This window comes from Enterobacter sp. HSTU-ASh6, from assembly GCF_026319105.1.
Lineage (GTDB): Bacteria > Pseudomonadota > Gammaproteobacteria > Enterobacterales > Enterobacteriaceae > Enterobacter > Enterobacter sichuanensis.
Genome location: NZ_WSPD01000011.1, coordinates 57,672 through 115,342 on the forward strand (window position 1 = coordinate 57,672; position 57,671 = coordinate 115,342).

General features: G+C 57.2%; 51 protein-coding genes (2 of these 51 cut by a window edge). 12 read left to right on the plus strand and 39 right to left on the minus strand.

The genetic code is table 11. The annotated features are described in order from the left end of the window. On the plus strand, nt 1-18 hold the 3' portion of the coding sequence (locus GM298_RS14825) for a protealysin inhibitor emfourin (RefSeq protein ID WP_262784221.1). 333 nt of this gene lie to the left of the window's left edge; 18 of the gene's 351 nt are visible here — the last part of the coding sequence; the start codon falls outside the window, past its left edge; the stop codon is at nt 16-18. Here the strand turns inward: GM298_RS14825 and GM298_RS14830 are convergent. From GM298_RS14830 to GM298_RS14890, 13 genes are all read right to left on the minus strand, one after another. Beyond that, entirely contained in the window at nt 15-236 is a 222-nt protein-coding gene (locus GM298_RS14830) for a zinc ribbon domain-containing protein (protein ID WP_045284583.1), read from the minus strand. The genes GM298_RS14825 and GM298_RS14830 overlap by 4 nt on opposite strands. Nucleotides 237-286: 50 nt before the next feature. Further along, nucleotides 287-1,321, minus strand: coding sequence for a Gfo/Idh/MocA family oxidoreductase (locus GM298_RS14835; RefSeq protein WP_262784220.1), 1,035 nt, complete (start codon nt 1,319-1,321; stop codon nt 287-289). A gap of 59 nt (nt 1,322-1,380) precedes the next feature. Continuing rightward, the gene (locus GM298_RS14840; protein WP_045284585.1) at nt 1,381-2,925 is read right to left on the minus strand and encodes a peptide MFS transporter; all 1,545 of its coding nucleotides are present in this window, start codon (nt 2,923-2,925) and stop codon (nt 1,381-1,383) included. A 300-nt stretch (nt 2,926-3,225) separates the two neighbouring features. After that, nucleotides 3,226-4,701 carry a ribosome biogenesis GTPase Der gene (gene der / locus GM298_RS14845; RefSeq protein WP_008502134.1) on the minus strand — a complete coding sequence of 492 codons (1,476 nt, stop codon included), beginning with the start codon at nt 4,699-4,701 and terminating at the stop codon, nt 3,226-3,228. Between the two features lie 112 nt (nt 4,702-4,813). Then, nucleotides 4,814-5,992, minus strand: a complete 1,179-nt coding sequence (gene bamB / locus GM298_RS14850; protein ID WP_025757693.1) for an outer membrane protein assembly factor BamB — start codon at nt 5,990-5,992, stop codon at nt 4,814-4,816. A 10-nt stretch (nt 5,993-6,002) separates the two neighbouring features. Beyond that, nucleotides 6,003-6,623, minus strand: coding sequence for a YfgM family protein (locus GM298_RS14855; RefSeq protein WP_262784219.1), 621 nt, complete (start codon nt 6,621-6,623; stop codon nt 6,003-6,005). 13 nt (nt 6,624-6,636) lie between these two features. Continuing rightward, nucleotides 6,637-7,911: a histidine--tRNA ligase gene (gene hisS / locus GM298_RS14860; protein ID WP_262784218.1), complete on the minus strand. Its 1,275-nt coding sequence runs from the start codon at nt 7,909-7,911 to the stop codon at nt 6,637-6,639. 80 nt (nt 7,912-7,991) lie between these two features. After that, the gene (ispG, locus tag GM298_RS14865; protein ID WP_025757688.1) at nt 7,992-9,110 is read right to left on the minus strand and encodes a flavodoxin-dependent (E)-4-hydroxy-3-methylbut-2-enyl-diphosphate synthase; all 1,119 of its coding nucleotides are present in this window, start codon (nt 9,108-9,110) and stop codon (nt 7,992-7,994) included. Nucleotides 9,111-9,136: 26 nt separating this feature from the next. Next, on the minus strand, nt 9,137-10,168 hold the full coding sequence (rodZ, locus tag GM298_RS14870) for a cytoskeleton protein RodZ (protein WP_025757687.1): 1,032 nt from the start codon (nt 10,166-10,168) through the stop codon (nt 9,137-9,139). 292 nt (nt 10,169-10,460) lie between these two features. Further along, the gene (locus GM298_RS14875) at nt 10,461-11,627 is read right to left on the minus strand and encodes a bifunctional tRNA (adenosine(37)-C2)-methyltransferase TrmG/ribosomal RNA large subunit methyltransferase RlmN (protein ID WP_025757686.1); all 1,167 of its coding nucleotides are present in this window, start codon (nt 11,625-11,627) and stop codon (nt 10,461-10,463) included. 169 nt (nt 11,628-11,796) lie between these two features. Further along, a complete protein-coding gene (ndk, locus tag GM298_RS14880; protein ID WP_003860625.1) occupies nt 11,797-12,228 on the minus strand; it encodes a nucleoside-diphosphate kinase in 432 nt (143 codons plus the stop codon). A 156-nt stretch (nt 12,229-12,384) separates the two neighbouring features. Continuing rightward, nucleotides 12,385-14,709 carry a peptidoglycan glycosyltransferase PbpC gene (gene pbpC, locus GM298_RS14885; protein ID WP_266154392.1) on the minus strand — a complete coding sequence of 775 codons (2,325 nt, stop codon included), beginning with the start codon at nt 14,707-14,709 and terminating at the stop codon, nt 12,385-12,387. A gap of 1 nt (nt 14,710) precedes the next feature. Then, nucleotides 14,711-19,663, minus strand: coding sequence for an alpha-2-macroglobulin family protein (locus GM298_RS14890; RefSeq protein WP_262748030.1), 4,953 nt, complete (start codon nt 19,661-19,663; stop codon nt 14,711-14,713). 286 nt (nt 19,664-19,949) lie between these two features. Here GM298_RS14890 and GM298_RS14895 point away from each other — a divergent pair, with 286 nt between their 5' ends. From GM298_RS14895 to GM298_RS14910, 4 genes are all read left to right on the plus strand, one after another. Next, the gene (locus GM298_RS14895) at nt 19,950-21,494 is read left to right on the plus strand and encodes a PTS transporter subunit EIIC (protein ID WP_262748028.1); all 1,545 of its coding nucleotides are present in this window, start codon (nt 19,950-19,952) and stop codon (nt 21,492-21,494) included. A 12-nt stretch (nt 21,495-21,506) separates the two neighbouring features. Then, complete coding sequence (locus GM298_RS14900; RefSeq protein WP_262784217.1) at nt 21,507-22,874, plus strand: 6-phospho-alpha-glucosidase; 1,368 nt, start codon at nt 21,507-21,509, stop codon at nt 22,872-22,874. A 90-nt stretch (nt 22,875-22,964) separates the two neighbouring features. Continuing rightward, on the plus strand, nt 22,965-23,810 hold the full coding sequence (gene sseA / locus GM298_RS14905) for a 3-mercaptopyruvate sulfurtransferase (protein ID WP_126800287.1): 846 nt from the start codon (nt 22,965-22,967) through the stop codon (nt 23,808-23,810). Continuing rightward, nucleotides 23,810-24,580, plus strand: coding sequence for a MurR/RpiR family transcriptional regulator (locus GM298_RS14910; protein WP_262784216.1), 771 nt, complete (start codon nt 23,810-23,812; stop codon nt 24,578-24,580). The genes sseA and GM298_RS14910 overlap by 1 nt, the downstream gene beginning before the upstream one ends. Before the next feature lie 18 nt (nt 24,581-24,598). Here the strand turns inward: GM298_RS14910 and sseB are convergent, their stop codons facing one another. The 11 genes from sseB to trmJ all read right to left on the minus strand — a co-directional run bounded on the left by sseB (nt 24,599) and on the right by trmJ (nt 33,348). After that, the gene (gene sseB / locus GM298_RS14915) at nt 24,599-25,375 is read right to left on the minus strand and encodes an enhanced serine sensitivity protein SseB (protein WP_025757678.1); all 777 of its coding nucleotides are present in this window, start codon (nt 25,373-25,375) and stop codon (nt 24,599-24,601) included. A gap of 111 nt (nt 25,376-25,486) precedes the next feature. After that, complete coding sequence (pepB, locus tag GM298_RS14920; protein WP_045284592.1) at nt 25,487-26,773, minus strand: aminopeptidase PepB; 1,287 nt, start codon at nt 26,771-26,773, stop codon at nt 25,487-25,489. Nucleotides 26,774-26,833: 60 nt separating this feature from the next. Further along, on the minus strand, nt 26,834-27,034 hold the full coding sequence (iscX, locus tag GM298_RS14925) for a Fe-S cluster assembly protein IscX (RefSeq protein ID WP_003860650.1): 201 nt from the start codon (nt 27,032-27,034) through the stop codon (nt 26,834-26,836). A 1-nt stretch (nt 27,035) separates the two neighbouring features. Further along, nucleotides 27,036-27,371, minus strand: coding sequence for an ISC system 2Fe-2S type ferredoxin (gene fdx / locus GM298_RS14930; protein ID WP_003860652.1), 336 nt, complete (start codon nt 27,369-27,371; stop codon nt 27,036-27,038). A gap of 1 nt (nt 27,372) precedes the next feature. Next, nucleotides 27,373-29,223 carry a Fe-S protein assembly chaperone HscA gene (hscA, locus tag GM298_RS14935; protein WP_047959239.1) on the minus strand — a complete coding sequence of 617 codons (1,851 nt, stop codon included), beginning with the start codon at nt 29,221-29,223 and terminating at the stop codon, nt 27,373-27,375. A gap of 14 nt (nt 29,224-29,237) precedes the next feature. Beyond that, a complete protein-coding gene (hscB, locus tag GM298_RS14940; RefSeq protein WP_262784214.1) occupies nt 29,238-29,753 on the minus strand; it encodes a co-chaperone HscB in 516 nt (171 codons plus the stop codon). 80 nt (nt 29,754-29,833) lie between these two features. After that, complete coding sequence (gene iscA, locus GM298_RS14945) at nt 29,834-30,157, minus strand: iron-sulfur cluster assembly protein IscA (protein WP_003860659.1); 324 nt, start codon at nt 30,155-30,157, stop codon at nt 29,834-29,836. A gap of 13 nt (nt 30,158-30,170) precedes the next feature. Beyond that, nucleotides 30,171-30,557, minus strand: coding sequence for a Fe-S cluster assembly scaffold IscU (iscU, locus tag GM298_RS14950; protein ID WP_003860661.1), 387 nt, complete (start codon nt 30,555-30,557; stop codon nt 30,171-30,173). 24 nt (nt 30,558-30,581) lie between these two features. After that, nucleotides 30,582-31,796, minus strand: a complete 1,215-nt coding sequence (gene iscS / locus GM298_RS14955; RefSeq protein ID WP_003860663.1) for a cysteine desulfurase — start codon at nt 31,794-31,796, stop codon at nt 30,582-30,584. Between the two features lie 119 nt (nt 31,797-31,915). Further along, entirely contained in the window at nt 31,916-32,407 is a 492-nt protein-coding gene (iscR, locus tag GM298_RS14960; protein WP_008502158.1) for a Fe-S cluster assembly transcriptional regulator IscR, read from the minus strand. Nucleotides 32,408-32,622: 215 nt separating this feature from the next. Next, the gene (trmJ, locus tag GM298_RS14965) at nt 32,623-33,348 is read right to left on the minus strand and encodes a tRNA (cytosine(32)/uridine(32)-2'-O)-methyltransferase TrmJ (RefSeq protein WP_266154375.1); all 726 of its coding nucleotides are present in this window, start codon (nt 33,346-33,348) and stop codon (nt 32,623-32,625) included. A 131-nt stretch (nt 33,349-33,479) separates the two neighbouring features. Between trmJ and suhB the strand changes: the two genes are divergently transcribed. Then, nucleotides 33,480-34,283 carry an inositol-1-monophosphatase gene (gene suhB / locus GM298_RS14970; protein WP_003860668.1) on the plus strand — a complete coding sequence of 268 codons (804 nt, stop codon included), beginning with the start codon at nt 33,480-33,482 and terminating at the stop codon, nt 34,281-34,283. Between the two features lie 49 nt (nt 34,284-34,332). On the opposite strand, the gene GM298_RS14975 is transcribed toward suhB, so the two are convergent. Both GM298_RS14975 and GM298_RS14980 read right to left on the minus strand, forming a co-directional pair. Beyond that, on the minus strand, nt 34,333-35,313 hold the full coding sequence (locus GM298_RS14975; protein WP_266154376.1) for a nickel/cobalt transporter: 981 nt from the start codon (nt 35,311-35,313) through the stop codon (nt 34,333-34,335). Continuing rightward, complete coding sequence (locus tag GM298_RS14980) at nt 35,304-35,942, minus strand: DUF1007 family protein (RefSeq protein WP_025757668.1); 639 nt, start codon at nt 35,940-35,942, stop codon at nt 35,304-35,306. Before GM298_RS14980 ends, GM298_RS14975 begins: the two co-directional genes overlap by 10 nt. 125 nt (nt 35,943-36,067) lie before the next feature. On the opposite strand from GM298_RS14980, the gene csiE reads away from it, so the two are divergent. Further along, nucleotides 36,068-37,345 (plus strand): stationary phase inducible protein CsiE, encoded by a 1,278-nt coding sequence (csiE, locus tag GM298_RS14985; RefSeq protein ID WP_025757667.1) that lies wholly within the window; start codon nt 36,068-36,070, stop codon nt 37,343-37,345. On the opposite strand, the gene GM298_RS14990 is transcribed toward csiE, so the two are convergent. Further along, complete coding sequence (locus tag GM298_RS14990) at nt 37,340-38,485, minus strand: 3-phenylpropionate MFS transporter (protein WP_266154378.1); 1,146 nt, start codon at nt 38,483-38,485, stop codon at nt 37,340-37,342. The two genes, csiE and GM298_RS14990, sit on opposite strands and share 6 nt — an antisense overlap. Nucleotides 38,486-38,658: 173 nt before the next feature. Here GM298_RS14990 and GM298_RS14995 point away from each other — a divergent pair, with 173 nt between their 5' ends. Further along, on the plus strand, nt 38,659-39,081 hold the full coding sequence (locus GM298_RS14995) for a DoxX family protein (RefSeq protein WP_023615984.1): 423 nt from the start codon (nt 38,659-38,661) through the stop codon (nt 39,079-39,081). Nucleotides 39,082-39,135: 54 nt separating this feature from the next. Here GM298_RS14995 and glyA read toward each other — a convergent pair whose 3' ends face one another. Next, complete coding sequence (gene glyA / locus GM298_RS15000) at nt 39,136-40,389, minus strand: serine hydroxymethyltransferase (RefSeq protein WP_025757663.1); 1,254 nt, start codon at nt 40,387-40,389, stop codon at nt 39,136-39,138. 304 nt (nt 40,390-40,693) lie between these two features. Between glyA and hmpA the strand changes: the two genes are divergently transcribed. After that, nucleotides 40,694-41,884 (plus strand): NO-inducible flavohemoprotein, encoded by a 1,191-nt coding sequence (gene hmpA, locus GM298_RS15005; protein ID WP_095449894.1) that lies wholly within the window; start codon nt 40,694-40,696, stop codon nt 41,882-41,884. Nucleotides 41,885-41,946: 62 nt separating this feature from the next. Here the strand turns inward: hmpA and glnB are convergent, their stop codons facing one another. The 5 genes from glnB to purL form a co-directional block, all read right to left on the minus strand. After that, nucleotides 41,947-42,285 carry a nitrogen regulatory protein P-II gene (gene glnB / locus GM298_RS15010; protein WP_003860685.1) on the minus strand — a complete coding sequence of 113 codons (339 nt, stop codon included), beginning with the start codon at nt 42,283-42,285 and terminating at the stop codon, nt 41,947-41,949. A gap of 65 nt (nt 42,286-42,350) precedes the next feature. Next, on the minus strand, nt 42,351-43,688 hold the full coding sequence (gene glrR, locus GM298_RS15015; protein ID WP_047959249.1) for a two-component system response regulator GlrR: 1,338 nt from the start codon (nt 43,686-43,688) through the stop codon (nt 42,351-42,353). After that, complete coding sequence (gene qseG, locus GM298_RS15020) at nt 43,675-44,412, minus strand: two-component system QseEF-associated lipoprotein QseG (protein WP_025757659.1); 738 nt, start codon at nt 44,410-44,412, stop codon at nt 43,675-43,677. The genes glrR and qseG overlap by 14 nt, the downstream gene beginning before the upstream one ends. 1 nt (nt 44,413) lies before the next feature. Continuing rightward, nucleotides 44,414-45,841, minus strand: a complete 1,428-nt coding sequence (gene qseE, locus GM298_RS15025; protein WP_025757658.1) for a two component system sensor histidine kinase QseE/GlrK — start codon at nt 45,839-45,841, stop codon at nt 44,414-44,416. Nucleotides 45,842-46,372: 531 nt separating this feature from the next. Beyond that, the gene (purL, locus tag GM298_RS15030; RefSeq protein WP_266154380.1) at nt 46,373-50,260 is read right to left on the minus strand and encodes a phosphoribosylformylglycinamidine synthase; all 3,888 of its coding nucleotides are present in this window, start codon (nt 50,258-50,260) and stop codon (nt 46,373-46,375) included. Between the two features lie 267 nt (nt 50,261-50,527). On the opposite strand from purL, the gene mltF reads away from it, so the two are divergent. Continuing rightward, the gene (gene mltF / locus GM298_RS15035; RefSeq protein ID WP_262784209.1) at nt 50,528-52,078 is read left to right on the plus strand and encodes a membrane-bound lytic murein transglycosylase MltF; all 1,551 of its coding nucleotides are present in this window, start codon (nt 50,528-50,530) and stop codon (nt 52,076-52,078) included. On the opposite strand, the gene tadA is transcribed toward mltF, so the two are convergent. Genes tadA through murQ form a run of 4 tightly spaced genes read right to left on the minus strand, consistent with a single transcriptional unit; the run spans nt 51,966 to nt 55,435 of the window. Beyond that, nucleotides 51,966-52,505: a tRNA adenosine(34) deaminase TadA gene (gene tadA, locus GM298_RS15040; protein WP_032672482.1), complete on the minus strand. Its 540-nt coding sequence runs from the start codon at nt 52,503-52,505 to the stop codon at nt 51,966-51,968. The genes mltF and tadA overlap by 113 nt on opposite strands. A 24-nt stretch (nt 52,506-52,529) precedes the next feature. Next, a complete protein-coding gene (yfhb, locus tag GM298_RS15045) occupies nt 52,530-53,165 on the minus strand; it encodes a phosphatidylglycerophosphatase C (protein WP_025757653.1) in 636 nt (211 codons plus the stop codon). 3 nt (nt 53,166-53,168) lie between these two features. After that, nucleotides 53,169-54,530 carry a PTS transporter subunit EIIC gene (locus tag GM298_RS15050; protein ID WP_126800293.1) on the minus strand — a complete coding sequence of 454 codons (1,362 nt, stop codon included), beginning with the start codon at nt 54,528-54,530 and terminating at the stop codon, nt 53,169-53,171. Between the two features lie 11 nt (nt 54,531-54,541). Next, nucleotides 54,542-55,435: an N-acetylmuramic acid 6-phosphate etherase gene (gene murQ / locus GM298_RS15055; RefSeq protein ID WP_025757651.1), complete on the minus strand. Its 894-nt coding sequence runs from the start codon at nt 55,433-55,435 to the stop codon at nt 54,542-54,544. A gap of 118 nt (nt 55,436-55,553) precedes the next feature. Between murQ and GM298_RS15060 the strand changes: the two genes are divergently transcribed. Together GM298_RS15060 and GM298_RS15065 are read left to right on the plus strand one after the other, a co-directional pair. Further along, nucleotides 55,554-56,402, plus strand: a complete 849-nt coding sequence (locus GM298_RS15060; protein ID WP_025757650.1) for a MurR/RpiR family transcriptional regulator — start codon at nt 55,554-55,556, stop codon at nt 56,400-56,402. Between the two features lie 46 nt (nt 56,403-56,448). After that, a complete protein-coding gene (locus GM298_RS15065) occupies nt 56,449-56,709 on the plus strand; it encodes a YfhL family 4Fe-4S dicluster ferredoxin (RefSeq protein WP_025757648.1) in 261 nt (86 codons plus the stop codon). On the opposite strand, the gene acpS is transcribed toward GM298_RS15065, so the two are convergent. Both acpS and pdxJ read right to left on the minus strand, forming a co-directional pair. Beyond that, nucleotides 56,706-57,086, minus strand: coding sequence for a holo-ACP synthase (gene acpS / locus GM298_RS15070; RefSeq protein ID WP_025757647.1), 381 nt, complete (start codon nt 57,084-57,086; stop codon nt 56,706-56,708). The genes GM298_RS15065 and acpS overlap by 4 nt on opposite strands. After that, nucleotides 57,086-57,671 carry the 3' portion of a pyridoxine 5'-phosphate synthase gene (gene pdxJ / locus GM298_RS15075; RefSeq protein WP_025757646.1) on the minus strand. 146 nt of this gene lie beyond the right edge of the window, so the window shows 586 of its 732 coding nt (coding positions 147-732); its start codon lies beyond the right edge, outside the window; its stop codon occupies nt 57,086-57,088. The genes acpS and pdxJ overlap by 1 nt, the downstream gene beginning before the upstream one ends.

Below are 57,671 nucleotides of genomic sequence, written 5' to 3' on the forward strand. Positions count from 1 at the left end.
GGCTGCGTGTGTGATTAACCTTCGGCCCGAACAAACTCCACGCGTTTTTTAGAGATAAGACCGTGGCCGTTCTGGCAGAAATAGTCCACCGCCCCGCAGGCTTTTAAGACCTGGAGTGGCTGATGACACTCCGGGCAGCGGGCTTCGAGCGCAATATCTTTATTACAGCTCGCGCAGTGCGCCACCCCATTCTGCGGCTCAAGCGGTGCCTGGCAATCCGGGCAGGTAATCGTCATGGTGACTCCTTCAAAGCGTTGAGGTCTGAGGTGATTTTACCACGTCGCGGTCAGTGCGGGCCACGCAGCTGTTGCTGTAATGCCAGCAGCAGCTGCACTTCCTCAATCCTGCGGCGCGTCGTGCGGCTCACCTCGTGCGGATCCCGCTCAAACAGGCTTCTGGTGCCCAGGATCTGCTCTGCAAGGCAGTGTTCGTAGATCGTGCCGGGAATTGTCCAGCATTGACGCGTCTCGCCATCGATCACCTCCAGCACATCTTCACTGCCGCGCCGGTCATGACTGATGATGCGCCCGTCGCGCAGGCAGAGGCGTATCCCCTTTATCCCGCCCGCCGGTCCCGCATATTTGTTAAGCCAGATATCCACCGGCACGCCGCTGATACGCCCCTGAAGATGCGCCTCGCCTTCCGCCGTGGTCAGGTCGCCTTTTGCGATAGCGCGACCCAGGCGGTCTTTAGCCGTGACGATCCGCAGCGTCATATCGTCATTGCCGCCCAGATAGCGCACGGTTTCTCGCAGCATCGCCAGCACATGTGTACCAATATCCAGGATCACGCCGTCAGGGTGGCGAAGCGTGCGGGTATCCGGCTCGCCGGTGGCAAAGTTAAGCGCGATGGGTTCACCTGCGGCGTTATATCCACTCGGCTCCTGTAAATAACCGTCGATTTTGACGATGTCAGAGACGCTGCTTACCAGCGACCTTTTCACCGTTTCGAGGCGCGCCATCCAGTGGTCGAGCGCCAGCACGCGGGGCACCACGCCGGGGCGTGCCAGCAGCGCGTTGAGCTTTTCGATTTGTGAAAGCGTGGCGACAATCGGTTTTTCAATCACAATCCGCGCAACGGGCGAGGCAATGGCCTGCTCCAGCACCTCGAGGTGGTGCAGCGAAGCGGTGGTGATAAACAGGGTATCAAGCGGTGCGGCAAGAAGCTCCGCAAGCGAGGCGCAGCGCGTGACGCCTTCAGGGTGCTTTGTGGGGAGAACATCAAACCCGAAACAGCGAACCGGGTGACCAAAAAGGTGTCGCAACGCGGGGAGATACGCGGTTTCCACGACCGCGCTAAGACCAACAAATCCTAACTGCATAGTTTCACCTCGGGAAAAAGCATGCCGGGGCGTAACGCCAGCCCCGGCACGCTGAGGTGTTATGAGGCGTTAGCAGCCGGTTTAGTCTGCGCATTTTCCAGCATGCGGCGCACCGGAACAATGAGGACGATCAGTACCGCGGCACAAATCAGCAGCGCGATGGAGCAGCGCGCGAAGAGATCCGGGAGCATATCCAGCTGGTCGGCCTTCACGTGGCCGCCAATCAGGCCCGCCGCCAGATTACCCAGCGCACTCGCGCAGAACCACAGCCCCATCATCTGGCCGCGCATTCTTTCCGGCGCCAGCAGCGTCATGGTCGCCAGACCAATCGGGCTCAGGCAGAGCTCACCCAGCGTCAGCATCAGAATGCTGCCCACCAGCCAGAACGGCGACACGCCCGCCCCACCGTTGCTCAGCACGTTTTCGGCCGCCAGCATCATCAGGCCAAAGCCCGCCGCGGCACACAGAATGCCGATGACAAACTTGGTGATACTGCCCGGGCGAATGTTCATACTCGCCAGCTTCGGCCATGCCCAGCTGAACACCGGTGCCAGCAGAATAATAAACAGGGCGTTGATCGACTGGAACCACACCGCCGGAATTTCAAAATCACCGATCATGCGGTTAGTGTAGTCGTTGGCGAACAGGTTGAACGAGGTTGGCTTCTGTTCAAAGGCAGACCAGAAGAACGCGGCCGAGATCAGCAGGATAAAGCAGACCAGCAGCCTGGCGCGCTCTTTGCGGTTCAGGCCCGCAAAAACAAACAGATAAATAAAATAGAGGGCAACGGATGCCGCGATGACGTAAACCAGCACGCTGGCTACCGCAACCGGGTTAATCACAATCACGCCTTGCGCAATCAGCGTCACGAGAACCGCAACACCTACCGCCAGGGCCAGCAGCCAGGCACCTACGCCGTTACGTTTCACGACCGGGCTGTTCCAGGTAGAATCCAGCCCGACTTCGCTGTCATAGCGTTTCATTGCCGGAACGGCAAATACGCGGAAGATAATCAGCGCGACCAGCATCCCGATACCGCCAATGCCAAAGCCCCAGTGCCAGCCGTGGGTTTTGATCAGCCAGCCGGAAATCAGCGGCGCGATGAACGAACCCATATTGATGCCCATATAGAACAGCGAGAAGCCGCCGTCACGACGCGCGTCGCCTTTTTTATACAGGGTACCGACCATCACCGAAATACAGGTTTTGAACAAGCCGGAGCCGAGAACGATGAACATCAGGCCGATAAAGAACAGGTTATCGCCCATGATGGCCGACAGCGCAATCGACAGGTGACCGAGCGCAATCAGAATGGAACCGTACCAGACGGCTCTCTGCTGGCCGAGCCAGTTATCGGCCAGCCAGCCCCCCGGCAGCGCGGCCAGGTACATGGTACCGGCAAAGATCCCGACTATCGCCGAGGCGTTTTCACGCGCCAGCCCCATCCCGCCATCATAGACGGTGGCGGCCATAAACAGGATCAGTAACGGACGAATGCCGTAAAACGAGAAACGTTCCCACATCTCGGTGAAAAACAGCGAGCCGAGGGGATACGGATGGCCGAAGAACGTTCGGCTCTCTTTTTGATTAACAGAGGATTGCATAATTCTCCCGAAAGGTATGTCGTCGTGCTTGTAAACACCAGCAGGTACGCCGGCCAGTTACGTATCTGGCCGATTTTTTACCTGTGGCGAAAAGTTGGTTAACCATTTGATAACCAGGCGCTAGTTTTGTCTAGTACCGGACCCTGGACTTTAAGATGAAAATTCGACGATTGTCTACTTTCTTAGATTTAAACATGGTTAAAAGTGAATAGTGATTGACATCACACAGAGAAAACCGGCGGTATGATTGGGCAAAAAAAAGCCCGCGATAAACGCGGGCTTTCGTAAGTTCAGCAAAGTTTATTTGCTTTTCTTAATGTGCTTAATCAAACGCTTACGCTTACGCATCTGGTTTGGCGTCAGAGTGTTGCGCTTGTTGGCGAACGGGTTTTCCCCTTCCTTGAACTGGATACGGATAGGCGTGCCCATCACGTCCAGCGATTTACGGAAGTAGTTCATCAGATAGCGCTTGTAGGAATCCGGCAGGTCTTTCACCTGGTTGCCGTGAATCACCACGATTGGCGGGTTATAACCACCGGCGTGAGCATATTTCAGCTTCACGCGACGGCCGCGCACCAGCGGCGGCTGATGGTCTTCAGCAGCCATATTCATGATACGGGTCAGCATGGCGGTACTCTGGCGACGGGTGGAGCTATCGTAGGCTTCACGCACGGACTCGAACAGATTACCCACACCGCTGCCGTGCAGCGCAGAGATGAAGTGTACGCGGGCAAAGTCGATAAAGCCCAGACGGAAGTCGAGGGTCTCTTTCACCTGCTCACGCACTTCATTGCTCAGGCCATCCCATTTGTTGACCACGATAACCAGTGAGCGCCCACTATTGAGGATAAAGCCGAGCAGAGAAAGGTCCTGATCGGAGATACCTTCGCGCGCATCAATGACCAGCAGCACCACGTTGGCATCTTCAATGGCCTGCAGGGTTTTGATAACGGAGAATTTTTCCACCACATCGGTGATTTTCCCGCGCTTACGCACCCCGGCGGTGTCGATGAGAACATATTCACGCTCATCGCGCTGCATCGGGATGTAAATACTGTCACGGGTGGTGCCCGGCATGTCGTAAACGACCACGCGCTCTTCACCCAGAATACGGTTAGTAAGTGTAGACTTACCTACGTTTGGACGACCGACGATGGCCAGCTTGATCGGCAGATCCTGCGGGTTGAAGTCGTCTTCAGGCTCTTCTTCTTCGCCCGCTTCGCCGTCTTCAAACTGCGCCCAGTATTCCGCGTCTTCGTCCACCTCTTCCGGCGGGTTAACTTCGTCAACCCACGGCAGCAGAACGGTTTCCAGCAGACTGGTTACGCCGCGGCCATGCGATGCGGCAATCGGGTAGATCTCACCCAGACCCAGTGACCAGAAGTCAGCGATAGCCTGATCGGCATCGATACCGTCAGTTTTGTTTGCCACCAGGAAGGTCGGTTTTTCACGCGAACGCAGGTGTTTGGCGATAGCGGAGTCCGCCGGCATCAGGCCAGCGCGCGCGTCCACCATGAACAACACCACGTCGGCTTCTTCAATCGCCAGCAGCGACTGTTCCGCCATGCGGGTTTCCACGCCATCTTCCGTACCGTCAATACCACCGGTATCAATACAGATGAACTCGCGTCCTTCTACTTCTGCACGACCGTACTTACGGTCACGCGTCAGCCCCGGGAAATCCGCAACCAGCGCATCACGGGTGCGTGTTAAACGGTTAAAAAGAGTGGATTTTCCAACGTTAGGGCGCCCGACAAGCGCGACCACAGGTACCATGTTTGAAGCCTCATAAAATTCAAAATAACGTCGCTTTCGCAGCGTTTTTAAAAATGTCAAAACGGCTCCTGAGTGAACAGGAGCCGTTTAGTATACTACAACCGCCGGGTAATTAACGCGTGATCGCGTACAGCGTGCCGTCTTTTGCCTGAATCAGCAGTTTGCCGTCAGCCACAACCGGGTCGGTCAGGAAACCTGAGCTGTCGACTTTTTGCTGCGCAACAAAGCGGCCATTATCCGGATCGATCCAGTGCATATACCCTTCGCTGTCACCGACCACCAGGCTACCGTTGTACAGTGCCGGCGCAGTCAGCAGACGGTGCAGCAGATCGCTTTGCGTCCACAGCGTCACGCCGCCTTCGGTGCTCAGCGCCAGCAGGCGATCGTTCTGGTCAACCATATAGATGCGGTTACCGTCAACGATGAAATCATTCACCGAACCCAGCTCACGTTTCCACATGATCTGGCCGCTGCGCAGATCCAGCGCGGTCAGGTTGCCGTTATAGGCCAGAGCGTACACCACACCGTTAACGATAACGGGCGTGGTGTCTACGTCGCTCAGACGGTCAATTTCCGTTGAGCCAGTGGCCTGGGAGATACGCTGCTGCCAGATCATCTGGCCCTGCTGCATCAGCACGGCGCTCACACGACCGTTGTCACCGCCCACAATGGCAGCACCAAATGCGGTAGCCGGTGCGGATTCACCGCGCAGGGAGAGCGCAGGCATATCCAGGTTTACGGTCCATTTCACCAGACCGTCCGCTTCGTTCAGCGCCTGCAGCTGGCCGTTGCTGGTATGAATCAGCACCAGACCGTCGCTCACTACCGGACGAGACAGAGACTCACCCGCCACGGTCGTTTGCCAGGCGATGGAGCCGTCACTGCTGTTCAGGGCATAAACCTGTGCTTTTTCGCTGCCCACGTAAACGTGGCCACCGGCAACGGTCAGGCCGCCAGACAGCAGTGCAGGTTTACGGGAGAACCAGCCGTCTTTTTCCGCCAGGTTAACAGACCACACTTCTTTTCCATCATCGGCGTTCACCGCTTTCACGGTACCTTTGCGGTCAGCCGCATAGATTACGCTGTCGGCAAAAGCCGGATGCAGGTTGGAATAGAAGTCACCAATCCCATCGCCCACGGAGGTGCTCCATGCGGTGGAGGGAGTAAACTGGTTTTCAACCGTCGGCAGTGGGGACATTTTCACAACGTCTTCTTCGCCACTGAACAGTGAACAACCACTCAATAACGTAACAGAAAGCAGTCCTGGCAGAAGTAATTTACGCAATTGCATCGGGTCCCTCTCAGACGGACAAATTATTTATTTTCATCTGCATCATTTCGCTCAGCGCAGGTGATGCTTTGCTATCCACGCCAGCTTGCCACGCTTTACGCGCGCCCGCTTTGTCACCTTTGCTCAGCAGTGCTTCACCGCGCAGATCGGCAACGATGGCAGCAAAACCTTCGCCTTTGATGGTATCGAGCGTTTTCAGCGCATCGTCAGCTTTTTTCTGCTGAACCTGAATACGTGCCAGGCGCAGGTTGATCACCGCTTTCAGGTTTTCATCGCTGGCCGCAGCAAGGCCCTGAGTCAGCTGAGCAGCGGCTTTATCCAGTTCGTTTTTATCAACGTACTGCTGAGCCACTTTCAGCGCAGCCAGTGCACCGTAGGTGTTTTTGTTGTCAGCGGCAAATTTTTCTGCCGCCGCCAGCGTTTGCGGCTGATCGGCACGAATGGCACTCACGGTATTTTCATAGGTCAGAGACGCGCCGCGCGCGGAATCCGCCTGATGATTGTTCCAGTAGCGCCAGCCAATCAAGGCACCCACACCTAAAATAACGCCAACCACCAGTGCTTTGCCGTTTTCAGCAAAGAAGCGTTTGATCGCGTCGACCTGATCGTGTTCGTTCTCGTAAATTTCCACGCAGTCCTTCTCCTTAGCCCAATAGAGTGCGCAAGTGCGCCGCAACGCCGTCCTGCGTTACCGTTGTCTGCTCACCAGAGCGCAGGTCTTTCACCACCACTTCGCCGTTAGCCACTTCTGACTCACCCAGCACCAGTGCAATACTTGCGCCCCACTTATCGGCACGAGCAAACTGTTTTTTGAAGTTGCCGCCGCCATGGTTGGTCATCAGCTTCACCGTCGGCAGCGCATCGCGCACGCGTTCGGCAAGCAGCATCGCCGCAGACTGCGTTTCCGCGCCTGAGGCTACCAGGTATATATCGACAACGGAATCTGCTTTAAATTCCGGATTAACTGCCTGAACCAGCAAAACAAGTCGCTCAAGGCCCATCGCGAAGCCAACCGCAGGCGCGGCGCGACCGCCAAGCTGCTCTACCAGACCGTCATAACGACCGCCTGCACACACGGTGCCCTGCGAGCCGAGGCTGGTGGTAACCCACTCAAACACGGTGCGGTTATAGTAGTCCAGACCGCGCACCAGACGCTGGTTCACGGTGTAGGCAATGCCTGCCGCTTCAAGCAGCTTGCACAGACCTGCGAAGTGTTCGCGAGATTCATCGTCCAGGTAGTCACCCAGCGCAGGCGCATCGTTCAGCAGCGCCTGGACATCTGCATTTTTTGAATCCAGTACGCGCAGCGGGTTGCTGTACATACGACGTTTGCAGTCTTCGTCCAGCTTATCTTTATGCTGCTCCAGGAACGCCACCAGCGCGTCACGGTAGTTAGCGCGCGCTTCCAGCGAACCGATAGAGTTCAGTTCAAGAGAAACGTGCTCAGAGATGCCCAGCGCACGCCACCAGCGGGCGGTCAGCATAATCAACTCGGCGTCGATGTCTGGCCCCTGCAGACCAAAGACTTCCACACCCAGCTGGTTGAACTGGCGATAACGACCTTTCTGAGGACGTTCGTGGCGGAACATCGGGCCGATATACCACAGGCGCTGCTCCTGATTGTACAGAAGACCATGTTCGATGCCGGCGCGTACGCAGCCCGCCGTACCTTCCGGACGCAGGGTCAGACTGTCGCCGTTGCGGTCCTCAAAGGTATACATCTCTTTTTCAACCACGTCGGTCACTTCACCGATCGCGCGTTTGAATAACGGGGTCTGCTCTACAATCGGCAAACGGATTTCGCTGTAACCGTAGCTGCCGAGCACCTGCTTCAGCGTGCCTTCAATGCGCTGCCAGATGGCGGTTTCGCCAGGCAGATAATCGTTCATGCCGCGGATGGCTTGAATGTTTTTTGCCACGTTTATTCTCTTTCTATATACAAAAAAAACCCAAAGAATGGGTTCAATCATACATGGGAAGCTCGCGGCTTCCCATCACGTTATTTTTCAACCTGCTGAACGCTGATACGCTGTGTCTCGTCCATCATGGCGGCTTTGGCACGGATACGGGCTTCAAGCTGGTCGATCATGTCACTATTATCCAGACGATCTTTACGAACGCCATCTTCATAGAGACCACTTTTCTTGTTACCGCCGGTAACGCCCAGGGTTGACACCAGTGCTTCACCCGGACCGTTCACCACGCAGCCGATAATCGAGACGTCCATCGGGGTAATAATATCTTCCAGACGTTGCTCCAGGGCATTCACCGTACCGATCACATCAAACTCCTGACGTGAGCAGGTTGGGCAGGCAATGAAGTTGATGCCGCGCGAACGGATACGCAGTGATTTCAGGATATCGAAACCGACTTTGATCTCTTCAACCGGATCGGCCGCCAGCGACACGCGCAGGGTATCGCCGATCCCTTCGGAGAGCAGCAGCCCCAGACCGATCGCGGATTTTACAGAACCGCTACGCAGGCCACCCGCTTCGGTGATCCCGAGGTGCAGAGGCTGATCGATCTGTTTTGCCAGCAGACGGTAAGATTCCACCGCAAGGAAAACATCGGACGCTTTCACGCTGACTTTGAACTGATCAAAGTTAAGACGATCCAGATGATCAACGTGACGCATTGCGGATTCAAGCAACGCCTGCGGCGTAGGCTCACCGTATTTTTCCTGCAGATCTTTTTCCAGGGAACCGGCGTTGACGCCGATACGGATAGGAATATTTTTGTCACGGGCGCAGTCCACAACCATGCGGATACGCTCTTCGTTACCGATGTTGCCCGGGTTAATGCGCAGGCAGTCGACGCCGTATTCGGCCACTTTCAGTGCGATACGGTAGTCGAAGTGGATATCCGCGACCAGAGGAACGCTGACCTGCTGTTTGATCAGCTTGAATGCTTCGGCGGCATCCATGGTCGGGACGGAGACGCGAACGATGTCCGCGCCTACTCGCTCTAATGCTTTGATTTGATTGACCGTGGCTTCCACATCGGTGGTGCGCGTATTGGTCATCGACTGAACGGCGATAGGTGCCCCATCGCCGACTGGCACATTCCCAACGTAAATCCGTTTCGATTTTCTACGTTGAATCGGAGCCTGGTTATGCATGAAAAATCTCCCGCGTTGCCCGTCTGTTACTGTGCTGCTGATTGTTCGGCATTAACGGTAAGACGTGCAACCTGGTTAGTTCTGATAAAGCGGCTCAGGTCGACAGGTTTTCCTTGATACTGGATCTGTACCGCTGCCGGAGCGCCGATTTTAAGTTTATAAGGCGCCTGGCCGGTTAGGTTTAACGTGCCATCTTTACGCTGCAGGCCGCTGAACAACTTTTTACCTGTCGCGTCAGTCACTTCCAGCCAGCAGTCGGCGTTGAAGTTCATCACCAGTGCGTTGGGATCGGCTTCAGGAGTTGCAGTACCTGCCGGGTTGGTTGGCAGAGACGCTGCGGTATTGTCTGCAGGCTGCGTGGCCGCTGGCGCGTTTGCCGCAGTATCCACATTCGCCTGGGAAGGAGAGACCACCGTGTTTTGATCCTGAGCCTGAGGCGCAGCGGTGCTAGCCGTTGCACCCGGAGCCGGTGCTGTACCGGTCGCCGGCGCGTCTGTTGCCGGGGTCTCTGTCGCGGCCGTCTGTGGCTCGCTGGAGGAGGCCGCGCCGTTGGTATTCAGCGGCACGTTCTGGGCGTTATCCGTTCCGGCCTGGTTGAGTTCGGCCGAGGATTGATCGGCCATCGTGGTAATCTCTTCCTGCTGTGCCTTATGGTTTTGCCACCACCAGGCACCGGTCAGACCGACCACCACAAAGAGCACCAGCCAGGTAAAGCTCATCAGCCAGCCATCACGTTTTTTACGACGTTTCCCCAGGGAGAAGGTCTGCATCGGCGCAACTTTTGCTGCACGGACCGGTGCCTGCTTCTCCATCATGGGCAGTAATTCGTTTTCGGGGATGTGCACCAGTTTTGCGTAAGAGCGGATATAACCGCGCAGGAAGGTTGAAGCCAGATCGGCAGGCGCCTTATCTTCTTCAATATCGCGAACCGTGGAAACCTTCAGGCACAAGCGTTCCGCAACGGCTTGCTGGCTGAGTCCGAGTTGTTCACGGGCGTTGCGAAGACGAACGCCAGTGGAGAGTGCTTCATGTTGGTCGTGAGTGGCTTCAGTATTCATTCGCTACAACTACTGGTACGTGAAAAATAAGGGTTCAGGTGCCGGTGAGTCACAATGCCACCCGCACCGCGAAACTTCTGGTCAGTTAACCTTGAACAGACAGTATAAGACTGTCAGCCGGGAGATGACAGTACAGACTGCCCGAACGGCTAAACTGTTGTTACGTCGTTACATACTGCCCGAAAGTCGGATGAAACGCACCGTAATTATTATTCAGTCATCACGAATCTGACTGATTATTCAGTAAGATTATGCTTCACGGCGCAAATAATGCGCCGTGAGTGCATATTAATCAAACAGCTTTAACCGCGATGGCCTCACCCTGCATGCGTTTACGCAGGGTACGTTTGGTACGGTCAATCACATCACCTGCCAGCTGTCCGCATGCGGCATCAATGTCATCACCACGGGTTTTACGCACGATGGTGGTGAAACCATACTCCATCAGCACCTTGGAGAAGCGATCGATACGGCTGTTCGAGCTACGGCCATACGGCGCGCCCGGGAACGGGTTCCAGGGGATCAGGTTGATTTTGCATGGCGTATCTTTCAGCAGCTCCGCCAGCTGGTGCGCATGCTCGGTACCGTCGTTGACGTGGTCAAGCATCACGTACTCGATGGTCACGCGGCCCTGATTGGCGTTGGATTTTTCCAGATAGCGACGCACGGCAGCGAGGAAGGTTTCGATATTGTACTTTTTGTTGATCGGCACAATTTCGTCACGAATTTCATCGTTTGGCGCGTGCAGGGAGATCGCCAGCGCAACGTCAATCATGTCGCCGAGCTTGTCCAGCGCAGGCACAACGCCTGAGGTAGAGAGCGTCACGCGGCGCTTGGACAGACCAAAACCGAAGTCATCCAGCATGATTTCCATTGCCGGCACCACGTTAGTCAGGTTCAGCAGCGGCTCACCCATCCCCATCATTACCACGTTGGTGATGGGACGCGTACCGGTCACTTTTGCCGCACCGACGATTTTCGCGGCACGCCAGACCTGGCCGATAATTTCTGATACGCGCAGGTTACGGTTAAAGCCTTGCTGCGCAGTTGAGCAGAATTTGCACTCCAGCGCACAGCCCACCTGAGAGGAGACGCACAGTGTGGCACGGTCTTCTTCCGGGATGTAGACGGTTTCAACGCGCTGATCGCCAACCGCAATCGCCCATTTGATGGTGCCATCGGCGGAGCGCTGCTCTTCCACCACTTCCGGCGCGCGAATTTCAGCCACTTCTTTGAGCTTATTACGCAGAGCCTTGTTGATGTCAGTCATGTCATCAAAATTGTCGCTGCAGTAATGGTACATCCACTTCATGACCTGATCGGCACGAAACGGCTTTTCGCCCATCTCTTTGAAGAACTCGCGCATCTGCTGACGGTTCAGATCCAGCAGGTTGATTTTTCCATTTTTATTGGGAACCGCAGGAATGGCGACTTCGGAGGTATTCACTAATTCAGACATAATATTTACCGGCCTCGTTGTTACACGTTATGGCCCATGGAGGGTTGAATAGAAACGCCCCGGAAAGCGGTCTGCTCGTCCGGGGCGTTGCATTGTACAAACTCTGACGCAGGGATGCCACGTCTGGACGTGGCATTTACGAAAATAATGTGTAAACGAAACCGTTAAATTAACGGGTACGTGGACACACTTCGCCTTCAGCGAAGAAGAAAGCGATTTCGCGCGCAGCAGATTCAACGGAGTCAGAACCGTGAGTACCGTTCTCGGTGAAGCTGTCAGCGTAGTCAGCGCGCAGGGTACCTGCCAGCGCGTTGTCCGGGTTGGTGGCACCCAGCAGGTCGCGGTGACGCTGTACTGCATTTTCGCCTTCCAGTACGGAAACCACGATTGGGCCAGAGGTCATGAACTCAACCAGGCCGTCAAAGAATGGGCGACCTTCGTGCTCAGCGTAGAAACCACGAGCCTGTTCAACGGTCAGGTGCAGCATTTTGGTGCCAACAATTTTGAACCCTGCTGATTCAAAGCGAGCGAAGATGCTGCCAATAACGTTTTTTGCCACCGCGTTTGGTTTGATGATGGAAAAAGTACGTTCAATAGCCATGATAACCTCTGTCAATGTTCTGTTGTTTTGCATACCTGAGTATGGTGTGGCGCGGATTATAATGAGCAATGCCGCCATTGCCTATGGATTCAGGTAACATTTTTTTAAAATAAGACGAGTTTCAGCAACAGCTCACCGCTGAAAGCTGTTTTTTTGTCACTGTAACGCGAAATTCACTGTCACAACCTGCCCGGTCTCATCCATAACGAGTAACTGATAATCGCCCGCGTTATCAAGTTGTAATGTGTAAACTTTCCCTTTCACATTCAGCGGTTCACCGTTCAAAAACCACCAGCGCTCGCCGCTAATGCCGGTCACCTGAAGCGGCAGCGAAACGCGGGATTCTCCCGGCAGGCGTTTAATCACGGCGCCTTCACGTATGCCGGTCAGAATGAGTGGCGCAGGCGCGTCCTGCGAGAGCGGCGGACAGTCTGGTGATGAGGGTGGGACGCGTGCCGCACGACGCTCGTTTGCAGGCAGCCAGGGCTCCAGCGGCAGCGGCCAGACGTCAAGGTCTTTCTCTGTTGCATCCGGGCAATCTGCCGCCACACGTTTGCCCGTTTTATCCAGCCAGACCGGGAAACGAATCCCGCGAATGCCTTCCTGCTCCGGCAACAGCAGCGTGGGCGGCTCACTCCCCTCCAGCAGCCAGGTCGAGAGACGACGTCGACAGTTTTCACTGCCTTCCGGCAACGACTGACCGCCAGGCCAGCAAATCACGCCCCGCCCGACGCTTGCCGGACGCGGATCGCGCGGGAGGCGGGCTTCGTCGATCGTTGAACGTGACTGAAGCAGGTTATTCACCTGGTTTAACAGCGGCACGGCGCTGGCAAAACCAAACTGTCCCGCCACGGGCGTACCGTCCGGTCTTCCGGTCCAGATGCCTATCACGTAGCGGGCATTCAGACCGATGGCCCAGGCATCGCGGTAGCCGTAGCTGGTGCCCGTTTTCCAGGCCAGCGGCGCAACCTGCGGCAGCGCGTTATCCGGTAGCGGCTGCGCCTCGTTGGCCAGAATACGGCGAATAATCCACGCCGAGCCCGGAGACAGCAGCGGACGCTCAATGAGCGGATCGCCAGGCTGTAGCCGCAGCCTTCCCGCCTTACCGTGGCGGGCAAAGGCGCTGTAGGCCGCGGCGATATCGGCAAGCCGCGCGCCTGCCCCGCCGAGGATCAGGGACAGATTCGGCTGCGCCCCCGCGGGAAGGATCAGCGGCAAGCCTGCGTTACTGAGCATGCCGGTAAACCGTTTTGGCCCGTAGGCTTCCAGCACCTGCACAGCGGGCAGGTTGAGGGAGCGCACCAGCGCTTCGCTCATGCTGACCGGCCCGTGGAATCCGCTGTCAAAATTCCCCGGGCGATAATCGCCGGTTTTTCTTGGTACGTCTTGTAGCAACGAGGCGGGATGGATCAATCCCTCATCCAGCGCCATGCCGTAGATAAACGGTTTTAACACCGATCCCGGAGATCGGATCGCATTCACCATATCCACGTGGCTAAACCGCGTGTCATCGTTAATATCCACCGACCCGACCCAGCCGCGCACTTTCATATCGGTATGATCCACGACGATCATCGCCAGCGAGCTGCGGGCCGGCAGGCGGGATTTCCAGTTCATCGCCAGCTCTTCCAGCTGCCGCTGCAAACCGGCATCCAGCGTGGTAACAATTTTCGTGTCGTGGCTTTTACTGAGCATCATGCGTGCAAAGAGCGGTGCCAGCTGCGGCATCTGCCGGGGCGCCAGCCATATCGACTCTTCACGGGATTCCTGGACCTGCTTTGCGGACCAGACGCCCTGCGTCGCCATGCGGTCGAGCACCTTATTGCGCGCCGCTTCAGCCCGTTCAGGCCAGCGGTCCGGGCGTAAACGGCTTGGTGCCTGAGGTAGCACCGCGAGCAGCGCCGCGTCGGAGTAGCTGAGCTGTGACGGGGGTTTTCCCAGATAAGTCCAGCTTGCCGCCCCCACGCCCTGCAGCGTGCCGCCAAACGGCGCACGGTTAAGATAGAGCGTGAGAATATCGCGCTTGGAAAGATGCCACTCCAGCTGCAACGCCCGCCAGAGCTGACGAATTTTGCCCCCCAGAGTCCGCGGATGCGGATCCAGCAACCGTGCCACCTGCATGGTGAGCGTACTGCCGCCAGAGACAACCTTTCCGGAAGTTAAATCCTGCCAGGCGGCGCGCAGAACAGAGAGCGGGTTGACGCCTGGATGATCCCAGAACCAGCGATCTTCATACTGGATCAGCGCCTCAAGATAACGGGGAGAGACCTCTTCGATCGTCACCGGATAGCGCCAGATGCCGTCGCTATCGGCAAAACGCCAGAGTGGGGTGCCCTTCTCATCCACCACGACCCGGGCGGGGTTAACCTCTTTCAGAGGCAACGGCCACAGGCGGTCAGCGGCCAGAATCAGCCCCCATAAAATGAGAAGCGCTCCCACCAGCCACAGCCAGCGGGAGCGTATCAGACGAGCCATCAGCATATTACGGAACAACAATCAGCGGGCCACTGGCCGCCCCCGTTGCTCGCCACTGCGGCACGTACATAGACTCCACCATCGGAACCGGCACCTGATAGGTGCCCGGCGTCACCGCGCGCGCCAGATAAACCAGCGTGACCGGCTGACCTTCGTTCGCCGGCACTGCTGCAACAAAGCGGTCGTCGCGGAATTCCATATGCTGAATGTCCGCCTGCTGCATCTGGCTCAGCAGGTTCTGCACTTCACTGCCGCTGTCCTGCAGGCTGGCGCTGCTGCTTGCCAGGTTCTGGTTTTCCAGCTCCAGACCGGCAGGGAGAAGATCCACCACCAGCGCGTCCGGCACGTTCTGGCTGGCTTTCACCTCCAGCCAGACCAGCACCAGCTCACCACTCTTCAGTGAGGAGAGCGATTTCGTGCTGCCGTCGGTTGCCAGAATATGACGTTCAACCTGCAGCACGTTCGAGCTCGGCTGAGGCGCATTTTCAGGATAACCTGTGCTGTCCAGGCGAACCCACAGAGGGGTTGTGCCGGTATTAGTGACCTGCAATGCACCAAGCTGGTCACCGGTGAGGTTTTGCACCTGCGCCTGATCCCCACCTGATGCGGTATCAGACAGCGAGGTTTGAGCCTGCCACGCACCGGACAAGGTTTGCAGCGAACGTCCGGCCAGGAACAGCGCGTTGCTCTCCTGAGTGGATAACCAGCGCTGGCTGAAGGCCTCTTCAGACAACGCATTCAACAGCGTATTTTGCGCATCCGGCAACAGCTTGTACTCCTCGAGAAGGGAGAGCATCAGCGCGTTATCGCGAAGCGTGCTGCCGTAATCGGCCATCCAGGTTTTACTGTCGTTACGCGGCGTTTTGAGCGCCAGATCCAGCGCCTGCTGGCTGCGTGGGGCATCGCCCATCAGCTTAAGCGCCATACCGAGCTGCATCAGCGGCAGACCGGAAGCCGCCTGACCGTGACGATCCCAGATTTCACGCAGCGCACCCAGCGGTGCTTTTTGCTGACGCGCCAGCACCAGCGCGGCATAGGCCTGCACAGCGAACTTGCTGGCCTGCGTATCGTCACTGTAGCGAATGGACATCATGCCCGGGTCCTGCAGATAGCGCAGCAAACGGCTATTCGCGTTATTGACCGCGTCGGCCGGCACGCTGTAACCCTGCTCGCCTGCGCGCACCAGGAAGTCAGTGACATAGGCGGTCAGCCAGTACTCTTCCGGACCGTTTTTATCCCACAGCGCGAAACCACCATCATCACGCTGCATCTGCAGCAGACGGGAGATGCCGATATCAATGGCGGTACGGCGTTTGTCGTCCGTATCACCTTTGATGCCAAGCGCCTTCAGCTGTGCCGCGTTGGTATAGAGCGACGGGAACAGGCCGCTGGTGGTTTGCTCAAGGCAACCATAAGGATAAGCCTGCAACTCGCGGATATAGCGCGCCAGATTGAGCGGTGGTTTACCGCTCAGCAGCAGTTGCCCCTGCAGCGTTGCAGGAGAGAAGCCGTTGATATGCTGCCCCGGTGCTGTCCAGGACTCACCCGGGTTCAGCATGGCCCCGGTATTCACCGTCTGCGCCGGGAACGCCGGACGGACACCGATTTTCCAGCTCTTCTGCTGCGGGGCAAAGGTCTCGCCCGGAAGCTGCAGGCCGGTCACCTGCGCAGTCACTTCACCGTCTCCGTAGCCGTCCAGCGCGCGCACCGGAATAAACAGAGTCGTCCGCGCACCTGGTGGCAGCCGCACCGGCTGCGGCTGCGCCCCTTCCAGCGTCAGTTTGCCGGTCGCGTTTAACGCCACGTTCAGCGTTTGCGGCTGATCGGTCAGGTTGGTGAGGTCCAGCGTTAAGCGTGAAGTATCGCCGCTTGCCAGGAAGCGCGGCGTATTCAGTTCAGTAATCACTGGCGCGGCAACAATCACTTTGCTTTCGCTGCTGCCGAAATCGTCTTCTGTCCAGGCCTGCGCCATCAGACGCAGCTCGCCGTTGAAGTCGCCAATCGGCAGCGTAACGGTGCCTTCCCCGTTAGCATCCAGCGTTACCGGCTGCGCCTGCTGGGCAATAATGGTGACGTGGTTGACCGGCGGTTTGCCACCGCGCTTCAGCTCATCCCCGTCGCCACCAAAACGCAGCGCGGCGAGGCGGCCCTGGCCTTCAATGACCTGACCATAGATATCGTAGATATCCGCGCCGTAGCGCTTCTGACCAAAGAAAGCCTGCCACGGATCCGGCGTGACGTAGTCGGTAATGTTCAGCACGCCGCTGTCCACCGCCGAGACCAGCACGTTCACTTTCTGCGGCACCGCGCCCTCTTTCACGCTGGCTTTCACCTTCACAGAGAGCGTCTGGTTTGGACGCATTTTCTGCGGGTTATCCAGCGCAATATTCAGGCGGCGATTTTCGTCGCCCATCGGCAGATGCAGCAGGCCGACCGCACGTTTCGGCGTGGCGGATTTGGATTTATCACCAGGGCGTACCACCAGCGTGCTGAGATAAAGATCGTGACGTTTCCAGGCTTTATCGACCGGGATAGCGAGATCCAGCCCGTTTGCCGGAACGTCGATCTCTTTCCACCACAGCGGCCCTTCGCTGGATTCGATCATGGCATAGCCCTTGCCGGCGGCCGGTGCAGCAATGTGCAGGTTGATAGTATCGCCAGGCTGATAACCCGGTTTATCCAGCTTCAGGGTGACGCGGTCAGGGCGCGCAGCCCCGGTGCCGTCGCTATTATCCTGCCAGCTGTAGCCCGCCCAGAAGCGCACGCTGCTGACCATGTCGTCCGGTGCTTTAACCTCCAGACGATAGGAACCCCACTCAACCGGGAAAGTGACTTTGCCGGTTTCATCAGCCTTGAGGGTCAACTCCTGCTCGCCTTCGATCAGATCTTTTTGATCAAACTGCGACTGCCAGCCCTCGCTTTCGGACCAGTTCCAGTAATAATCCCGACGTTCGCGGATCAGACGCACCTGTAACCCGGAAACCGCCTTTTTTGCCCCACTGGCATCGGCATAGACGATATCGAAACTGGCGTTGCCGTTCTCGTCGACAATCGGCTGGTTGACGGTGGTATCGGTGCGGTAGTCATAAACCGCCTTGCTGGCGAACTGAGGACGGATGCCCGGCAATTCCGCAGCAGGCCAGATAGCCTGCTCAGCACGACGCGTCACCGGACGACCGCCTGACTCCAGCAGGCTGGCCTGCAGGATCAGCTGTAAAGGAGAGTGCACCTCTTTCCACTGGCTCTCCGTAGAGACCTCGCCACGCCCCTGTTCATCCAGCGTAAGCTGAACTTCATCCAGACTGCGGCTCAGGTTTTCCTCGGCGATATCACCAAACTGGAAGCCCGGCAGTGCCGGAACCGCGTCGCGCAGTGGACGCAGGAAAAGTTGTCCCTGCAGAGCGTTACCGTTGGCCGGGGCACCATAGAGGTAATAGCCCACCACAGAAAAGTCGACGTTATCCTGCGGTGAAACCGGCGCTTTTTGCCCCGTCAGGTTAAGTGCCATCCGCTCAGGCATAAAATCTTCGACGTGGAAGTCCCACAGACGCTGCAGGTTATCGCCCGTATTGGCGCGGATATGCCACATGCCGGTCTGCGCCCCGCTGTCCAGCGGGTAGTTAAAGCGATAGAGACCGTTTTCAGGCTGCACGACGACGCTACGCGCCACCTGTCCGTCCGGACGCAGCACGTCAAGCTTCACCGGCTGATCGGGCAGTGGCTTACCGTCGCTGTCGCGCAGCAGACCGTTCAGGATCACTGTTTCGCCCGGACGGTAGAGATCGCGCGGGCCAAACATAAAGAATTGCTTGCTGTAGCCAGGGCTCCCTGCAATGTCGAACTCCGCCAGGTCAAGGGCCGGTAGCTTGAGGTCAAGCAGCGTGGTCTGACCGTCTTTGCTGGCCAGGATCAGCGCGGCTTCTTTGTCGGTTTCAAGTTTAGCGTGACCGTCACCGTCGCTGTTCGCTTCGGCGAGCGTCTGCCCTTTGTCGTTCAGCAGGGTCACGGTCACGCCGGATTGCGCCGCGCCGTTCTCCAGGCTCTGGGTAAAGATATCCAGGCGGTTATGATAACGGTGAGCGGACAGCCCAATATCACTTAAGGTAAAGAGCGTTGCGGCGTTGCTGTAGTTGTAATGCCCGGCCTGGTTCATGACCGCGATATACACGCCAGACTGCTGGAGCGGTTTAATATCCTTTAGCGGCAGCAGCAATTTTTCACGCGTATTGCGCGCCGGATTAAGATCGAAGCGACCGGTGTACACCAGCTCCGCCATCTTCAGCAGGTTGTCGGATTCCCAGTTGGTCAGCGCGTTGCGGTATTCCCACTGGCTGACAAAGGAGGCCAGCGATTCAGGCTTCACGCGATAGAAATTGACGTCCACGTTGTTAACGTTGAGCGCCATCACCGGCAGACCTTCGACCACTTTGCCCGGCAGCAGCGAGCCGCGGCTGGCAAAGCCGACGGTAGGCTCGACGTCCCGGGTGGTCAGGGCTTTTTCATAATCAGTGCCGAACGTCGCCTTATTCAGCCCCTGCAGGCCACGTTCAACGGTGACGACCAGGTTGCGGTTGGGCTCCAGATGGCGCAGACGAAGCTCTTTCAGGTTAGGCGCAAGTTCCCACGCCCCGTCAACTTTGCCGCTTTTCTTGTCCACGACATGCACCGTTTTCGCGAAATCCTGATCGGGATTCAGCGGAACCGAGAATGTCAGCACCAGCGTGGCCGCGCCGTCCAGCTGCACTTCTGAGGCATCCAGCAGGGTTAACGCTTTGCCCTGACTCTGCGCCGCCAGTTTTGCCAGCTTGTCAGCGTCGGGCTTTTCCGTAGCTTTCGGTGTTGATGGGGTGGAAGCGGCGGGAGCCGCAGATTGAGTGTTATCGTCGCTGTTATCACAGCCGACAAGCGTAAATGTGGTAAGCAGCGCGAGAGAGATCGCGGCTAAGCGAAACGGTTTCATCCTTTGTCCCTGGCCCACGGGGCCCGTTGGTCGTCGTCCGGATAAGTATTATCCGCAAGTTTCATTAATTCAAAAAGTCCAATTTTAGAATCTGGAAAGCGCCTCGCAGAGTGAGTCAAACCGGTAACCCGCTGGTGCTACGCCGATCACAGCGTGAAACGTTACATGTAACGTTTCACGTCATTTGTTTTTAAAACAACAAGATAGCTGGATAAGCTCGCCGGGAGCCTGCTAGTTTTAAGCTCAAGACGCACCCCGAGTGCGCGGTTCAATAAGAGAGAAAGCCATGAAACGAGCCGTGAACGCCCTACAAAATTTTGGAAAATCATTGTACGGACCGGTACTTATCTTACCGATCGTCGGTCTGTTTATCGCCTTTGGTAACGTGCTGGGTAACGGTAATCTCGCGGAGTATCTGCCGTTTCTTGGTCATCCTTTTATTCAGCATCTTGGTCAGCTTATCGCGAAATCGGCCGTGTCGGTGCTGGTCAACCTGGCGCTGGTGTTTGCCGTCGGTATCCCGATTGGCCTCGCGACGCGCGATAAAGGCTATGCCGCGCTGATTGGCCTGGTGACCTTTGTGGTGTTTATCAACGCCATGAACGTCACGCTGCAGCTCCAGGGTGCGCTGGCCGCGGCGGATCAGATGAAAGCCGCCGGGCAGACGATGGTGCTGGGCGTGCAGGTGCTGGAGATGGGGGTTTTTGCCGGGATCCTGACCGGTGCGCTTTCCGGCTATCTGTACAACAAATACTCCGGCGTACAGTTTAACGGCGCGATGGCAATCTACTCCGGCCACTGCTTTGTTGCTATTGTGATGCTCCCGGTCGCCATGCTGCTCGGCGTGGTAATGAGTGAAGTGTGGCCGTTTGCCCAGCACGGGATTAGCGCGATGGCGCTGGCCATCAAGGGCTCCGGACCTTTGGGCGTCGCCATCTACGGGTTCCTGGAACGTATTCTTGTGCCTACCGGCCTTCATCATCTGGTCTATACCCCGTTCCTGTATACCGAGCTGGGCGGCACGCAGGAGGTGTGCGGCACGGTTTACCAGGGCGCGCGCAATATCTACTTCGCCGAGATGGCCTGCCCGGAGGTGAAGCAGCTCAGCAGCACCGTGGTGTGGGACGCCCGCGGCATCAGCAAGATGTTCGGCCTGCCTGCGGCGGCGCTGGCGATGTACATGACCGCAAAGCCGGAGCGTAAAGCCATTGCGAAAGCCATTCTGATCCCGGCAGCGCTCACCTCGCTGCTGGTCGGCGTGACCGAACCCATTGAGTTCTCCTTCCTGTTTGTCGCCCCGCTGCTTTTCGTGGTGCACGCGATCCTGACCGGCATCGGCATGATGCTGTTCTCGCTGCTGGGCGTTCACGCCATCGGCGCTAACGGGATCATTGATTTCATCCTCTACAACCTGCCGCTGGGCACGGAGAAATCCAACTGGCCGATGTACCTCCTGGTCGGGCTGATCATGTTCATCCTCTACTTCGCGGTGTTCCGCTTCCTGATCCTGCGCTTCGACATGAAGACGCCGGGCCGTGAGGATGACGATAAGGAGACGCGCCTCTACAGCAAGCAGGAGTACCAGGCGAAGGGTAACAACGACGGGCTGGGCGAATCCATCGTGGTGGGTCTCGGCGGTCGGGAAAATATTGACGTGGTGGATAACTGCTACACCCGCTTACGCGTCACGGTGAAGGACGTCACCCTCATCGACGAGCCGCGCCTGAAGGCGACCGGCGCGAAAGGGATTATCAAACAAGGTAACAACGTTCAGGTGGTCTACGGGCTGCATGTCAAAAAAATGCGAGAAGCCGTTGAGACGTTTCTCTGAAAGGAGCTAAAGATGTTTACACCCCCATTCATTCTGTCGATTGCCGGCGGCGGCAGCACCTACACGCCGGGTATTGTGAAAAGCCTGATGGTGCGCCTGCAGGATTTCCCGCTGGCTGAAATCCGCCTCTACGACATCGACGAGACGCGTCAGAACACCATTGCGCCGGTCGTCGAGAAGGTCATTCGTGACCACAGTCAGAGCATCAAATTCACCGTCACCAGCGACCCGGAAGTGGCCTTTAGCGGCGCCCATTTCGTCTTCGCCCAGATGCGCGTCGGCCAGTACAAGATGCGCGAGCAGGACGAGAAGATCCCGCTGCGCCACGGCGTGGTAGGTCAGGAAACCTGCGGGCCCGGCGGGCTGGCGTACGGTCTTCGCACCATCCTGCCGATGGTGGAGCTTATCGATCGGGTGGATCGCTACGCGCACGAGAAGGCCTGGATCGTGAACTACTCCAACCCGGCGGCGATCGTCGCTGAAGGGGTGAGACGCCTGCGCCCAAACGCACGCGTGCTCAATATTTGCGATATGCCGGTGGCGGCGATGCGTAACATGGGGGCGATTCTGGGTGTCGATCGCCGCAAGCTGGAGGTCGACTACTTTGGTCTGAACCACTTCGGCTGGTTTACCCGCGTGCGGGTGGACGGCGAGGACAAGCTGCCGGAGCTGCGTAAGCATATCGCGAAGTTTGGCCTGTTGACGGAAGATGCGGCCAAAACCGATCCGCAGCATTCCGATCCCTCCTGGGTGAAGACCTGGCGCAACATTAAGCCGATCATGGATAACTTCCCGGAGTACCTGCCGAACCCGTATCTGCAGTATTACCTGATGCCGAACCAGATTGTGGCGCATCAGAACCCGGACTATACCCGCGCCAATGAAGTGATTGACGGGCGCGAGAAAAAGCTGTTCGCTGCCGCCGAAGAGTACAAGCGCACCGGGATCCTGCCGGATGCCTTCCACGTGGGCGTGCACGGTGAATTTATCGTCGACGTCGCCTGCTCGCTGGCCTTTAACCTGCACAGCCGCCATCTGGTGATGGTGGAAAACCGCGGCGCGATTACCAACCTGCCTTACGATGCCGTGGTGGAAGTGCCTGCTTATATCACCTCCGAAGGGCCAGAGCCGGTCCGCATCGGTCAGGTGCCGCTGTTCCATCAGACCCTTTTGCAGCAGCAGCTCGCCTCTGAACAGCTGCTGGTGGAAGCGACGATTGAAGGGAGTTATGAGAAAGCCCTTCAGGCCTTCACTCTCAACCGCACCGTGCCGACCATGGAACACGCGAAGGCGATACTGGATGAGATGATCGAGGCTAACCGTGACTACTGGCCAGCGCTGCAAAAAGCCTGGCAGGACGGCGAACCGGTGAAAAAATAGGGGCTTGCTCGCGAGTTGAACGTGGTTTGCTTGTCGGTGTCAGAAAAAACACCGACAATCCTTTTTTACGGAAAAGAATGGAGGCAACCCATGTCCACCTCATATTTTGTCGCTGCCGACTGGCTGATTGAGCACGGCGACGATCCGGAAGTGCAGATTATTGACGCGCGTATGGCCCCTCCGGGACAAGAGCATCGTGACGTGCCCGGTGAATACCGCGCCGGACATCTGCCGGGTGCGGTATTTTTTGATATTGAAGCCCTCTCCGATCACACCTCTCCCCTGCCGCACATGCTGCCGCGTCCGGAAGCGTTTTCCGTGGCGATGCGCGAGCTGGGCGTCAGCAAAGACAAACACCTCGTTGTTTATGATGAAGGTAACCTCTTCTCAGCCCCGCGCGCGTGGTGGATGTTGAAAAACTTCGGCGTGGAAAAAGTCTCGATTCTGGCAGGCGGCCTCGCGGGCTGGAAGCGTGACGAACTGCCGCTTCAGCAGGGCGACGTGACGCTGCCGGAAGGCGAATTCGATGCCACGTTCGACGCGCACGTAGTGAAACGCCTGACCGATGTGCTGGTTGTAAGCCACGAAAAAACGGCCCAAATCGTTGATGCCCGCCCTGCGCCACGTTTCAATGCCGAGGCGGATGAACCGCGTCCGGGACTTAGGCGCGGACATATTCCCGGTGCGCTGAACGTGCCATGGGGCGATCTGGTGTTCGAGGGCGAGCTGAAAACCACCGACGAGCTGCGCGCCATCTTTGCGCGTCAGGGCGTGGATTTACACCGTCCGATTATCGCCAGCTGCGGTTCCGGCGTCACGGCCTGCGTGGTCATCCTGGCGCTCGCCACGCTCGGCGTTAACGACGTCACGCTCTACGACGGTGCCTGGAGCGAATGGGGTGCGCGTGACGACCTGCCGGTTGAACCGGCAAAATAATGGATAACCGCCTGGCCACGCTGTTAACGCGCGGGGAATCGCTGACCCGCGCGGAGTATCGGGTCCTCGCCCACCTGACAGAACACCCGCTGCTGGTGGGCAAGATTACGGTTCGCGAGCTGGCGCAGGCGACGTTCGTCTCTACCGCCACCATTATGCGGCTGTGTCAGAAGCTGGGGTTCAGCGGATTTAGCGAGTTTATCTGGCACTGCAAACAGCTGCTCTCCGACACCCCGCATATTGCCGCTCAGGGGCAATCGCACCCTGAACTACCTGCGCTTTTTAATCAGTTTATCGCCAACTATCAGCACACCTTTCAGTGGGTGACGCACGATAAGCGCCAGCAGTTTGCCGACCTGCTGCGCCAGAAAGAGAGCTTCTTTCTCTACGGCGCCGGGTTTTCCTATCTGTTTGCGGAGTACCTGACCAAGAAATTGCAGGTGCTGGGCAAAACGGCGTTTATCTCCGGCCCGGGCGACAGCCGGAACATCTTTCTCAGCAATGCCGCCCGCTATGAGGTGTTTATTGCCGTCTCGCGCAGCGGCGAAACGGAACAGGTGCTGGATAAAGCGCGGATCGCCAAAAACGTCGGTATGACGATCGTCGCGTTTACCCGCGCCTCGGCCAATACGCTGGCGGGGATGGCGGATGTGCACTTTGCCCTCTATGACGAGGCGGTACATTTCGCCGCCGAAGCAGCAGGCGTGACGTCGTTTGAGTCGAATCTGGTACTGCTGATGGATTTACTGCTGCTGGAAGCAACGGGGTGATGGTTCACCCCGCTGTCATCAGATAATGCGGTTGGTTTTGAGATCGCGCAGGAAGCCGCCCCAGCGACGTTCGTAGAACGGCGTGATGTGCTCGGTAATAAAGTGGCTAATGCCCTTCTCACCGTTCTTCACCTGGCAGATATCAATCGGTTCATCCCCCGGCAGCGTGTCGGTGGCCACGCTTCCCGCCGCCTGAACGATCTCGTCGAAATCACCATCTGCTTCAATACCGATCAGCAGCACCGGCTTTTCGTCTGCACGCTCTTTGATCGAGCAAAGGAATGCGCGTCGTACCGGCTTCAGGGTTTTGAACAGCGTGGTCAGGGAATCGATCATCTGCGCAGGCGGCTCGGCCACTTCAGACAGCAGCAGCGTTTCGCCCCCTTCCAGCACTTCCTGGGTGCTGAGCGGGTTACCCTCTTCACCGATCAGGTGACTAATTTCACGCGGGGTGAACTCTTTTCCGGTCGGCAGCTTCGCGTTGAGGAACAGCGTCTGGCCCAGGGTCATTTCAAACAAGGTGCGCACCGGCATCACCACGAATGCCTGTTCGTCTTCTACCGCTTTCTGCAGCGCTTCCAGCGAGGTAAAGAACGGGATCACCGAAGAGCCGTCGTCTTTCTCCCAGTGCAGGAGATCCAGCGCGCTGTCTTCCACAACCTGCTCCCCTTCTGCGGCCGTGCCCGGCACCCAGACGGTGGATTCCAGCAGCGTGCGGAAGAATGCCGGACGGTGGGCGGGTTCGGTCGCCGCCTGCTCCAGCAGGGTTTCTAATTCGTTTTTGGTTTCGGACATAACAATTCCAGATGTCGAATTTCCCCCTCACCCTAACCCTCTCCCCAAAGGGGAGAGGGAATTTAAACACCCTCTCCCCTTTGGGGAGAGGGCTAGGGTGAGGGGCAACAATTACTCAGCCGTCAGCAGGTTCGCCACGGTACGCACGCCGAGACCGGTCGCGCCTGCGGACCACTGCTCAACCGCCGCTTTACGGTACGTCGCGGAGCAGTCGATGTGCAGCCAGCCTTCGCGGTAGTTCTCAACGAAGTGGGACAGGAAACCGGCTGCGGTGCTTGCCCCTGCCGGGTACGCCGCGCTTGCGGTGTTGTTCAGTTCAGCAAAGTTAGACGGCAGCTGGCTGCGGTGGAACTCGGCCAGCGGCAGGCGCCAGAACGGCTCGTTCTCTGCCGCCGCACTTGCCAGCAGGCGGGCAGCCAGCTTGTCGTCGAAGCTGAACAGCGCATGGTAGTCGTTACCCAGGGCGGTTTTCGCCGCACCGGTCAGGGTCGCCATGTCGATAATCAGCTCTGGCTTCTGAGCTGAGGCATCGATCAGGCCATCGGCCAGCACCAGACGGCCTTCCGCATCGGTATTCATCACCTCAACGTTTTTGCCGTTGCGATAGCGAATGATATCGCCCAGTTTGAAGGCGTTACCGCTCACCATGTTGTCGGCGCAGCACAGGTACAGCTTCACGCGTTTTTTCAGGCCACGGGTAATCGCAAACGCCAGCGCGCCGGTAATGGTCGCCGCGCCGCCCATGTCGGACTTCATGGAGTCCATGAACGCGCTCTGCTTCAGACTGTAGCCGCCGGTATCGAAGGTGATACCTTTCCCGACCAGGCAGGCAAAGACCGGCGCATCTTTATCGCCGGTTGGGTTGTAGTCCAGCGCCAGCAGCACCGGAGGACGCTCAGAACCACGGCCCACGGTGTGGATCCCCATATAGTTCTGCTCGCGCAGATCTTCACCTTTGGTGATGCGGTAAGACATTTTATCGCCGGCCACGCCGCACAGCAGGTCAACGGCGCGCTGCGCCAGCTGTTCCGGTCCCAGCTCTTCCGCCGGTGCGTTAATGGTGTCGCGCACCCAGTCGATGATGTTCAGGCGGCTTTCCAGCTCTTTTTGACCGGCTTCGTCAAGGTTGGCCCACTCAATTTTGCGGGTGCCTTTCGGTCCTTTATAGCCAGCCCAGAACGCCCAGCTGCGGTCGGTGTCCCAGCCCTCGCCTGCCAGAGAGACATGCTTAATGCCCAGGCCGTCAATTTTACGCGCGGCGCGCTGGATCAGGCCCAAATCATCGTTGCCCGTCAGGTGCAGGGTAATACCGTCGTTGTTGATGCTATACGTGGCTTTCTCGCCCCAGCGCGCGTCGGCAGGCTGATTCGAGAGCGTAATCTTCATCGCTTCGGTCATTTTATTTTTCCTTATTAGCAACTAGCAAACGGGCCGCCTGAAGGCAGCCCGTTATGTTATTTATTCTGCTTCATCTAACCAGACTAACAGAATCGCCTCCAGAATTTTTTCATTGGATGCGTTGGGATCGTCGTCGAAATCCTCTAAATCGCAGATCCACTGATGCATGTCGGTGAATCGTACGGTCTTTGGATCGAGATCCGGGTTCGCGTCGTAGAGCGCTTCGCCGATTTCACGGCTGTCAGTCCACTTCAGTCCCATATTAGTGCTCGCGTGCGTGGTTGATGGTATAGCGTGGGAATTCCACGACCAGATCTTCATCGGTCACCGCGGCCTGGCAGCTTAAGCGGCTGTCGGGCTCCAGACCCCATGCTTTATCCAGCATATCGTCTTCGTCTTCGGTGCTCTCGGCGAGAGAGTCAAAACCTTCACGCACGATGCAGTGGCACGTCGTGCAGGCACAGGATTTCTCGCAGGCGTGTTCCACTTCGATACCTGCACGCAGGGCAACATCGAGAATGGTTTCACCGGTCTTCGCTTCCAGAACAGCGCCATCCGGACAGAGGTCCGCATGAGGCAAAATAACAATCTTTGGCATATTAAACCTCGTCCACGGACTGGCCTTTCAGCGCGACGCGGACAGATTTGTCCATGCGGCGAGCAGCAAAGTCCTGGGTTTGTTTATCAACGTTTTTAATGGCTTCTTCTATTGCGTCAGCGTCATTGCCCTGGGCGACCACGCTTAAGTGCGCGGCAGCCTCGTCAATCACCTGACGCTCAGCGGCGCTTAACAGCGCGGCATCGGCAGCGAGCGCGCCGTTCAGGCTTTCCAGCACGCGTGCGGCTTCCACTTTCTGTTCCGCCAGCATACGCGCCTTCACATCCTGCTCGGCGTAACTCATTGAGTCCTGAATCATGGAGGCGATTTCGCCATCGGTCAGGCCGTAGGACGGCTTCACCTGAATGGACGATTCCACGCCGGTGGATTTCTCCATCGCCGTGACGCTCAGCAGACCGTCCGCATCCACCTGGAAGGTGACGCGAATATGCGCCCCGCCCGCCGGCAGCGCCGGAATGCCCCGCAGCGCAAAGCGCGCCAGAGAGCGGCAGTCCTGTACCAGCTCACGCTCGCCCTGCATCACGTGGATGGACATCGCGGTCTGGCCGTCCTTAAAGGTGGTGAACTCCTGCGCGCGCGCCACCGGAATGGTGGTGTTACGCGGAATGACTTTCTCCACCAGGCCGCCCATGGTTTCTAGCCCCAGCGACAGCGGGATGACGTCCAGCAGCAGCATTTCGCTGTCCGGCTTGTTGCCGACCAGTATATCGGCCTGAATCGCGGCGCCCACAGCGACCACTTTGTCCGGGTCGATGGCGGTCAGCGGCGTGCGGCCAAAGAACTCACCTACACGTTCACGCACCAGCGGCACACGGGTGGAGCCGCCCACCATGACCACTTCCAGCACCTCGTCAGCCTCAACGCCGGCATCTTTCAGCGCGCGACGACAGGCCAGCAGGGTACGCTTAACCAGCGGAGCGATCAGATCGTTGAACTGGTCGCGGGTGATTTCACCCTGCCAGCCCGCCACGTTCACGCTGGCTGACGGCGCATCGCTCAGGGCGATTTTGGCGTCAATGGCCGCATCCAGCAGTTCACGCTGTACGCGGGCATCGCTGCGATCGGCAATACCCGCCTGCTCGCGGATGTAATCCGCCAGCAGATGGTCGAAGTCATCGCCGCCCAGCGCGGAATCCCCGCCGGTGGCCAGCACTTCAAACACCCCGCGGCTTAAGCGCAGGATGGAGATGTCAAAGGTGCCGCCGCCGAGATCGTAGACCGCAATAACCCCTTCCTGACCGGAGTCGAGGCCGTAGGCAATCGCCGCGGCCGTCGGTTCGTTCAGCAGGCGCAGCACGTGCAGGCCCGCCAGACGCGCGGCGTCTTTGGTGCCCTGACGCTGTGCGTCGTCAAAATAGGCCGGAACGGTAATGACCACGCCGTCCAGATCGCCGCCAAGGGTCGCCGTCGCGCGCGCCGCCAGCGCTTTGAGGATATCTGCAGAAACACGGATCGGGTTCAGCAGACCGGCCGCGGTGGCAATCATCGGCAGGCCGTTTTCACTTGCCTGCAGCTGATACGGGAGATGCGGATAGCGGGTCTGGATATCGGCCAGCGAGCGGCCCATCATGCGCTTTACTGAGCTGATGGTGTTGGCCGGATCGCGCGCCGCGTTGGCGCGAGCGTCATAGCCGACCGCGTGACCCTGCGGCTGGTAGTGGACCACGGAAGGCAGCAGATGGCGGCCCTGCTCGTCAGCCAGCGTTTCCGCCTGGCCGCTACGCACGGTCGCCACAAGGGAATTGGTGGTGCCCAGGTCAATACCGACCGCCAGACGACGCTGGTGCGGTGCGGCACTTAAGCCAGGCTCACTAATTTGTAATAAGGCCATAATTGCTTCCGAAATTAAAAATCGAGCAGCTTTTCTTCGAGTTGTTCAGCACTGCTTCGCAGTTTATCGAGAAAACGGAGTTTGCGCACAGTATCTGCCGCCACGTCCCAGGTCTCGTTGTTCAGTTGCTCCACCATCTGCTGATGGCGGGTATCGAACATACCCTTTACGCGCGTGATAAAGCGTTCCAGACGCGCTTCGTCTTTGGCCTGTTCAATCTCATCAAGCTCTTCGCGAAGCTCCAGCTGCTCCATCAGAAACGCCGTGTCGCGCACGGTGTGCTGCTCGCTCGCGAGATCAAACCCGTGGAGCGAAAGCAGATATTCTGCACGCGCCAGCGGATGGCGCAGCGTCTGCCAGGCCTGGTTGATGGTCGCAGATTGCGATACCGCAGCCAGCTGCTCCGCCTGCGTACCACTGGCGAATTTATCCGGATGGTACTGACGCTGCAGGTCCTGAAAACGGTTAGTCAGCGCCTGGAGATCAATCGGGTATTGAGCGGGTAGTCCGAAGAGAGTGAAGTAATCCATAACAATCTCAGGGGTAGCCTGTTAGAACAAACCCCACGCGTGGCGGGTAACGCCACGGTGGGGTTTCGGATAACGCGCGATTAAACGTGGAAGCTTTCGCCGCAACCACACTCGTCTTTGACGTTCGGGTTCGTGAATTTGAACCCTTCGTTCAGGCCTTCTTTTACAAAGTCCAGCTGAGTGCCGTTGAGGAATTGCAGGCTTTTGCCATCGACCACCACCTTCACGCCCTTGTCTTCAAACACGGTGTCATCAGACGCCGGCTCGTCAACAAACTCCAGTACGTAAGCCATACCAGAACAGCCGGAGGTACGTACGCCCAGTCGCAGGCCAAAGCCTTTACCACGGTTCGCCAGAAAAGAGCTTACTCGCGCGGCAGCGCTGTCGCTAAGGGTAATCGACATACTCAAACCTCAATTATTTTGCTTCACGTTTGCTTTTGTAATCCGCAATGGCGGCTTTGATCGCGTCTTCTGCCAGAATGGAACAGTGAATTTTCACCGGCGGCAGTTCGAGCTCTTCAGCAATGTCCGTGTTCTTGATTGCCTGTGCTTCGTCCAGAGACTTGCCCTTCACCCATTCGGTCACCAGGGAGCTGGACGCAATAGCAGAACCGCAGCCGTAGGTCTTGAAGCGCGCGTCTTCAATGATACCTTCATTGTTGACTTTAATCTGCAACTTCATCACGTCGCCACACGCGGGTGCACCGACCATGCCGCTGCCGACAGATTCATCGCTGTTGTCAAAAGAGCCAACGTTGCGCGGGTTTTCGTAATGATCGATGACTTTTTCGCTGTATGCCATGATTGAATTCTCCTTATGTACCGATTAGTGATGTGACCATTCAATGCTGTTCAGATCCACGCCCTGCTTAAACATTTCCCACAGTGGAGAAAGGTCGCGCAGACGGCCGATGGAATTGCGAACCAGCTTGATGGTGTAGTCAATCTCTTCTTCGGTAGTGAAACGACCTAAAGAGAAACGGATAGAGCTGTGGGCCAGCTCGTCAGTCATACCCAGCGCGCGCAGCACGTAGGATGGCTCCAGGCTTGCAGACGTACAGGCAGAACCGGAAGAAACCGCCAGGTCTTTCAGGGCCATGATCAGCGATTCGCCTTCAACGTAGTTAAAGCTCACGTTGAGGATGTTCGGTGCGCCCTGCTCGAGATCGCCGTTCAGATACACTTCTTCCATATCTTTCACGCCGTCCCACAGACGGTTACGCAGCGTACGCAGGCGTGCCATCTCGGTTTCCATCTCTTCTTTCGCAATGCGGTACGCTTCGCCCATGCCCACGATTTGGTGAACAGGCAGGGTACCGGAACGCATGCCGCGCTCGTGACCGCCGCCGTGCATCTGTGCTTCGATGCGGATACGTGGCTTACGACGAACGTACAGTGCGCCAATGCCTTTCGGGCCATAGATTTTGTGGCCGGAGAAGGACATCAGGTCCACTTTCAGCTGGCTCAGGTCGATAGGCAGTTTGCCCACGCTCTGGGTCGCGTCAACGTGGTAGATGATACCGCGCGCGCGGCACATTTCACCGATGGTTGCGATGTCCTGTACCACGCCGATTTCGTTGTTGACGTGCATGATGGAAACCAGAATGGTGTCATCACGCATGGCCGCTTCGAGCTCTTTCAGGTCAATAATGCCGTTGCTCTGTGGCGCCAGGTAAGTAACTTCAAACCCTTCACGCTCGAGCTGACGGCAGGTGTCCAGCACGGCTTTGTGTTCGGTTTTGCTGGTGATGATGTGCTTGCCTTTTTTCTGATAAAAGTTGGCTGCACCTTTGATCGCCAGGTTGTCGGATTCGGTCGCACCGGAGGTGAAAACAATCTCACGCGGGTCGGCACCCACCAGGTCAGCAATCTGATTACGGGCGATATCAACCGCCTCTTCAGCATGCCAGCCAAAACGGTGTGAACGGGAAGCTGGGTTACCAAAGTTTCCGTCCAGGGTCAGACACTGCATCATTTTCTCGGCAACACGCGGGTCCACCGGCGTGGTTGCGGAGTAGTCGAGATAAATCGGTAATTTCATTGCTCTATAAACTCCGTACATCGCTTCAATGCAAGGAATCAGGCAACCGGCTGGATGTACGACCGAGTACACGGGGCATGTTTTTGCCCCGGCCTGATTCTGAAATACTTATCGTTTTATTACGCGCGTAATTTGACGTCGATAGCGTCCTGCGCGCGAGTGCTGCGTTGGGAATCATGGCTATGCTGACGACCGGATACGTCCAGAACTTCCTGGTTATTCACCAGTTCACCGAGGGTGATGTTGTTCAGGAAGCCGGTCAGACGGTCGCTCAGATCGCGCCACAGCGCGTGGGTCAGGCACTTATCGCCGCCCTGGCAGCCGCCTTTACCCTGGCAACGGGTCGCGTCAACGGATTCGTCTACGGCGCTAATCACTTCGCCGACTGCAATACTGCCCGCGTCTTTACCGAGCAGATAACCGCCGCCCGGACCACGAACGCTGGAAACCAGTCCATTTTTACGCAGTCTGGAGAACAGCTGTTCAAGATAAGAGAGGGAGATCCCTTGTCGTTCAGAAATATCAGCCAACGGAACCGGGCCCGCTTCGGAGTTGAGCGCAACGTCCAGCATCGCGGTTACGGCATAACGCCCTTTAGATGTCAGTCTCATGTCTTACTTAACCTCAAACTCGCCCCTGCCCGGGGTTTTTTATAGTAAAATGGGGTATTGCATAGCAGGGCCAAGTCTGACATTCCTGACTAAAATGGTCAACTATTTACTTGACTGTTTTAGTCAGGTATTTAACCTTCTGTGCCTTCATAATATCGGTGCGGCCTGATGCCCTCACCCCAGCCCTCTCCCACGGGGAGAGGGGGAAATCGGCACTACTCTTTATTCTTCTGCTCAATCGACGCCAGAATGCCGCGCAGGATGTTCAGTTCCTGGCTTTCCGGACGGGCGCGGGTAAACAGACGACGCAGCTTGTTCATCACCTGTCCCGGGTGGCCTTCACGGATAAATCCGGTAGAGAGCAGGGTCTGCTCCAGATGCCCATAGAAGCGCTCCAGATCGTCCACCAGCGGATAGGCCGTCTCTTCCTTCGGTTCTGCCGCGTTCTCCTGCGCCGCCAGCCAGGCCATACGCACTTCGTAAGCGATAACCTGCACCGCCATCGCCAGGTTCAGCGAGCTGTATTCCGGGTTCGCCGCAATGGCGACGTGATAGTGGCATTTCTGCAGTTCGTCGTTGGTCAGGCCAACGCGCTCGCGGCCAAACACCAGCGCAACCGGCGCCTGTTCCGCTTCCGAGACACTTTTCAGGCCGCATTCGCGCGGATCGAGCATGGGCCACGGCAGCGTACGTGAACGCGCGCTCGTCCCCACCACCAGGCTGCAACCGGCCAGGGCTTCATCCAGCGTGTCCACGATCTGTGCATTGCCGATCACATCGCTGGCACCGGCCGCCAGAGCAATCGCCTGCGAGTCAGGTTTCACCAGCGGGTTAACCAGCCAGAGATTGGTTAAGCCCATGGTTTTCATAGCGCGGGCAACAGAGCCCATGTTGCCGGTGTGCGATGTTTCGACCAGCACGATTCGAATGTTTTGCAGCATAATTTTTAATGTCTGAATTCAGTGTCTGAAGAATATTCGGGCATATTATCATAAACGGGAGACATAATCCGATCCCGCTGCTATACTCTGCGCCGATTTTCCTGTTCTTTAACATCCAGTGAGAGAGACCGATGCATCCGATGCTGACCATCGCCGTGCGCGCAGCGCGCAAGGCGGGTAATGTAATTGCCAAACACTACGAAACGCCAGACTCCGTAGAAACCAGCCAGAAAGGCAGCAATGATTTCGTGACTAACGTCGATAAAGCCGCAGAAGCGATTATTATCGAAACGATCCGCAAATCTTACCCACAGCACACCATCATCACCGAAGAAAGCGGTGAACATGAAGGTACCGATCAGGATGTTCAATGGGTTATCGATCCACTGGATGGCACCACCAACTTCGTTAAACGCCTGCCCCACTTCTCTGTGTCTATCGCCGTACGCATTAAAGGCCGTACTGAAGTCGCCGTTGTTTACGATCCAATGCGTAACGAACTGTTCACCGCGACCCGCGGTCAGGGCGCACAGCTGAACGGCTACCGTCTGCGCTGCAGCAATGCCCGCGATCTGGATGGCACCATCCTGGCGACCGGTTTCCCGTTCAAGGCGAAACAGCACGCGACAACCTATATGAATATCCTCGGCAAACTGTTCACCGAATGCGCGGACTTCCGTCGCACTGGTTCTGCCGCGCTGGATCTGGCCTATGTGGCAACCGGCCGCGTTGACGGTTACTTCGAACTCTCACTGAAGCCATGGGATTTTGCAGCGGGCGAGCTGATCGCACGTGAAGCTGGCGCGATCGTGTGTGATTTCACCGGCGGCCATAACTATATGTCTACCGGCAACATCGTTGCAGGTAACCCACGCGTTGTTAAAGCCATGCTGGCAAACATGCGTGATGAGCTGAGCGATGCGCTGAAGCGTTAATGCCGAAAATGCCCTCTCCCACAGGGAGAGGGCATCAGGCCGCCCCCTTTTAAAAAGGCCGCAATCCCCTTCCTACCGGCACGGCGCTCATCCACATCGTCACCGCCGCCACCAGCAGAATCACGCCTCCCGCCAGCGCAAGCGTTGTCCACCCTATCTGTCGCCACAGCACCGGCGTTTTACTGCCGCTAAGTTTTACCGCCAGCTGACGAAAGCTGTGAACCAGCAGAGCCAGCGACGAAATCGTCAATGACGTCCCGGCCGCCATGGCCAGCGCAGACAGCATGCCCCAGCCGAACACGCCAATCACTTTACTGAACAGCAACACCATGATGGCTCCCGAACACGGGCGCATGCCCATCGAGAGCACAACCATCAACCGCGCGCGCCAGTCGTCGCCGCTCTGCAGCTGTTCCTGCGTGGGCAGATGCTGATGACCGCAGCCGCAGTGGGCATCATGAATATGATGCGGGGTAAAGGATTTGAATGTCGGCTTTTTCAGCAGCGCGCGCAGTTTTTTTAGCGCCCGCCAGCAGAGGATCAGCCCCAGCACGCCCACCAGCGCATAGCTCCCCTTCTCCAGCCAGAAACTGCTCATGTGAAGCTGGCGCGCGGGAAGCTGCAACAGCGAAAGAACTACCACCACCAGCCCGATAGCCACGCCTCCCTGCAGCAGCGAAGAGGCCAGCGTCAGACCGATGCTCGATTTAAGCTTCGACGGATGGGTGGCAAGCCAGGTGGTGATGACGATTTTGCCATGCCCCGGCCCCAGCGCGTGCAGAACGCCATAGAGAAAACTGAACGCCAGCAGGGATCCGCCTGCTTTCGTTGGATTTTCTGCCACCGCTTTCAGTAACTCGCTCATCTGCTGGTTAACCTCACGCTGCCAGACAATGCTTTTCATCATTACCTGCGGCCAGGCCTGCCATAGCCACAGCGCGCCGCACACCGCGAACAGCAAAAAGAGGGCCAGCGGCCAAAGATGTAGCCAGCGGCGTGGTTTTCGAAGAGGAGAAGCAATCACTGACATTGTAAGGTCACCTCCTGCGCGAACTGTTTGCCCAGCGCCATGTCCTCAGGCGGGGCATCTTCTTTGTCGAGCGAAATCGCAAAGTTACGCGTCTCTTCGCTGGGGTTCGGGGTGTGAACAGAGAGTTTGCAGTTTTTTTGCAGCGCGGCAGGCAGCTGTACGTCGCTCTCTTTGGCGTAACTCATGTCGACGTAGTAGGTAGGATCAAAGGTCGAAAAGGTATATTTTTGCCCGGCCAGCGGCTGGGGATGCGCCAGCGGAAGCACAAACGTCAGTACCGCCTGATGCCCGTCACGCGTCATACCGTATTCCGTGGGACGGTTCAGAAATTTGACCTTTTGCCCGTTATGCCAGAACTCGGTGAAGTAGTGCTGGCCGAGCACGTTGGCCATCACTTCCGCTGCCAGCTTTTTCCAGATCGCATCGCCGGGTTTCGCGTTACCCGCATCATAGAGCAGGTCAGCCGAGGTGATCTCATCCATCGTCCAGCGCATTTTCAGGCCGCTCAACTGCGTGCCGTCGGTGACCAGCTCGGTTTTAAGGCCAATAAAACTGTGAGGGTGTGCGCTGGCAGTGAAGCCGATCGCCGCCAAAAATAACGTCATCGCGCATTGTTTAACTGTTTGCATCAATTCCTCACGTCAAAAATTCTGTGATGTTCCCCAGCAATCCTGAGTGAAAGGCCTGCCGGCGCGCTTTTCAGCGCCCATCCTTTAGCTATTCTTATCAAACATTCACACTGGATACCCGACAGATGATGACGACGCTTGAAATTCCATCTGTGCTTTCCAGTTCGCAGCGCCGCTGCCAGGTGCTTTTGATGCTTTACCTGCCCGATGCTGCCGTCACCGCACAGAGCATAATCGCTGCCAACGGCGTGGACGACGCGATGGCACGGCAAGATATAGCCGAGACGCGTGATGAAATCCAGCGCTATCACCGGCTGGATATCGTCACGCACCAGGACGGCAGTTACCGGCTTGAAGGCACAGCCCTTAATCAGCGTTTATGCCTGCTGCACTGGTTGCGCCGGGCGCTGCGGCTTTGCCCGCAGTTTGTCTCGCACCAGTTTACCCCTGCATTAAAAACCGCGCTTAAACAGCACGGCATTGCACGGCCGCTTTACGACGACGCGAACCTGCGGGCGCTGATCAACTTCTGTTCGCGCAAGCTCCAGCGCCAGTTTGAATGCCGCGACGTGCAGTTTTTACAGCTCTATCTGCAATACTGCCTTATTCAGCATCAGCTGGGAAACACGCCCCAGTTTTCCCATTCTCAGCGCAGCTGGACCCAGTCGAGAGGGGAGTATTTCACGGCGCAGGAGATCGTGCGGCACTGGAAACGGCGCGTCCCGCAGGGGGCTCACGGGGATGAACAGCTGTTTCTGGCGCTGTTGTTTATGATGCTCCGCACGCCCGATCCGGTGCTCGATAAACACCAGCAGGATCAACGTTTGCGCCGGGCCATCGTGCGCATGGTGGCCCGTTTCCGCTCCCAGACCGGGATGAACTTCAGCGATGAGCAAGGCCTGACCGATCAGCTCTATATCCATCTTGCACAGGCGCTGGACCGTTCGCTGTTTGAGATCGGCATCGACAATAGCCTGCCGGAGGAGATCCACCGTCTCTACCCTCGCCTGTTACGCACCACCAAAGAAGCGCTGTTTGAGCTGGAAGCGGAGTTTGGGCTGCGTTTTTCCGATGAAGAGATGAGCCTTGTTGCGGTGATTTTCGGTGCCTGGCTGATGCAGGAGACCGATCTGCACGAAAAGCAGGTGATCCTGCTGACGGGTGACGATAAAGCCAGTGAGGATCGGATTGAACAGCAGCTTCGCGAGCTGACGCTGCTGCCGCTCAACATTCGCTACCTGACGCTGCACGCGTTTCAGAAAGAGGGGGCGCCGCGCGAAGCTGCGCTGGTTATTACCCCCTACCCGACTGCCCTGCCGCTGTTCTCACCGCCGCTCATTCATGCTGTTGAGACACTGAACGCGCAGCAGCAAGAGCATATTCGCGCCATGCTGGAATCATAGCGTTACGCGAGGGGTCACTGTAGGGCGAATAACCATAGCAGGTAAGGCCACCAGCGCCATGACCCAGAAGACACCGTGCCCCAGGTGCTGATAGAGGAACCCCGCAAAGACCGTCATGATCGCGATACTGCCTCCCATTGCGACCGCTGAATACACCGCCTGCAGACGAATAACGTCCCCGCCTTCTCGCGCCGCGATATAGCGCATCGCCGCCAGATGACAGACGGTAAACGTGCCGCAGTGAAGAATTTGCGCCACAATCAGCCACGGCAGATCGGTCGTCCAGCCCATAATGCCCCAGCGCGCCACGCCGCACACGGCGGAAAGCAGCAGCAGGTCACGGGCGCCAAAGCGGCGGAACAGCTTTTTGCTCAGGGCGAAAATCACAACTTCGGCCACCACCCCCAGCGACCACAGATAGCCCACGGCAGAGGCCGAATATCCTGCGCCTTGCCAGTAGATGGCGCTGAACCCATAGTACGCCGCGTGAGCCCCCTGAAGCAGACAGACGCACGCCAGAAAACGCCAGCTTTGTGCAACCAGACTCCGCCACGCGGGCCAGCCTGCGCTCTCCTGATGGCGGCTTTCTCCCTGAGGCATTACCGATGGTCGCAGCAGCATGCCCAGCAGCATCGAGGCAATACCGATGCTCAACAGAGCAAGAATGGCACGGTAGTCGTAAAGGCTGACCAGTTTACCCACCAGCGCCGAGCCAATCACAAACGCAATGGAGCCCCACAGGCGTACGCGGCCGTAGTCCATGGTAATCTGCTTTTGCCAGGTGTTTGCCAGCGCGTCCGTCAGGGGCACCAGCGGCGAGAAGAACAGGTTAAAGCCAACCATCACCACCATCAGCCAGGCAAACTGGTGGTTGATCCAGAAGCAGGCCACAAAGACCAGGGTCAGCAGAGCCAGAATACGCACAGCCTTGATCAGTAAGGAGGGATCGCTGACGCGCGGGGCGATCAGCAGGCTGCCGAGAAAACGCGCTACCAGCCCGGCCCCCAGCAGGACACCAATGGTTTCGGGGGTCAGGCCGATCCCCTTGAGCCAGACGCTCCAGAAAGGCAGAAAAATACCGTAGCTAAAGAAATAGGTGAAATAGCTGAGCGCCAGCCAGCGTGTGGAATGCAAGACCATGAATCCCTCCCGAAATCGAGGCCATAGTCTGGCGAGAATATAAAAATTAAGCAAGTCGATAGCCTGCTATAAATTAACGAAAAAATAACATTTTGTGCAGTCGTCTGGCTTATGGCAGGGAATGAAAATGTGTATTACGTTTAAATTACTCCACTTGCAGAGGTATTTCTGCCATGAACTCACTTCGCTATCTCGATTTCGGTCAGTCACGTCATCTGCTGCTGCTGATTGGGCGCATCGCGCTTGTCGTACTGTTTATTATCTTTGGTTACCCAAAACTGACGGGGTTTAGCGGGACCGTACAATACATGACCTCGCTGGGCACGCCGATGCCCATGCTGGCGGCCATTATTGCGGTGGTCATGGAAGTGCCTGCCGCGATCCTGATTGTGCTGGGCTTTTTCACCCGACCTCTCGCCGTGTTGTTTGTGTTCTATACGCTGGGCACGGCGATTATTGGCCACCATTACTGGGATATGACCGGTGATGCGGTCGTACCGAATATGATTAATTTCTACAAGAACGTCAGTATTGCGGGAGCCTTTATATTGCTGGCGATTGTGGGTCCCGGCGCCATCTCCCTCGATCGGCGTTAAGCCATAAAAAAAGGCCGCAAGCGCGGCCTTTTTTATTTCTGCGAAGCAGAGGAATTATGCGTATACCGGGAAGCGTGCGCAGATATCCAGCACTTTACCTTTGACGCGCTCGATAACCGCTTCGTCATTGATGTTGTCCAGAACGTCACACATCCAGCCAGCCAGCTCTTTCACTTCCGCTTCTTTGAAGCCGCGGCGAGTCACAGCCGGAGAACCGATACGGATACCGGAGGTCACAAACGGGCTCTTCGGATCGTTTGGCACGCTGTTTTTGTTCACGGTAATGTTGGCGCGGCCCAGGGCAGCGTCAGCTTCTTTACCGGTCAGGTTCTTATCAACCAGATCCAGCAGGAACAGGTGGTTTTCAGTACCGCCGGATACCACTTTGTAGCCACGGTTCAGGAACACTTCCACCATCGCTTTGGCGTTCTTAGCCACCTGCTGCTGGTAAACCTTGAACTCTGGCTCCATCGCTTCTTTCAGCGCGACCGCTTTTGCCGCGATAACGTGCATCAGCGGGCCGCCCTGCGCGCTTGGGAACACAGCGGAGTTCAGTTTTTTGTACAGCTCTTCATCACCGCCTTTCGCCAGGATCAGGCCACCACGTGGACCTGCCAGGGTTTTGTGGGTGGTGGTGGTCACAACGTGAGCGTGTGGAACCGGGTTCGGGTAAACGCCCGCAGCAATCAGACCCGCAACGTGCGCCATGTCGACGAACAGGTAAGCACCGATGCTGTCTGCGATTTCACGCATTTTTGCCCAGTCAACAATACCGGAATAAGCAGAGAAACCACCGATGATCATCTTCGGCTTGTGCTCTTTGGCCTGCTTAGCCATGTCTTCGTAGTCAATTTTACCGGACTCATCAATACCGTAAGGGATGATGTTGTACAGTTTGCCGGAGAAGTTAACCGGGGAGCCGTGAGTCAGGTGGCCGCCCTGCGCCAGGTTCATACCCAGAACGGTGTCGCCCGGCTGCAGCAGCGCGGTGTAGACCGCGAAGTTAGCCTGAGAGCCAGAGTGCGGCTGAACGTTTGCGTAGTCAGCGCCAAAAAGTGCTTTCGCGCGGTCGATAGCCAGCTGCTCTACGATATCAACGTACTCGCAACCGCCGTAGTAGCGCTTGCCCGGGTAACCTTCAGCGTATTTGTTGGTCAGCTGAGAACCCTGCGCCTGCATCACGCGCGGGCTGGTGTAGTTTTCGGAGGCGATCAGTTCGATGTGCTCTTCCTGACGTACTTTTTCCTGCTCCATAGCCTGCCACAGTTCGGCATCATAATCGGCAATGTTCATTTCACGCTTTAACATCCGCATCTCCTGACTCAGCTAACAAGTAAATTTTGGCCTGAAAAGGCAGTCCTGTTGGACGACGGGCAACAGTATAACTGATTAGTTCTGTGATAACAGGTCTTGACAAACGATTTTACGCAAACGTTTTCCTACCCGCCACGCAAGGGTTTGAGGAATAAAGATCTCGCGATTTCCAGCGGATTTCTTTTCAGGTTTGTGATGCATATTTTTCATCTTGCAAAGAACCATTTACAACGCAGGGGTATTTTTTATAAGATGCATTTAAAATACATCATTAGAGTAACATCAGAAGGACGCGCTCATGCTCGACGCTCAAACCATCGCTACCGTTAAAGCCACCATTCCCCTGCTGGTCGAAACCGGCCCCAAACTGACCGCCCATTTCTACGATCGCATGTTCACGCACAACCCGGAGCTCAAAGAGATTTTCAACATGAGCAACCAGCGTAACGGCGATCAGCGCGAAGCCCTGTTCAATGCCATTGCGGCCTACGCCAGCAACATTGAAAACCTGGCGGCGCTGCTGCCTGCGGTGGAAAAAATTGCGCAGAAACATACCAGCTTCCAGATCCAACCCGAGCAGTACAACATTGTTGGCGCTCACCTGCTGGCAACGCTGGACGAGATGTTCAGCCCGGGTCAGGAGGTTCTGGACGCATGGGGCAAAGCCTACGGCGTGCTGGCCAATGTGTTTATCAACCGTGAAGCACAGATTTACAACGAAAACGCGAGTAAGAAAGGCGGCTGGGAAGGCACCCGCGCGTTCCGCATCGTTGAGAAAACGCCGCGCAGCGCTTTAATCACCAGCTTCGAATTTGAACCGGTAGACGGTCAGCCGGTGGCGGATTATCAGCCAGGGCAGTATCTGGGCGTATGGCTCAAGCCTGAAGGTTTCCCGCACCAGGAGATCCGCCAGTATTCCCTCACCCGCAAGCCCAACGGCAAAGGCTATCGCATTGCGGTGAAGCGCGAGGACGGCGGACAGGTATCCAGCTGGCTGCATAACGACGCTAACGTGGGTGACGTGGTCCACCTGGCCGCGCCGGCGGGCGACTTCTTTATGACCGTTGAGACGACTACCCCGGTCACGCTGATCTCCGCTGGGGTGGGACAAACGCCAATGCTGGCGATGCTGGATACGCTGGCGGCGTCAAAACACGCTGCCCAGGTAAACTGGTTCCATGCCGCCGAGAACGGTGACGTGCATGCGTTTGCTGATGAAGTGAAAACCCTGGCAGCGAGCCTGCCCCACTTTACCGCCCACACCTGGTATCGCCAGCCAACGGAAGCCGACCGCGCGGCCGCTCGCTTTGACAGCGAAGGTCTGATGAATTTACGTCAGATGGAAGGGGCATTCAGCGCGCCAGATATGCAGTTCTACGTCTGCGGGCCGGTGGCTTTTATGCAGTATGCCGCGAAGCAGTTGGTCGAGCTGGGGATAAATAAAGACAACATTCATTACGAATGTTTCGGGCCGCATAAGGTGCTGTAACGCAAAAAGCCCCTCGTTTGAGGGGCTTCTTTCCGCCGGATGATACCCGGCCAGGCAACGTTTTAAATCGCCGCGTCGTCTTCTTCGCCGGTACGGATACGGATCACGCGCGCCACGTCAAAGACGAAGATTTTACCGTCGCCAATTTTGCCGGTCTGCGCCGTGCGGATAATGGTATCCACACAGGTGTCCACGATATCGTCGCTCACCACGATTTCAATTTTCACTTTCGGCAGAAAGTCCACCATGTACTCTGCGCCACGGTAAAGCTCGGTGTGGCCTTTCTGACGACCAAAACCTTTCACTTCCGTCACGGTCATCCCGGTGATGCCGACTTCCGCCAGCGCTTCACGTACATCATCCAGTTTGAAAGGTTTAATAATCGCATCAATCTTTTTCATGGTGGGTCCTTAAACTCTTGCCTGTAAGCTGCTTCGTAATCGGTTGCTCACAGTACCATACGGCATTACTCTTTAAAATCGTTTGCTTCCAGCTCATGGCGCGACAGCAGCTTATAAAACTCAGTGCGGTTGCGTCCGGCCATGCGCGCCGCGTGGGTCACGTTGCCTTTGGTGATCTGCAGCAGCTTGCGCAGATAGTTCAACTCGAACTGATTCCGCGCTTCGGCAAAGGTCGGCAGCGCCGTGTTTTCCCCTTCCAGTGCCTGCTCCACCAGCGCGTCGCTGATCACCGGTGACGAGGTCAGCGCCACGCACTGCTCAATCACGTTGACCAACTGACGCACGTTACCCGGCCAGCTGGCGGCCATCAGCCGCTTCATCGCATCGGTGGAAAACGCGCGCACGAAGGGTTTGTGACGATCGGCCGCCTGACGCAAAAGATGATTCGCCAGCAGCGGAATGTCTTCCGCTCGCTCGGCCAGTGCAGGGATCTTCAGATTGACCACGTTCAGACGGTAGTAGAGATCTTCACGAAACTCGTTGCGGGCCATCACCTTCGGCAAATCCCGGTGCGTGGCGGAAATGATACGCACATTAATGTCGATGTCGCGGTTACTGCCCAGCGGGCGAACTTTCCGCTCCTGCAACACGCGCAGCAGTTTGACCTGCAGCGGCGCGGGCATGTCACCAATCTCGTCGAGGAAAAGTGTGCCGCCCTCCGCTGCCTGAAACAGCCCTTCCCGGCTGCTGACCGCACCGGTGAATGCGCCGCGGGCATGGCCAAACAGTTCAGATTCAAGCAGCTGTTCCGGGAGCGCGCCACAGTTGATCGCAATAAAGGCATTTTTGCTGCGCGGGCTGGCGTTATGGATCGCCTGCGCCAGGATCTCTTTCCCGGTTCCGCTCTGGCCGTTAATCAGCACGCTGACGTCTGACTGTGCCACCATTCGGGCCTGTTCGAGCAAACGCAGCATAATGGGACTGCGGGTGACGATAGACTCCCGCCACGCTTCATCTCCCGCCGGAGCGGCATGCTCCAGCGCGCTGTCGATCGCCTTATAAAGCGCGTCTTTGTCCACCGGCTTGGTCAGGAAGCTGAATACCCCCTGCTGGGTCGCCGCAACCGCATCCGGGATCGAGCCGTGCGCCGTCAGGATAATCACGGGCATACCCGGTTGCTGCTTCTGGATCTCCGCGAACAGCTGCATGCCGTCCATTTCGTCCATCCGCAGGTCGCTTATAACCAGATCAATTTTCTCGCGGCCGAGAATTTTCAGCCCCTCGACCCCGCTTTCCGCGGTCACCACGCTGTAGCCTTCACTCACCAGACGCATCCCCAGCAGCTTTAACAGCCCGGGATCGTCATCCACCAGTAAGAGATGGGCAGGTTTACGGCTCGTCATGCTTCACATCCTCTTGTTTCGGCGTATCGCTGTCCGGTACAGCGGATGAACTTCCCGGCTGATATTTACGCGACGAGAGCTGTCTTTCGATATCGGTCAGGTTTTCCAGCTTACGTGTCGTGGTATCCAGTTGCGTACGCAGATGTTGCTGCTGCTGACGCAACGTATCAAGCTCGCTGTCGGTGGACTGCTGCAACTTACTGTAGCGGGAGCGCTCTTCAGAGAGCTGAAGTTGTAATGTCTGTCCATCACGCCAGAGCTGGTATACCGGGCGCACCTGTCCCGGCAGGTTGACCACCAGGGTGTCCAGTCGGGTCACGTTGGCGCGGCGTTCAACGGGGGTGATTTTGGCATCAGCCAGTAAAATGCCGCGCTTGAAAGCGTCCTGCCAGGTGTCGTCATCCAGCATCGCCGCTTTCGAGCGGGCCTCAACCGGCGCAAGACGCTGGGCGCAATCTATACCACGCAGCCAGAACAGCGGGTTGCTTTCGACGTCGTGGCCTGACAGGTTCCAGATATCGTCGCAGCGGGTTGAGAGAAAATCTGCCAGCTGGTTATCTGGCCATTTATCTTCTTGTTTACCGCTAATCGCACTTTGCGGCACATGAGAAACACAGCCTGCCAGCACTAAACAGGGCAAGCCCAGGCGAAACGTGTTGCGGGAAAACACCGCGCGTATGGCGCGGAAAAAGACGTGTGACATACTCACCAGACATAGATTCATTTTATTGATTTTTCCGGCTCAGGGGCAGTTCGATACGGAAGCAAACATCGGAACGTGCGTCAGTGGCAATGTTTAGCTCACCCTGCATGCGTCGTATACAGTCCCGGGCGATGCTTAAGCCCAGACCGCTGCCTTTCACCGCGCCTTTCCGCTGATGACTTCCCTGGAAAAAGGGTTCGAAGATCATAGTTTTTTCGTCATCAGGGATCGGGGTGCCGGTATTTGCGACGTCAATAAACACCCGTGAACCATTCGTATAGCTTCGGATATAAATGTTACCGGATTCAGTACCATAGTGCACCGCATTGGAGTAAAGATTATCCAGAACGCTCATCAGCAGCATGGGTTCAGCCAGGCACGCCGGCGCATTAAGTTCTACGTCGGTATGCATCATTTTAGCTCTTGCTGGCAAGCTATGGGCGGAGATCACCATATCCACCAGCGGCTCAATCTCCACATCTTCCAGTACAACCGCCCCATCCGCCAGCTTGCGGTTGTAATCCAGCAACTGCTCAATCAGTTTTTGCAGGTTGCGGCTGCTGTTATCCAGGATCTCGACAATTTCTTTCTGTTCAGAAGTGAGGGGCCCAGCCACTTCGTCCGCCAGCAGCTCTGTCCCTTCACGCATGCTGGCGAGCGGCGTTTTTAGCTCATGAGAGATATGGCGCAGGAACTGATGACGCTGTGATTCAAGCCACGCCAGGCGCTCGGACAGCCAGATAATGCGCTGGCCCACGGAGCGTAGCTCGCGCGGGCCTTTAAAGGCGACCGTATCCCCAAGCGATTTCCCCTCCCCGAGGCGGTTGATCATGCGCTGGATGCCCTTTACCGGGCCGATGATCATGCGGGTAAAGAGCAGTACCAGCCCAAGACTCACCAGGAATAGCACCAGCGCCTGCCAGCCAAAAAACTGGCCGCGCTCGGCAATCTCCTGCTGGAGTTGCTGGCCGCGAGAGAAAATGACCGTGCGCGTTGACTGCACCATCTCGGTGTTGGCGGTGGCAAAGGCTTCAAGACGTGCGGCGGCGGCGGCATCCGGCCCGCTATTGTGGCACTGCAGCTGCGCAAGATCGTTCAAATCCTGACGTAACGCCTGATACAGCTTGTCATCAGGCAGTACCCCCGCGTGCGCGTCCAGCATTTCGCTGTAGCGTTTACGCTGACTCTGATAAACCTTTTCCAGGGTCCGATCGTCAAGCACGCAATACTGGCGGTAGCTTCGCTCCATTTCCAGCGCGGCGTTGGTCATCGCCTCACTGCGTCGGGCGTCGATGAGCGTCGTACGGTTGGTCAATGCCGCCTGCGCACTCAGCGCGTTCAGACTTTGCCAGGCCTGCCAGGCCAGGATTAGCAGCGGCAGCAGGATCAGCAGGAAGGCCATCATGACGAGCTGTCGCAGGGAGCGGGGAAAAACGGGCCAGCGTTTCAACGCATTACTCTCTTAATGGGGGTTTACGCAGAGCGTAACTGAGTCTGCCCTTCAGATACAACAAAGCCGGGTAAAAACCCGGCTTTGTCATGGAATGAGGCGGTGCCTAACTCGACGTTTCGCCCTGGCCTGATAAAGCATCGCTATGATCAGTAGTTGGACGGCAGGCACCTTTTTGTGCGTCATTCGAAGTTTATGTAGCACGTCCCGAAGGGGCTGACATAAGAAGGTGAATGAGCCACTGGTTAATATTATGCAACACCCGTGCCAGAATGCAAAACAAAAATTAACACCTTGAAATATATACATTTTATGCAATTAGCCCGTTCGTTATCGGTTGAATAATTTCCAGACTAAGTGTCGCCATTAAGCAACACCCTAACAGGAACCTTTCTTGTTATATATAAATCAATAAGTTAAATGTCTCCATTTAGAGACAGTCGAAAACCTTCTTTGTCGCAATTTTGCGACACGCATAAAAAAGCCCGGTAGCGCTCACGCTTACCGGGCCTGCAGGGAGTGCGCTAAAACTTAACCCAGCTGTTTACGCGCATTGCGGAAGATACGCATCCACGGGCTGTCCTCGCCCCAGTTTTCCGGGTGCCAGGAGTTGCTCACGGTACGGAACACGCGCTCCGGGTGCGGCATCATGATGGTTGCACGGCCGCTCTCGCTGGTCACCGCCGTAATGCCGTTGACGGAACCGTTCGGGTTAGCCGGGTAGGTTTCCGTGACCTTGCCGAAGTTATCGACAAAGCGCAGCGCCACCAGGCCTTTGCTTTCAAGCTGGGCCAGATGCGCGGCATCACGCACTTCGACCTGGCCCTCACCGTGGGAAACGGCGATTGGCATCTGCGAACCGACCATCCCCTGCAGCAGCAGAGACGGGCTCTGGGTCACTTCAACCAGGCTGAAGCGCGCTTCGAAGCGGTCAGACTGGTTACGCACAAAGCGCGGCCAGGCTTCACTTCCCGGGATCAGCTCACGCAGGTTAGACATCATCTGGCAGCCGTTACATACGCCCAGCGCCAGGGTTTGCGGACGGTGGAAGAAGGTTTCGAACTCGTCACGCACGCGGCTGTTGAAGAGAATAGACTTCGCCCAGCCCTCACCCGCGCCCAGCACGTCGCCGTAAGAGAAGCCGCCACACGCCACCAGCGCCTGGAAATCTGCCAGGCCGGTGCGGCCCGCCAGCAGGTCGCTCATATGAACGTCGATAGCATCAAAGCCCGCACGGTGGAAGGCAGCGGCCATCTCAACGTGGGAGTTAACGCCCTGCTCGCGCAGCACGGCCACTTTTGGACGCGTCCCCGTCGCAATGTACGGCGCAGCGATGTCTTCATTGATGTCGAAGGAGAGCTTCACGTTCAGGCCTGGATCCTGATCGTTGGCCTTCGCGTTATGCTCCTGATCGGCGCATTCCGGGTTATCACGCAGGCGCTGCATCTGCCAGGTGGTTTCCGCCCACCACATACGCAGCGTGGTGCGGCTCTCGCTGAACACGGCGTGACCGTCTGCTTCAATGATGAAGCGGTCGCCCTGAACGGCTTTACCGAGATAGTGCACGCAGTCTGCCAGGCCGTGCTGCGCAAGGAGGGCTTCGACGGCGTCGCGATCTGCCGCACGCACCTGAATCACAGCACCCAGCTCTTCGTTGAACAGCGCCGCCAGATGATCTTCGCCCAGCGTTGCGATGTTCGCTTCAACGCCACAGTGACCGGTGAAGGCCATTTCGGCCAGGGTGACCAGCAGGCCGCCGTCGGAACGGTCGTGGTAGGCCAGCAGCTTGCGCTGTGCCACCAGCGCCTGGATGGCATCATAGAAACCTTTCAACTGCGCCACGTCGCGCACGTCGGCAGGTTTATCGCCCAGCTGACGGTAAACCTGCGCCAGCGCGGTGGCACCCAGCGCGTTATGCCCTTTACCCAGGTCAATCAGCAGCAGGGCATTGTCTTCGGTCAGGAGCTGTGGCGTCACGGTATGACGCACGTCTTCCACGCGCGCAAATGCAGAGATGATGAGCGACAGCGGAGAGGTGATCTCGCGCTGCTCGTTGCCTTCCTGCCAGCGGGTCTTCATCGACATGGAGTCTTTACCCACCGGAATGGTCAGCCCCAGCGCAGGACAGAGCTCTTCACCCACCGCTTTTACGGCTTCATACAGGCCCGCATCTTCACCCGGGTGACCGGCTGCGGCCATCCAGTTTGCGGACAGTTTAATGCGTTTGATATCGCCAATCTGGGTCGCGGCAATGTTAGTAAGGGCTTCACCAACGGCCAGACGGGCAGAGGCGGCGAAGTCCAGCAGCGCTACCGGCGTGCGTTCGCCCAGCGCCATCGCTTCACCGTAGTAGCTGTCGAGGCTCGCGGTGGTCACGGCGCAGTTCGCCACCGGGATCTGCCACGGCCCCACCATCTGATCGCGTGAGACCATACCGGTCACGGTACGGTCACCGATGGTCACCAGGAAGGTTTTCTCAGCGACAGCCGGCAGGTGCAGGACGCGATTAACCGCTTCCGCCACGGTGATGCCCTGACGATCCAGCGCTTTGCCCGCCGCTTTACGCGTCTGCACGTCGCGGGTCATCTTCGGTGTTTTACCGAGCAACACATCCAGCGGCAGATCGATTGGCTGGTTGTCGAAATGGGTGTCGCTCAGTGTCAGGTGCTTCTCTTCGGTTGCTTCACCGATGACGGCATACGGCGCACGCTCGCGGCGGCACAGCTCGTCAAACAGTGGCAACTGATCCGCAGCAACTGCCAGAACATAACGTTCCTGAGATTCGTTACACCAGATTTCCAGCGGGCTCATCCCCGGCTCGTCGCTCAGGATATCGCGCAGGTTGAAACGACCGCCGCGACCGCCGTCGCTGACCAGCTCCGGCATGGCGTTAGAGAGACCGCCCGCGCCAACGTCATGAATAAAGAGGATCGGGTTCGCGTCGCCCAGCTGCCAGCAGCGGTCGATCACTTCCTGACAGCGGCGCTCCATTTCCGGGTTGTCGCGCTGAACGGACGCAAAGTCGAGATCCGCGTCAGACTGACCGGAGGTCATCGAAGACGCCGCACCGCCGCCCAGGCCGATGTTCATCGCCGGGCCACCGAGTACGATCAGCTTCGCGCCAACGACGATCTCGCCTTTCTGCACGTGATCGGCACGAATGTTGCCGATCCCGCCCGCCAGCATGATCGGTTTATGGTAGCCACGCAGCTCTTCGCCGTTGTGGCTCTCCACTTTCTCTTCATAGGTACGGAAGTAACCGTTCAGGGCCGGACGACCAAATTCGTTGTTAAACGCCGCACCGCCCAGAGGGCCGTCGGTCATGATATCCAGCGCGGTAACAATGCGCTCCGGCTTGCCGAAATCTTCTTCCCACGGCTGCTCGAAGCCCGGAATACGGAGGTTGGAAACGGAGAAACCGACCAGGCCCGCTTTTGGTTTAGCACCGCGACCGGTCGCCCCTTCATCACGAATTTCACCGCCGGAACCGGTCGCCGCACCCGGCCACGGGGAGATCGCCGTCGGGTGGTTATGGGTTTCCACTTTCATCAGGATATGCGCAGGCTCCTGATGGAAGTCATAGCGCCCTGCTTCGCGATCGGCGAAGAAGCGGCCCACCTCGGAACCTTCCATTACCGCGGCGTTGTCTTTGTAGGCAGACAGCACATGGTCAGGGGTTTTCTCCATGGTGTTTTTAATCATTTTGAACAGCGACTTCGGCTGCTGTTCGCCGTCGATAATCCAGTCGGCATTGAAAATCTTATGGCGACAGTGCTCAGAGTTCGCCTGCGCGAACATGTAGAGTTCGATGTCATTCGGGTTGCGGTTGAGCTTAACAAACGCATCCTGCAGGTAGTCGATTTCATCTTCTGCCAGTGCCAGGCCGAGACGCAGGTTGGCGTCAATCAGCGCCTGACGGCCCTGCCCCAGCAGGTCAACGCTCTGTACCGGCGCAGGCTGATGGTGGGAGAAGAGCTTCTGCGCGTCATCGAGAGAGGCAAACACGCTCTCCATCATGCGATCGTGCAGTTCAGCCGCAACCGCCTGCCACTGTGCGTCGCTCAGGGTTGACGCTTCCACATAGTACGCCACGCCGCGTTCCAGACGGTTAATCTGGCTGAGACCACAGTTGTGGGCGATATCGGTGGCTTTGGAGGACCAGGGGGAGATGGTGCCCGGACGAGGCGTCGCAAGGATCAGTTTGCCGGTTGGCGTATGGCTGCTCAGGCTTGGGCCATACTTGAGCAGGCGTTCCAGCTGTACGCGCTCCTCTGCATTCAGGGGGGCATTCAGGTCAGCAAAATGGACATACTCAGCGTAAATATTGCTTACCGGAAGGTCGGCCGCCTGAAAACGTGCCAGCAGTTTGTTAATACGGAAGGCAGACAGTGCAGGCGAACCACGCAGAATTTCCATCATAAGTCTCTCGTCTTCGAAGCGCCGGGGCGCTTACAGTGTGCGCAAGGGGGGAAAACGGGCGTCATTATAGAGAATCCTGAGCGCCGACGAAACCGTTTGCGTCGAAATAAAATCGACGTCGCCTTTTAACAATAGTTGTGACCTGTCTCTCTAATTGGTTGCCAAGTGGCGCAAGTTTACGCAAAATGCCGCTCATTCAATGGCAAACCTTATTGTTAACATGGCTACAGCAGACTGAGGCAACCGGCGTCGCAGAGAATTAACTAATTGAAAAAATTAAAGATTAATTATCTGCTCATCGGCATTGTGACGTTGCTGCTGGCAGTGGCCCTCTGGCCTTCCATCCCCTGGTTCGGTAAAGCCGAAAACCGTATCGCCGCCATTCAGGAGCGGGGGGAACTCCGCGTCAGTACCCTCAACTCTCCGCTGATTTACAGCGACATCAACGGCAAAATCATTGGTCTGGATTATGAACTGGCGCAACAGTTCGCCGATTATCTTGGCGTGAAGCTTAAAATCACCGTCCGTCAGAATATCAACCAGCTGTTTGATGACCTCGACAACGACGATGCCGACATCCTCGCCGCCGGGCTGGTGTATAACAGCGAGCGCAGCAAGAACTATCAGCCGGGCCCGACCTACTACTCCGTTTCGCAACAGCTTGTCTATCGTGTCGGGAGCCAGCGTCCGCGCTCGCTGGCGTCGATTAACGATCGACAGCTGACGATTGCCCCAGGCCATGTGGTGATTGACGATCTGCGCGAACTCAAGGAGAAGAAATACCCGGACCTGAGCTGGACGGTGGAGGCGAAACTCGGCACGACGGAGCTGCTGGAGCAGGTTAAAGATCAGAAAGTGCCTTACACCATCGCCGATTCGGTCGCGATCAGCCTTTTCCAGCGCGTGCATCCTGAAATCGCCGTGGCGCTGGACGTCACCGACGAACAGCCGGTCACCTGGTTTACCCAGCTCGACAACGACCAGACCCTCTCTGCCGCGATGCTCGATTTCTTCAATACCATCAATGAAGACGGTACCCTGGCGCGTCTCGAAGAGAAGTACCTCGGCCATGGTGAAGACTTTGACTACGTTGACACCCGCAGTTTCCTGCGCGCGGTAGACAGCGTCCTGCCGGACCTGCAGCCGCTGTTCGAAAAATACGCCCAGGAAATTGACTGGAAACTGCTGGCGGCTATTTCGTATCAGGAATCCCACTGGGATACCCAGGCCACGTCTCCGACTGGCGTACGTGGTTTGATGATGTTAACCAAAAATACCGCGCTGAGCCTGGGCGTGAATGACCGTACCGATGCCGAGCAGAGCATCAGCGGCGGCGCGCGCTACCTGCAGGATATGATGGCTAAAGTACCGGAAACGGTGCCGGAAGAAGAGCGAATCTGGTTTGCGCTGGCGGCTTACAATATGGGTTACGCGCATATGCTGGATGCACGCACGTTGACGGCGAAAACCAAAGGTAACCCCGACAGCTGGTCAGACGTAAAACAGCGCCTGCCGCTGCTGAGCCAGAAGCCCTGGTATAACAAGCTGACATACGGCTACGCGCGCGGCCATGAAGCGTACGCCTACGTGGAAAATATCCGTAAATATCAGATTAGCCTGGTCGGATATCTGCTGGAGAAAGAGAAAGAGGCAACAGAGGCAAAACAGCTGGCAGAAAGTTACCCGGTCGTGGCACCGGACGAGCTTAATCGTCCGAGCGCTTCAATTCTGCCTTTTGTTGCTTTTTCTGCTGACGGCGCATTCGAAAGAAATCGCTTAATAGCGCCGAACACGCTGGTGCAAGTACCCCACCGATAGTCTTCACCTGGTGGTTCATTCCAGGATGACCCAGCACGTCCATCAGTGAACCGGCCGCACCGGTTTTTTCATCCCGCGCGCCAAAGACCAGGGTACCGATCCGGCTGTGCACCATCGCACCGGAACACATTACGCACGGCTCAAGCGTGACATACAGCGTGGTATCAAGCAGACGATAGTTTTGCAGCACCAGACCACCCTGGCGAAGCGCCATGATTTCGGCATGGGCGGTCGGATCGTGGCGTCCAATCGGGCGGTTCCAGCCTTCGCCAATCACCTGATTGTTGTGAACCAGCACGGCGCCCACGGGGACTTCGCCTTCGTCCCAGGCACGCTGCGCGAGCGTAAGCGCGTGGCGCATCCAGTATTCATGACTGTATTCAGGGTTTGGCAACGGTTGATACTCCACTCGAAAAGCGGGCGGCATTATACACACCCCTTATGGATAAGACTATTCGAGTTGCTGAAGTTCTCCCGCAGGAGTGACGCGCCAGCGATGCTGGCAGAAATAGAGCAGCGGGTTGTCCTGTTTGCTGTCGCTGTAGCCGCTGTACAGGCGCAGCGGCGTACCGATGCGTTTCTCCAGCTGGACCACTTTTTCATGTCCCAGACAGCGCATGGTCAGCACCCAGCCGCCGTAACCCCGCGCTATTTGCGTGGCGATAAGGTTGACGCGGGGAAGCCAGGGGGTATCAAAGTAGACCTGCTCCACCAGCGTCTGCGGCGAGCCGGTAATCAGCCAGATGTCGGCATCGTTGGCATCGAGGTAACCGGTGAGGCGCGCCTGTACGACAGGAAACGCGGCGACATGACCGCGAAACCAGTGGGCAAAATCCTGCTCAAGCTGTTTGAGCCGCGCTTCGCTGTGGCCAAACGTGCATCCCCAGAGCAGCAGGCTCATCGGCCATCGCGCTGCACGACCTTTCACCAGCAGCGCGATACCGATCACCGGTAAGAGCGGTAATACGAGCAGCGCATTCAAAGGCTGACGCCGCAGCAGGTAACGCATAAACGTGCCAAACATATCCTGCTGATGCAGCGTTCCATCCAGGTCAAAAAAGACAATGCGACGCGCGTGCTTTGCCAAACCTTACTCCTCTGGGTCGTTGAAGCCTAACAGCCAGGTAAACAGGAACCCGGCGATCACTGCTACTAAATAGCCTAACAGATAGAGCATGACTTTTCCGGTGACGATGGTTAACGCCAGCGGTAAACCGGAAAGACCAAAGGTGATCACGGTGGCGACTTTCCAGTAGCTGATCAGCGCCCCGCCTACCGCACCGCCCAGACATGCAGCAAGGAACGGTTTACCCAGCGGCAGCGTGACGCCAAAAATCAGCGGTTCGCCAATACCGAGCAGTCCGACCGGAAGAGCGCCTTTAATCACTTTTTTCAGACGTGCATTGCGGGTTTTCATCAGTACGGCAATCGCCGCGCCGACCTGCCCTACCCCCGCCATCGACAGAATAGGCAGCAGCGGGTTATAGCCGTGCGCCTGCACCAGCTCGACGTGGATCGGTACCAGCCCCTGATGCAGGCCGGTCAGTACCAGCGGCAGGAAGGTACCTGACAGCACCGCCCCCACTAACAGGCCGCCACGGTCAATCGCCAGCGACGCACCGTGGGCAATAGCTTCAGAGATCCACCCACCTAACGGCTGGAGAGCCACTACCGCGACGCTACCGGTAATGAGCGTGGTCAGCAGTGGGTTGAGGATAAGCTCAATCGAGCCGGGCAAAATCGCGCGCAGCCTTTTCTCGATCCAGCACATCAGGATGACCACCAGCAGCACCGCAATCACCCCGCCGCGCCCCGGCTGCAGCGCCTCACCGAACAGGGTTATCTGCGCCAGCTGTGGGCTGGACAAGATCCCCGCCATCACCCCACCCATGGCCAGCGAGCCGCCAAACACCTTCGCGGTATTGACCCCGACCAGAATGTTCATGATGGCAAACACCGCGCTGCCGAAGATCCCAAGGATACCCAACAGGTTTGGATACTGCGTGGCGAAATCCCCCACAATATCCGGTCGCTTGAGGATATTGATGATCCCGGTGATCAGGCCCGAGGCAATAAACGCCGGGATCAGCGGAATAAAGACGTTTGCCAGCTGTCGCAGTGCATCGCTCATGGGGGCTTTGTATTTGGCCTTTGCCTGCGCTCTGGTGCGTTCAGCATCGTCCATCGACACGCTCGCCCCACCGCCCATCAGCGCACGCATGGCATCAACAACCTGCGCCGCTTTTCCCGGCCCGACGATAAGCTGATGTTGCTGGCCCTGTTTTACGTAGCCGCTGACGCCGGAGAGTTGCTTCAGACGCGGCACATCAAGCTGGTCGTCGTTATGCACCTCGACGCGCACGCGCGTCATGCAGTTTTCGAGACGCTGAATATTTTGTTCCCCACCAATCCCCTGCAGGATATCGCTGGCGAGCGCTGCTGTTTTGTCCATACACGCCTCTGTTAGTTTTCTAATGCCGCCCGTAAGAAGCCATGATGCGCGTCGAGTCGGGCTCTCGCCGCCGCCGCATCCAGCCCGCTTAAGATCATCAGAATCGCCGGTTTAACGTCATGATCGGTCTGTTTGAGGACCGCTTCAGCTTCTTCACGGCTGGCGCCCGTCGCTTCCATCACCATGCGACAGGCTCTGTCCACCAGCTTGACGTTGGTGGCCTGCATATCCACCATCAGGTTCTGATACACCTTGCCAAATTTCACCATCGCGCCGGTGGAGATCATATTGAGCACCAGCTTTTGCGCGGTCCCGGATTTCAGGCGTGTGGATCCGGTGAGCGCTTCCGGCCCAACCACCGGCGAGATGGCGATAGCCGCCACCTGGGCAATCGGTGAGCCCGGATTACAGGAGATGGCCACCGTCGTGCAGCCAGTCTGGTTAGCGTACTCCAGACCGCCAATGACGTATGGCGTGCGCCCGGAGGCCGCCAGCCCGACCACCAGATCCTGCGCTGTCAGGTTCAGCGCCTTCAGATCATCCTCCCCCAACTGTTTATTATCTTCCGCCCCTTCAACGGCTTTCAGCAGCGCACCAGGTCCCCCTGCGATCAACCCGACCACCAGGCCGTGCGGCACCCCAAAGGTCGGTGGACACTCAGAGGCATCCAGCACCCCAAGACGTCCGCTGGTACCCGCGCCCATGTAAATAATGCGTCCACCGGCCTTGAGGGCTTCCGCCGCCGCATCGACCGCTTTCGCCACCTCAGGCAATGTCTCTTTCACTGCCTGCGCGACCAGCGTATCCTGTTGATTAAAGCGGTTAACCAGCTCCAGCGTGGAAAGAGCATCCAGATCCATGGTTTGCGGGTTACGGGTTTCTGAAACAAGTGAGCCTAGATTCATCTTTTGTACCTCAAGAATTTTTAATTCATAATAATCTCACTATAATGGAATATAAAATTCATTCAGGCGAGCACTATTCGTATTTGCGCAGACCATCACATTTCCGCCAGGAGAACCTATGAACTGTTTAATTCGCATTCGCCAGCGTTATGCAGGCTTTGCTCAAAGCGACAAAAAGCTGGCGGATTTTCTGCTTTCTCAACCCGATCGCGCGCGCCATCTCAGCTCGCAGCAGCTGGCGAGCGAAGCCGGGGTGAGCCAGTCAAGCGTGGTGAAATTTGCCCAGAAGATTGGTTTTAAGGGATTCCCTGCGCTCAAACTGGCGATCAGTGAAGCGCTGGCAAGCAACCCCAACCCGCAGTCTATGCCGGTGCATAATCAGATCCGCGGTGATGACCCGATGCGGCTGGTGGGCGAAAAGCTGATCAAGGAGAACGTCGCAGCGATGCATGCGACGCTTGACGTGAATACCGAAGAGAAGTTGCTGGAGAGCGTGGCGATGCTGCGCGGCGCACGGCGTATCATACTGACCGGCATCGGCGCGTCCGGACTGGTGGCGCGTAACTTTGGCTGGAAGCTGACAAAAATTGGGCTTAACGCCATCGTCGAGCAGGATATGCACGCCCTGCTGGCGACCGTACAGGCGATGGATCCTGACGATCTGCTGCTGGCGATCTCCTATTCCGGCGAGCGCCGTGAAATCAATATGGCCACCGATGAAGCCCTGCGCGTCGGCGGTAAAATTCTGGCGATTACCGGTTTTACGCCAAATGCCCTGCAGCAACGGGCTACGCGCTGTTTATATACTATTGCAGAGGAGCAGGCCACGCGCAGCGCCGCGATCTCCTCGACGAGTGCGCAAATGATGTTGACCGACCTGCTGTTTATGGCGCTGGTGCAACAGGATCTGGAGCATGCGCCAGATCGTATTCGTCACAGTGAAGAACTGGTAAAGAAACTGGTTTGACGCGTATAATGCCCGCCCAGTTTGTGTTGTTTCTGAGAATTTCCTGATGGCGCTGTTAATTACCAAAAAATGCATCAATTGCGATATGTGCGAACCGGAGTGTCCGAACCAGGCCATTTCGATGGGCGACAGCATTTATGAGATTAACAGCGACCGCTGCACGGAGTGCGTCGGCCACTATGAAACGCCGACCTGTCAGAAAGTGTGCCCGATCCCGAATACCATCCTGAAGGATCCGGCACACGTTGAGAGCGAAGAGCAGTTATGGGATAAATTTGTTCTGATGCACCATGCGGACAAACTCTAGCTTTCAATAATCACCGTCGCGCAGGCATAGTGCCGTTCATCGGCAAGCGTCACGTGCATGTGATTCACGCCCAGCCTTTCTGCCAGCTTTTGCGCCTCCCCCCATAAACGCAGGCGTGGCTTACCCAGCTCATCGTTAAACACTTCAAACTGGTTAAACGCCAGGCCATTACGAATGCCGGTTCCGAAGGCTTTAGCGGCGGCCTCTTTGACCGCAAAGCGCTTCGCCAGAAAACGCACCGGCTGCTGATGCGCTTCCCAGATAGCCCATTCGTTATCGCTCAGCACGCGTCTTGCGAGGCGATCGCCACTACGGGCGATCACCGCTTCAATGCGGGCTATTTCAACGATATCGGTGCCTAAGCCCAGAATGGCCATTACTGACGCGCTTCCAGCATCAGGCGTTTCATTTCTGAGACCGCCTCTTTCAGGCCGCTCATCACCGCACGGCCAATGATCGCATGCCCAATATTCAGCTCATGCATTTCAGGCAGGGCGGCAATGGCTTTCACGTTGTGGTAGGTCAGACCGTGTCCGGCGTTAACCTTCAGCCCCAGGCTCGCGGCGTAAGTCGCGGCTTTTGCGATACGCTCCAGTTCTTTGGCCTGCTCTTCATCGTTTTTGGCATCAGCGTAGCAGCCAGTGTGAATTTCGATATACGGCGCACCCACGTCGGCCGCCGCTTTAATCTGGGTGAAATCGGCGTCAATAAAGAGAGATACCAGGATACCGGCATCCGCCAGGCGTTTGCAGGCATCGCGCATTTTATCGAGCTGGCCGGCAACATCCAGACCGCCTTCGGTCGTCACTTCCTGACGCTTTTCAGGTACCAGGCAGCAGAAATGCGGCTGGGTTTCACAGGCAATGGTCAGCATCTCTTCGGTGACCGCCATCTCCAGATTCATACGGGTATCCAGCGTCTGACGCAGAATGCGCACGTCGCGGTCAGTAATATGGCGGCGA

Bases quoted from the DNA above. Each gene is read 5' to 3' on its own strand.
- GM298_RS14830 (WP_045284583.1), bottom strand. From the start codon at position 236: ATGACGATTACCTGCCCGGATTGCCAGGCACCGCTTGAGCCGCAGAAT.
- GM298_RS14835 (WP_262784220.1), bottom strand. From the start codon at position 1,321: ATGCAGTTAGGATTTGTTGGTCTTAGCGCGGTCGTGGAAACCGCGTAT.
- GM298_RS14840 (WP_045284585.1), bottom strand. From the start codon at position 2,925: ATGCAATCCTCTGTTAATCAAAAAGAGAGCCGAACGTTCTTCGGCCAT.
- der (WP_008502134.1), bottom strand. From the start codon at position 4,701: ATGGTACCTGTGGTCGCGCTTGTCGGGCGCCCTAACGTTGGAAAATCC.
- bamB (WP_025757693.1), bottom strand. From the start codon at position 5,992: ATGCAATTGCGTAAATTACTTCTGCCAGGACTGCTTTCTGTTACGTTA.
- ispG (WP_025757688.1), bottom strand. From the start codon at position 9,110: ATGCATAACCAGGCTCCGATTCAACGTAGAAAATCGAAACGGATTTAC.
- rodZ (WP_025757687.1), bottom strand. From the start codon at position 10,168: ATGAATACTGAAGCCACTCACGACCAACATGAAGCACTCTCCACTGGC.
- GM298_RS14875 (WP_025757686.1), bottom strand. From the start codon at position 11,627: ATGTCTGAATTAGTGAATACCTCCGAAGTCGCCATTCCTGCGGTTCCC.
- ndk (WP_003860625.1), bottom strand. From the start codon at position 12,228: ATGGCTATTGAACGTACTTTTTCCATCATCAAACCAAACGCGGTGGCA.
- pbpC (WP_266154392.1), bottom strand. From the start codon at position 14,709: ATGCTGATGGCTCGTCTGATACGCTCCCGCTGGCTGTGGCTGGTGGGA.
- GM298_RS14890 (WP_262748030.1), bottom strand. From the start codon at position 19,663: ATGAAACCGTTTCGCTTAGCCGCGATCTCTCTCGCGCTGCTTACCACA.
- GM298_RS14895 (WP_262748028.1), top strand. From the start codon at position 19,950: ATGAAACGAGCCGTGAACGCCCTACAAAATTTTGGAAAATCATTGTAC.
- GM298_RS14900 (WP_262784217.1), top strand. From the start codon at position 21,507: ATGTTTACACCCCCATTCATTCTGTCGATTGCCGGCGGCGGCAGCACC.
- sseA (WP_126800287.1), top strand. From the start codon at position 22,965: ATGTCCACCTCATATTTTGTCGCTGCCGACTGGCTGATTGAGCACGGC.
- GM298_RS14910 (WP_262784216.1), top strand. From the start codon at position 23,810: ATGGATAACCGCCTGGCCACGCTGTTAACGCGCGGGGAATCGCTGACC.
- sseB (WP_025757678.1), bottom strand. From the start codon at position 25,375: ATGTCCGAAACCAAAAACGAATTAGAAACCCTGCTGGAGCAGGCGGCG.
- pepB (WP_045284592.1), bottom strand. From the start codon at position 26,773: ATGACCGAAGCGATGAAGATTACGCTCTCGAATCAGCCTGCCGACGCG.
- iscX (WP_003860650.1), bottom strand. From the start codon at position 27,034: ATGGGACTGAAGTGGACTGACAGCCGTGAAATCGGCGAAGCGCTCTAC.
- fdx (WP_003860652.1), bottom strand. From the start codon at position 27,371: ATGCCAAAGATTGTTATTTTGCCTCATGCGGACCTCTGTCCGGATGGC.
- hscA (WP_047959239.1), bottom strand. From the start codon at position 29,223: ATGGCCTTATTACAAATTAGTGAGCCTGGCTTAAGTGCCGCACCGCAC.
- hscB (WP_262784214.1), bottom strand. From the start codon at position 29,753: ATGGATTACTTCACTCTCTTCGGACTACCCGCTCAATACCCGATTGAT.
- iscA (WP_003860659.1), bottom strand. From the start codon at position 30,157: ATGTCGATTACCCTTAGCGACAGCGCTGCCGCGCGAGTAAGCTCTTTT.
- iscU (WP_003860661.1), bottom strand. From the start codon at position 30,557: ATGGCATACAGCGAAAAAGTCATCGATCATTACGAAAACCCGCGCAAC.
- iscS (WP_003860663.1), bottom strand. From the start codon at position 31,796: ATGAAATTACCGATTTATCTCGACTACTCCGCAACCACGCCGGTGGAC.
- iscR (WP_008502158.1), bottom strand. From the start codon at position 32,407: ATGAGACTGACATCTAAAGGGCGTTATGCCGTAACCGCGATGCTGGAC.
- trmJ (WP_266154375.1), bottom strand. From the start codon at position 33,348: ATGCTGCAAAACATTCGAATCGTGCTGGTCGAAACATCGCACACCGGC.
- suhB (WP_003860668.1), top strand. From the start codon at position 33,480: ATGCATCCGATGCTGACCATCGCCGTGCGCGCAGCGCGCAAGGCGGGT.
- GM298_RS14975 (WP_266154376.1), bottom strand. From the start codon at position 35,313: ATGTCAGTGATTGCTTCTCCTCTTCGAAAACCACGCCGCTGGCTACAT.
- GM298_RS14980 (WP_025757668.1), bottom strand. From the start codon at position 35,942: ATGCAAACAGTTAAACAATGCGCGATGACGTTATTTTTGGCGGCGATC.
- csiE (WP_025757667.1), top strand. From the start codon at position 36,068: ATGATGACGACGCTTGAAATTCCATCTGTGCTTTCCAGTTCGCAGCGC.
- GM298_RS14990 (WP_266154378.1), bottom strand. From the start codon at position 38,485: ATGGTCTTGCATTCCACACGCTGGCTGGCGCTCAGCTATTTCACCTAT.
- GM298_RS14995 (WP_023615984.1), top strand. From the start codon at position 38,659: ATGAACTCACTTCGCTATCTCGATTTCGGTCAGTCACGTCATCTGCTG.
- glyA (WP_025757663.1), bottom strand. From the start codon at position 40,389: ATGTTAAAGCGTGAAATGAACATTGCCGATTATGATGCCGAACTGTGG.
- hmpA (WP_095449894.1), top strand. From the start codon at position 40,694: ATGCTCGACGCTCAAACCATCGCTACCGTTAAAGCCACCATTCCCCTG.
- glnB (WP_003860685.1), bottom strand. From the start codon at position 42,285: ATGAAAAAGATTGATGCGATTATTAAACCTTTCAAACTGGATGATGTA.
- glrR (WP_047959249.1), bottom strand. From the start codon at position 43,688: ATGACGAGCCGTAAACCTGCCCATCTCTTACTGGTGGATGACGATCCC.
- qseG (WP_025757659.1), bottom strand. From the start codon at position 44,412: ATGAATCTATGTCTGGTGAGTATGTCACACGTCTTTTTCCGCGCCATA.
- purL (WP_266154380.1), bottom strand. From the start codon at position 50,260: ATGATGGAAATTCTGCGTGGTTCGCCTGCACTGTCTGCCTTCCGTATT.
- tadA (WP_032672482.1), bottom strand. From the start codon at position 52,505: ATGCCGCCCGCTTTTCGAGTGGAGTATCAACCGTTGCCAAACCCTGAA.
- GM298_RS15050 (WP_126800293.1), bottom strand. From the start codon at position 54,530: ATGGACAAAACAGCAGCGCTCGCCAGCGATATCCTGCAGGGGATTGGT.
- murQ (WP_025757651.1), bottom strand. From the start codon at position 55,435: ATGAATCTAGGCTCACTTGTTTCAGAAACCCGTAACCCGCAAACCATG.
- GM298_RS15060 (WP_025757650.1), top strand. From the start codon at position 55,554: ATGAACTGTTTAATTCGCATTCGCCAGCGTTATGCAGGCTTTGCTCAA.
- GM298_RS15065 (WP_025757648.1), top strand. From the start codon at position 56,449: ATGGCGCTGTTAATTACCAAAAAATGCATCAATTGCGATATGTGCGAA.
- acpS (WP_025757647.1), bottom strand. From the start codon at position 57,086: ATGGCCATTCTGGGCTTAGGCACCGATATCGTTGAAATAGCCCGCATT.